Here is a 55,912-nt window from a genome sequence, read left to right on the forward strand (position 1 = left end):
GAGGATATCAACAGATATCGGCTGTCGTTCTTTAACAATCTGGAAGAAGTAAGTAATTTGGATAGCGGAAGCGTCTCGAGATGGACGTGGAAACTATCCGGGTTGTGATTGTATCGATGTATCTCAAGATGATTCGAACTCTAAGTTTGACTCAATTGGAATACGGCACAACGCGAGAACTCAACCTGTAGCGACTGTAGCGTCGAAAGATGAGACAGACTCGTTATAGGGTCAAGCGAACAAGTGCATGTGGTGGATGCCTTGGCGATCACAGGCGATGAAGGACGCGGTAGCCTGCGAAAAGCTACGGGGAGCTGGCAAACGAGCTTTGATCCGTAGATGTCCGAATGGGGAAACCCGGCCCTTTTGGGTCATCCTAGACTGAATACATAGGTCTAGTGAAGCGAACGCGGTGAACTGAAACATCTAAGTAACCGCAGGAAAAGAAATCAACCGAGATTCCCAAAGTAGTGGCGAGCGAAATGGGATGAGCCTTGCACTCTTTATTTGTATTGTTAGCCGAACGCTCTGGAAAGTGCGGCCATAGCAGGTGATAGCCCTGTAGGCGAAAACAGTATGAAAGAACTAGGTGTGCGACAAGTAGGGCGGGACACGTGAAATCCTGTCTGAAGATGGGGGGACCATCCTCCAAGGCTAAATACTCGTGATCGACCGATAGTGAACCAGTACCGTGAGGGAAAGGTGAAAAGAACCCCGGGAGGGGAGTGAAATAGATCCTGAAACCGCATGCATACAAACAGTCGGAGCCTCGTAAGGGGTGACGGCGTACCTTTTGTATAATGGGTCAGCGACTTACGTTCAGTAGCAAGCTTAACCGTATAGGGCAGGCGTAGCGAAAGCGAGTCCGAATAGGGCGTTCAGTTGCTGGGCGTAGACCCGAAACCAAGTGATCTATCCATGGCCAGGATGAAGGTGCGGTAACACGTACTGGAGGTCCGAACCCACTAACGTTGAAAAGTTAGGGGATGAGCTGTGGATAGGGGTGAAAGGCTAAACAAACTTGGAAATAGCTGGTTCTCTCCGAAAACTATTTAGGTAGTGCCTCGTGTCTCACCTTCGGGGGTAGAGCACTGTCATGGTTGGGGGGTCTATTGCAGATTACCCCGCCATAGCAAACTCCGAATACCGAAGAGTGCAATCACGGGAGACAGACATCGGGTGCTAACGTCCGGTGTCAAGAGGGAAACAACCCAGACCGCCAGCTAAGGTCCCCAAATATAGCTAAGTGGGAAACGAAGTGGGAAGGCTAAAACAGTCAGGAGGTTGGCTTAGAAGCAGCCACCCTTTAAAGAAAGCGTAATAGCTCACTGATCGAGTCGTCCTGCGCGGAAGATGTAACGGGGCTAAGCTATATACCGAAGCTGCGGATGCGAGCTTTGCTCGCATGGTAGGAGAGCGTTCTGTAAGCCTGCGAAGGTGTCTCGGAAGGGATGCTGGAGGTATCAGAAGTGCGAATGCTGACATGAGTAGCGATAAAGGGGGTGAAAGGCCCCCTCGCCGTAAGCCCAAGGTTTCCTACGCAACGTTCATCGGCGTAGGGTGAGTCGGCCCCTAAGGCGAGGCAGAAATGCGTAGCTGATGGGAAGCAGGTCAATATTCCTGCACCATTGTTAGATGCGATGGGGGGACGGATCGCGGAAGGTTGTCCGGGTGTTGGAAGTCCCGGTCGCTGCATTGGAGAAGGCGCTTAGGCAAATCCGGGCGCGGAATTCAAGGGTGTGGCGCGAGCTCCCTAGGGAGCGAAGCAATTGGAAGTGGTTCCAAGAAAAGCCTCTAAGCTTCAGTCTAACGATGACCGTACCGCAAACCGACACAGGTGGGCGAGATGAGTATTCTAAGGCGCTTGAGAGAACTCGGGAGAAGGAACTCGGCAAATTGGTACCGTAACTTCGGGATAAGGTACGCCCTTGTAGCTTGATGCCCCTGCGGGCAAAGGGTGAAGGGGTTGCAATAAACTGGTGGCTGCGACTGTTTAATAAAAACACAGCACTCTGCAAACACGAAAGTGGACGTATAGGGTGTGACGCCTGCCCGGTGCCGGAAGATTAAATGATGGGGTGCAAGCTCTTGATTGAAGTCCCGGTAAACGGCGGCCGTAACTATAACGGTCCTAAGGTAGCGAAATTCCTTGTCGGGTAAGTTCCGACCTGCACGAATGGCGTAACGATGGCCACACTGTCTCCTCCCGAGACTCAGCGAAGTTGAAGTGTTTGTGATGATGCAATCTACCCGCGGCTAGACGGAAAGACCCCATGAACCTTTACTGTAGCTTTGCATTGGACTTTGAACCGATCTGTGTAGGATAGGTGGGAGGCTATGAAACCGGAACGCTAGTTTCGGTGGAGCCGTCCTTGAAATACCACCCTGGTTTGTTTGAGGTTCTAACCTTGGCCCGTGATCCGGGTCGGGGACAGTGCATGGTAGGCAGTTTGACTGGGGCGGTCTCCTCCCAAAGCGTAACGGAGGAGTACGAAGGTACGCTAGGTACGGTCGGAAATCGTGCTGATAGTGCAATGGCATAAGCGTGCTTAACTGCGAGACCGACAAGTCGAGCAGGTGCGAAAGCAGGTCATAGTGATCCGGTGGTTCTGTATGGAAGGGCCATCGCTCAACGGATAAAAGGTACTCTGGGGATAACAGGCTGATACCGCCCAAGAGTTCATATCGACGGCGGTGTTTGGCACCTCGATGTCGGCTCATCTCATCCTGGGGCTGTAGCCGGTCCCAAGGGTATGGCTGTTCGCCATTTAAAGAGGTACGTGAGCTGGGTTTAAAACGTCGTGAGACAGTTTGGTCCCTATCTGCCGTGGGCGTTGGATATTTGAAGGGGGCTGCTCCTAGTACGAGAGGACCGGAGTGGACGAACCTCTGGTGTACCGGTTGTCACGCCAGTGGCATCGCCGGGTAGCTATGTTCGGAAGAGATAACCGCTGAAAGCATCTAAGCGGGAAACTCGCCTTAAGATGAGATATCCCTGGGGACTAGATCCCCTTGAAGGGTCGTTCGAGACCAGGACGTTGATAGGTCAGGTGTGTAAGCGCAGTAATGCGTTCAGCTAACTGATACTAATTGCCCGTAAGGCTTGATCCTATAACAAGTCTGCCTTGTAGATCGGCGCCGTGTGCAAGCACTGGCCGCGATCCAGAGCGACAAGTTGGATTCTCGTGTGTGATACACACAACCTAAATTACTGCTTCTTCCAAGATTGGTTCTGTTGGCCACGCCAGCAGAACAACCCCCTTTGCCTGATGACCATAGCGAGTCGGTCCCACCCCTTCCCATCCCGAACAGGACCGTGAAACGACTCTACGCCGATGATAGTGCGGATTCCCGTGTGAAAGTAGGTAATCGTCAGGCTCCCTAAGCCAGAAACCCCCGCCCGAAAGGCGGGGGTTTTTGCATTGGCGCGGCGGAAAAAGCATCCTGCGAGCGCCATGCGGCATGAGCTGGGTGTCGAAGGCGTCGACCCCAATCGGAATCACTGCCATGAGATTGGCGCAAAATGCACCTCGCTTGTCGGGGTGTCTGCATGCCAGTAACTGGTGTTGCTGAAGCCACCGCCCTTCTACTCTTGTTCGCTCTGGTGGCCATTAGAGCTGCAATGGGAAATCGGCCTTGCCCGGCGCCGGCCGCGATCAGACGTTGCTAGTTCTCGTCATCTGATAATCGATCAACACGCGTTGATCACCGGTGTATTGAGCGCATCTTCTGCCAAGGTCGATATATATCGTGTGGCAGCGGAATGCGCCTTGCGTTCGTTCAGCCTTCCGCGTGTTATTGGCAGTAGTGGACAGGATGTCACCGCTCCCGGCTCCCTTGTCGCATGAATCCGCGTGGCCGAACTGCGCCAGGAGAGGCGCGACATTGCTATCAAGCGCCATTCTCGGTCCAACTCGCCATATCTCGCCTTGAAAGAACCTCATCGACACGAGGCACAGGCTTGAGTCGAGGCAAGAAGCGGCCCGACTGAGGAGCTGGCCGCGCCGTGTGCGTATTGCAGGTCGACCAAGATCAAAAATCGGCGGGGTAAGGTCACCACTCGTTGACCTTCCTGTACCGCGTAGATTTCCTCGATCAGCAAATAGGCGGCACTGCCTACGCGGTCTCGCCCTTCGCCCATCGGCGCGCGAAGTGTGGGCTGCCTGCGTCGACGCCTGGCGGGTGTTCCGTGCGTGCCATATTCCGATCGCTGAACGGAGAGTCTCCAGCGCGTGGACGCTGGTGCACCGTGCTTTGGTCTTGATCCCCCTTCAGCTCGAGCATTGCCGGACAGCGCACGTCGGATGTCGATGCTCCGGCGCCACATATCGGCTTATAACGTTTTCGGGAGCGTGAGGTGATGGCGAGGGCGCCTGCGTCGAATCCGGCGCGGACATTCGCGTTCAGTTGGACGAGGCGGGCACCGTCCGAGCAGTTGTGATATCGCGTGGACGCCGAAGATTCGCTGCGATGACGTTAGGCGGCTTGCACGACGAGACGTGGCGGCGCCAAGCAGCGGAACATTCGATGCGGCGGCAACAAGGTTATGGAGAGGCAGGGAAGGTTATGGAGAGGCAGGGCTCTGGACCTGGACGTACGTCGTCGTCAAGTGGCGGCTGTAAGCACATCAAGGCGTGCAGAATCATCGGATTCATCCTGCGGAACGTCGTCGGACCAACGCGTGCCGATTCATCGATTGTGCCGCGCGCTAGCCGACGTGCGTCCAACTCGCGCACCCGCCATCGAGCGTCGCCTTCAACTCTTGATACGCCCCAAGCGCCGAGCATGCCTCTTGGGCTCCGCGGTGACGCTGTCAGCCAGGCGTTGCTGTCGGATCCTCCCGATCGGCCCCGAACGGCACCAGGCGTCTGCCGGAACCGTGGCATGTGCAGTTTCAACCGAAAAGAATGTCGTTGCAGAGCAAGCGGGCGCATGGAGAATTTGTAGCGGAGGTAGAAGGGCGACTCGAGACGGTATCGTGCCTTCCGGTGAGCCCGTCGAACGCAGCGGTGATCGAATTCGGTGATGGAGCCGGCCCGCCGCAATTGCCGGAGAGGGCGCGAAAGCCTTGCACGCACATGGCGCCCTGATCGCGAGACCTCGCAGTATGCGGCGCCGGCTGCAGAGCCTCGTGCAGTGCGTCTATTCCGCGCTGGAAGCACCACCGAACCTCCCGCGAGCAACCGCCAGTCGGCTCGCCAAACCCGCCCGGCATGAAATTTGCCGAAATTTGCGTCTACCCGCTTGGCATTGTGCGAAAGAGGTCGTATGATGGCGGTCTTTCGTTTTTAGCGCAGATGCAGATCGGCGTTGAAGGCGGAGTCTGACGAAGATGTGGTGCCGGTCAGCAACATCTCGCGCTTGCCTTAGCCGGGCGAGGGCGGGGATCGGCGGGAAGCGGAAGTCGGGGAGAGAGCGAAAATAATCTTCCGGATGTGCTTGACAGGAGTGCGATGCACCCCCATAATCGTCAGTTCTCTACGGAGGGGTGCCCGAGTGGCTAAAGGGGGCAGACTGTAAATCTGTTGGCTTACGCCTACGTTGGTTCGAATCCAACCTCCTCCACCAAGATATCAGCGCAGTGAGCGGTAAGGAATCGTTAGTGGCCCGTGCGGGTGTAGCTCAATGGTAGAGCAGAAGCCTTCCAAGCTTACGACGAGGGTTCGATTCCCTTCACCCGCTCCAGACCGCTAAGTTGAAGCGTAGCGCCCATGTGGCTCAGTGGTAGAGCACTCCCTTGGTAAGGGAGAGGTCGGCAGTTCGATCCTGCCCATGGGCACCAGCAGTAAAAAGTCAGTGTCTTGTTTGCGCGCGGCGCAACCTGTGAAATTCCTTCTGGGAGTCGAAAATGGCCAAGGGTAAATTTGAGCGGACCAAGCCGCACGTGAACGTTGGTACGATTGGTCACGTTGACCACGGCAAGACGACGCTGACGGCAGCGATCACGACGGTTCTGACGAAGAAGTTCGGCGGCGAAGCGAAGGCGTACGACCAGATCGACGCGGCACCGGAAGAAAAGGCGCGCGGCATCACGATCAACACGGCACACGTCGAGTACGAAACGGCTAACCGCCACTACGCACACGTCGACTGCCCGGGCCACGCTGACTATGTGAAGAACATGATCACGGGCGCAGCGCAGATGGACGGCGCGATCCTGGTGTGCTCGGCAGCAGACGGCCCGATGCCGCAAACGCGTGAGCACATCCTGCTGGCGCGTCAGGTTGGCGTTCCGTACATCATCGTGTTCCTGAACAAGTGCGACATGGTGGACGACGCGGAACTGCTCGAGCTGGTCGAGATGGAAGTTCGCGAACTCCTGTCGAAGTACGACTTCCCGGGCGACGACACGCCGATCGTGAAGGGTTCGGCGAAGCTGGCGCTGGAAGGCGACACGGGCGAGCTGGGCGAAGTGGCGATCATGAGCCTGGCCGATGCGCTGGACACGTACATCCCGACGCCGGAGCGTGCAGTTGACGGCGCGTTCCTGATGCCGGTGGAAGACGTGTTCTCGATCTCGGGTCGTGGTACGGTGGTGACGGGTCGTGTCGAGCGCGGCATCGTGAAGGTCGGCGAGGAAATCGAAATCGTCGGTATCAAGCCGACGGTGAAGACGACCTGCACGGGCGTTGAAATGTTCCGCAAGCTGCTGGACCAAGGTCAGGCAGGCGACAACGTTGGTATCCTGCTGCGCGGCACGAAGCGTGAAGACGTGGAGCGTGGCCAGGTTCTGGCGAAGCCGGGTTCGATCACGCCGCACACGCACTTCACGGCTGAAGTGTACGTGCTGAGCAAGGACGAAGGCGGCCGTCACACGCCGTTCTTCAACAACTACCGTCCGCAGTTCTACTTCCGTACGACGGACGTGACGGGCTCGATCGAGCTGCCGAAGGACAAGGAAATGGTGATGCCGGGCGACAACGTGTCGATCACGGTGAAGCTGATCGCTCCGATCGCGATGGAAGAAGGTCTGCGCTTCGCGATCCGCGAAGGCGGCCGTACCGTCGGCGCCGGCGTCGTCGCCAAGATCATCGAGTAATATCGACGATCCGCGGATCCCGATGGGGTCCGCGATTCCCGCGGTACGCGGTTGTACCGCCGAAACCGGGTGTCCAGTTTGCGCTGGCGCCCGGTTTTTTTTCCGGCGGCGCGTTGCGCGCACCGAGAAACACGCAACACTACTTCGGAATTTCGTGTAGAATCGCGGGCTTAGCAGTGGAAGTACTGTCCGGAACCTGATGCTTCGCTCCCCGCTGGCGTCATGTTTCACGTTCTTTTAGTGTCCGGCGATGCAACATCGCCTCGCTCTTTCAAGGAATTGTCATGCAGCAACAGAAAATCCGCATTCGCCTGAAGGCATTCGACTATCGTCTGATCGATCAATCGGCTGCCGAAATCGTCGATACCGCGAAGCGGACTGGCGCAATCGTCCGTGGCCCGGTGCCGCTGCCGACGCGCATTCAGCGTTTTGACATCCTGCGTTCGCCGCACGTCAACAAGACGTCGCGCGATCAGCTCGAAATCCGCACCCACCAGCGCCTGATGGACATCGTCGACCCGACGGACAAGACCGTTGACGCGCTGATGAAGCTCGACCTGCCGGCTGGCGTCGACGTGGAAATCAAGCTGCAGTAAGGCTTCCGGCGCTGTCCGGCTTGTCGGGTGGTGCTAAGTCTTTGTATTGCTTGCGGAAATCGGAAAGTCGGGCTATACTGCTTGGCTTTTCGCGTATTCGCGTAAAAAAGTTGGGCCTTGCGTGCCCGGCATTTTGTAAATCAGCCCCGACCAATCGCAGTCGGGAATGGAGAAAATGATGAGCCTTGGACTCGTAGGTCGCAAGGTTGGCATGACCCGTATCTTCACGGCTGAAGGGGATTCGATTCCCGTCACCGTGCTGGACGTGTCGGACAACCGCGTGACGCAGATCAAGACTGTTGAAACCGACGGCTACACGGCCGTGCAGGTTGCATTCGGCTCCCGCCGCGCATCGCGCGTGACGAAGCCGCTGGCAGGTCATCTCGCCAAAGCCGGTGTCGAAGCCGGTGAAATCCTCAAGGAATTCCGCATTGACGCGGCCAAGGCAGCCGAGCTGTCGAATGGCGCCGTGGTCGGTGCAGATCTTTTCGAAGTGGGCCAGAAGGTCGACGTGCAAGGCGTGTCGATCGGTAAGGGCTACGCCGGTACGATCAAGCGTTACAACTTCTCCTCCGGCCGTGCCACGCACGGTAACTCGCGCTCGCACAACGTGCCGGGCTCGATCGGTATGGCGCAGGATCCGGGTCGTGTTTTCCCGGGTAAACGCATGACGGGTCACATGGGTGACGTGACGGTGACGGTGCAGAACCTCGAAATCGCTCGTATCGACGCAGAGCGCAAGCTGCTGCTCGTGAAGGGTGCGATTCCGGGCGCGAAGGGCGGTAAGGTCTTCGTGACGCCGGCCGTCAAGACCAAGGGGGCGAAATAATGGAACTCAAGCTCCTGAACGAAAATGGTCAGGAAGGTGCAGTGGTCAACGCATCGGACGTCGTGTTCGGTCGTGACTACAACGAAGCGCTGATCCACCAGGTCGTCGTCGCTTACCAGGCGAATGCTCGCCAGGGTAACCGCGCACAGAAGGACCGTGAGCAAGTCAAGCACACGACCAAGAAGCCGTGGCGCCAGAAGGGTACGGGCCGCGCTCGTGCCGGTATGTCGTCGAGCCCGCTGTGGCGTGGCGGTGGTCGTATCTTCCCGAATTCGCCGGAAGAAAACTTCTCGCACAAGGTCAACAAGAAGATGCATCGCGCAGGTCTCTGCTCGATCTTCTCGCAGCTGGCCCGTGAAGGCCGTCTGTCGGTCGTCGAGGACATCATCCTCGAAGCGCCGAAGACCAAGCTGCTGGCCGACAAATTCAAGACCATGGGTCTCGACTCCGTGCTGATCATCACCGACACGGTCGACGAGAACCTGTACCTGGCTTCGCGCAACCTGCCGCACGTGGCGATTGTCGAGCCGCGCTACGCTGACCCGCTGTCGCTGATCTACTTCAAGAAAGTGCTGGTCACGAAGGCTGCGGTCGCCCAGATCGAGGAGTTGCTGTCATGAGCGAGATTCGCAAGAACGATCATCGTTTGATGCAGGTCCTGCTCGCACCGGTGATCTCGGAAAAGGCGACGCTGGTTGCCGACAAGAACGAGCAAGTCGTGTTCGAAGTCGCACCGGATGCCACGAAGCAGGAAGTGAAGGCGGCTGTCGAGCTGCTGTTCAAGGTTGAAGTTGATTCGGTCAACGTGCTGGTTCAGAAGGGCAAGCAAAAGCGCTTCGGCCGTTCGATGGGCCGCCGCAAGGACGTGAAGAAGGCGTACGTTTGCCTGAAGCCCGGCCAGGAAATCAACTTTGAAGCGGAGGCCAAGTAATCATGGCAATCGTTAAAGTTAAGCCGACATCGCCGGGTCGCCGCGCGATGGTCAAGGTGGTCAACAAGAACCTGCACCAGGGCAAGCCGTTCGCGGCACTGCTCGATTCGCAGAGCTCGACCGCCGGCCGTAACAACAACGGTCGTATCACCACGCGTCACAAGGGTGGTGGTCACAAGCAACACTATCGTATCGTCGATTTCCGTCGCACGAAGGATGGCATCCCGGCAAAGGTCGAGCGTCTCGAGTACGACCCGAACCGCAGCGCGAACATCGCGCTGGTGCTCTACGCAGACGGCGAACGTCGCTACATCATCGCCCCGAAGGGCCTGACCGTCGGCCAACAGCTGATGTCGGGTTCGGAAGCGCCGATCCGTGCAGGCAACACGCTGCCGATCCGCAACATTCCGGTCGGTACGACGATCCACTGCATCGAGATGCTGCCGGGCAAGGGCGCGCAAATGGCGCGTTCGGCTGGCACGTCGGCCATGCTGCTGGCGCGTGAAGGCGTCTACGCGCAGGTTCGTCTGCGTTCGGGCGAAATCCGCCGCGTGCACATCGAGTGCCGTGCAACGATCGGTGAAGTCGGCAACGAAGAGCATAGCCTGCGCCAGATCGGCAAGGCTGGCGCGAACCGCTGGCGCGGTATCCGCCCGACGGTGCGTGGCGTTGCGATGAACCCGGTTGATCACCCGCACGGTGGTGGTGAGGGCAAGACGGCTGCAGGTCGCGACCCGGTGAGCCCGTGGGGTACGCCGGCTAAGGGTTACCGCACCCGCAGCAACAAGCGCACGACGACGATGATCGTCCAGCGCCGTCACAAGCGTTAAGGAGTAGGCAATGGCACGTTCTGTTAAAAAAGGTCCGTTCTGCGACGCCCATTTGCTGAAGAAAGTTGAGGCGGCTGCAGCTTCGCGCGACAAAAAGCCGATCAAGACCTGGTCGCGTCGCTCGACGATTCTGCCGGATTTCATCGGCCTGACGATCGCTGTTCACAACGGCCGTCAACACGTTCCGGTGTACATCTCGGAAAACATGGTCGGCCACAAGCTTGGCGAGTTCGCACTGACCCGTACGTTCAAGGGTCACGCAGCCGACAAGAAGGCCAAGAAATAAGGGGCAATCAAGATGGAAGTGAAAGCAATTCATCGCGGTGCCCGCATCTCGGCGCAGAAAACGCGCCTTGTGGCTGACCAGATCCGCGGTTTGCCGGTCGACAAGGCGCTGAACGTTCTGACGTTCTCGCCGAAGAAGGCGGCTGGCATCGTGAAGAAGGTTGTGCTGTCGGCAATCGCGAATGCGGAGCACAACGAAGGCGCTGATATCGACGAGCTCAAGATCACGAGCATCTACGTCGACAAGGCTGCATCGCTCAAGCGTTTCACCGCGCGCGCCAAGGGCCGCGGTAACCGCATCGAGAAGCAATCCTGTCACATCACTGTGACGGTCGGGAATTAAGGAGCCATACGATGGGACAGAAAATTCATCCGACTGGCTTCCGCCTGGCTGTCAGCCGCAATTGGGCTTCGCGTTGGTACGCGAACAACAACAATTTCGCGGCGATGCTGCAGGAAGACATCGGTGTTCGTGAGTACCTGAAGAAGAAGCTGAAGAACGCTTCGGTCGGTCGGGTCGTCATCGAGCGTCCGGCGAAGAACGCGCGCATCACGATTTACAGCTCGCGTCCGGGCGTGGTCATCGGCAAGAAGGGCGAGGATATCGAACAGCTGAAGACGGAACTGCAACGCCGCATGGGCGTGCCGGTTCACGTCAACATCGAGGAAATCCGCAAGCCGGAAACCGATGCTCAGCTGATCGCCGACTCGATCACGCAACAGCTCGAGCGCCGGATCATGTTCCGTCGCGCGATGAAGCGTGCGATGCAGAACGCGATGCGTCTGGGTGCCCAAGGCATCAAGATCATGAGCGCAGGCCGTCTGAACGGTATCGAAATCGCTCGTACGGAGTGGTATCGCGAAGGTCGCGTGCCGCTTCACACGCTGCGTGCGGATATCGACTACGCGACCTCGGAAGCGAAGACGACTTACGGGATCATCGGCGTCAAGGTGTGGGTCTACAAGGGCGATACGCTCGGCCGCAACGACGCACCGGTGGTGGAAGAAGTAGCCGAAGACAAGCGTCCGCGTCGCAATGCGCGTCCGGGCGACCGTCGTCCGCGCCGTGACGGCGAAGGCGGCGCTCCGGGTGCTCGTCGTGGCGCACCGCGCCGCGGCGCCGGCAAGCCCGAAGACGGCAAGACTGGAGAATAACGATGCTGCAACCGAAACGCAGAAAGTATCGTAAAGAGCAGAAGGGTCGTAACACCGGCAAGGCGACGCGCGGCAACGCAGTGTCGTTCGGTGACTTCGGCCTGAAGGCGATCGGTCGCGGTCGTTTGACCGCCCGTCAAATTGAAGCGGCGCGTCGTGCAATGACGCGTCACATCAAGCGTGGCGGCCGCATCTGGATCCGGATCTTCCCGGACAAGCCGATTTCGCAGAAGCCGGCCGAAGTGCGTATGGGTAACGGTAAGGGTAACCCGGAGTACTACGTCGCCGAGATTCAGCCGGGCAAGATGCTCTATGAAATGGACGGCGTAACCGAAGAACTGGCACGCGAAGCGTTCCGTCTGGCCGCAGCCAAGCTGCCGCTGAAGACGGCGTTCATCGTGCGCCAGCTCGGCGCCTAAGGAGAAAATATGAAGGCTTCCGAACTTCTCCAGAAAGACCAGGCCGCGCTCAACAAGGAGCTGGCGGACCTGCTGAAGGCGCAATTCGGCCTGCGCATGCAACTCGCGACCCAGCAGCTCACGAACACGAGCCAGCTGAAGAAGGTTCGTCGCGACATCGCACGTGTGCGGACCGTCATGACTCAGAAGGCGAACCAGAAATGAACGATAGCGTGAAAACCTCGCTGAAGCGGACGCTGGTCGGTCGGGTCGTCAGCAACAAGATGGACAAGACCGTCACCGTGCTGATCGAGCACCGCGTCAAGCACCCGATCTACGGCAAGTATGTCGTGCGCTCGAAGAAGTACCACGCGCACGATGAAGCGAACACCTGCAACGAAGGCGATCTCGTCGAAATCCAGGAAACTCGTCCTGTTTCGAAGACGAAGGCCTGGGCGGTGTCGCGCCTCGTCGAAGCAGCTCGCGTCATCTAAGCGGGCAGTGCAGTAGGCAGTAACAAGCACTTCTCCACGAAGTGCTTGAAATCGCAAAGTTTTTGCTTGCGTGACCAGGGTTATTTGTTATAATCCTGGTCTTCCCTCTTTATGGGAGCCCCGTCGCGGGCGAAATTGGTGGGGGAAGCGGACTGGCGCCAGCCTGTCTGAAAGATTCACCGAATTGCGATGGCGGGTTTCGTTTGCCGTCGCTGCTGTTCCAACCCAAGCAGCCGATTGGCTGACGGGACCAAGACTGACCGAATGCATCATGGTGGTGCATCCGGATTAAGTTGGGAAAGACAAACCATGATCCAGACCGAATCTCGGCTCGAAGTAGCCGACAACACGGGTGCACGTGAAGTCCTGTGCATCAAGGTGCTCGGCGGCTCGAAGCGTCGTTATGCCGGCATTGGCGACATCATCAAGGTGAGCGTCAAAGAGGCAACGCCGCGCGGGCGCGTGAAGAAAGGCGAAATTTACAACGCCGTGGTGGTCCGCACCGCCAAGGGCGTACGCCGTCAAGACGGCTCGCTGATCAAGTTCGACGGCAACGCCGCTGTGCTTTTGAATAACAAGCTCGAGCCGATCGGCACCCGTATCTTCGGGCCGGTGACGCGTGAGCTGCGTAGCGAACGATTCATGAAGATCGTTTCGCTGGCGCCGGAAGTGCTGTAAGGAGTCGCGATGAACAAGATTCGCAAGGGTGACGAGGTCATCGTCGTCACTGGCAAGGACAAGGGCAAGCGCGGCGTCGTGCTGGCTGTCGGTGCTGAACATGTGACGGTCGAGGGTATCAACCTCGTCAAGAAGCATGTGAAGCCGAACCCGATGAAGGGTACGACGGGCGGCGTGGAAGCGAAGACGATGCCCCTGCATATTTCGAACGTCGCACTGGTCGACGCGAATGGCAAGGCGTCGCGTGTTGGCATCAAGGTCGAGGAAGGCAAGAAAGTTCGCTTCCTGAAGACGACCGGTGCCGTACTGAGCGCCTGACGCAGCGGAGTAAAAAATGGCTCGTTTTCAAGAGTTTTACAAAGAATCGGTTGTGCCCGGCCTGATCGAGAAGTTCGGTTACAAGTCGGTCATGGAAGTGCCGCGCATCACCAAGATCACGCTGAACATGGGTCTTGGCGAAGCGATCGCTGACAAGAAGATCATCGAGAACGCCGTTGGCGACCTCACGAAGATCGCCGGCCAGAAGCCGGTCGTCACGAAGGCCCGCAAGGCAATCGCAGGCTTCAAGATCCGCCAGGGTTACCCGATCGGCGCGATGGTGACGCTGCGTGGCCAAGCGATGTACGAATTCCTCGACCGTTTCGTGACGGTTGCCCTGCCCCGCGTGCGAGATTTCCGCGGTGTGTCGGGTCGTGCTTTCGATGGCCGTGGCAACTACAACATCGGTGTGAAAGAGCAGATCATTTTCCCCGAAATCGATTACGACAAGATCGACGCACTGCGTGGGCTGAACATCAGCATCACGACGACTGCGAAGACCGACGACGAAGCAAAGGCTCTGCTCGCCAGCTTCAAGTTCCCGTTCAGAAACTGAGGTTACCGTGGCTAAACTGGCACTGATCGAACGTGAAAAGAAGCGCGCCCGCCTGGTCGCGAAGTTCGCAGCAAAGCGCGAAGCGCTGAAGGCGATCGTCGAAGACCAAAGCAAGTCGGAAGAAGAGCGCTACGAAGCACGCCTGGAGCTGCAGCAACTGCCCCGCAACGCAAACCCGACCCGCCAGCGTAACCGCTGCGCGATCACGGGCCGTCCGCGTGGCACGTTCCGTAAATTCGGCCTCGCGCGTAACAAGATTCGTGAAATCGCATTCCGTGGCGAGATTCCTGGCCTGACCAAGGCGAGCTGGTAATAGGAGAAACGTAAATGAGCATGAGTGATCCTATCGCCGATATGCTGACTCGCATCCGCAACGCGCAGATGGTCGAGAAGGTATCGGTCGCGATGCCCTCGTCGAAGGTCAAGGTTGCAATCGCGCAAGTCCTGAAGGACGAAGGCTATATCGACGATTTCGCCGTGAAGGCGGAAGGTGCGAAGTCTGAACTGAATATCGCGCTGAAGTACTACGCAGGTCGCCCGGTCATCGAACGCCTCGAGCGCGTGTCGAAGCCTGGTCTGCGCGTGTACCGCGGCCGTAACGACATTCCGCAGGTCATGAATGGCCTCGGTGTGGCAATCGTGTCGACGCCGAAGGGCGTGATGACCGACCGCAAGGCGCGCGCTACCGGCGTCGGCGGCGAAGTCATCTGCTACGTCGCTTAAAGCCGAGGAGAGAGAAACATGTCTCGAGTAGGTAAAAGCCCGATCGCGCTGCAAGGCGCGGAAGTCAAGCTGGCCGACGGTGCAATCACCGTCAAGGGCCCGCTGGGCACCATCACGCAAGCGATCAATCCGCTCGTGAACGTGGCGAACAACGACGGCACGCTGAATCTGGCGCCGGTCGACGAAAGCCGCGAAGCAAATGCACTGTCGGGCACGATGCGCGCGATCATCGCGAATGCCGTGCACGGCGTGACCAAGGGTTTCGAGCGCAAGCTGACGCTGGTTGGCGTCGGTTACCGTGCGCAAGCGCAAGGCGACAAGCTGAACCTGTCGCTGGGTTTCTCGCACCCGGTGGTGCACCAGATGCCGGAAGGCGTCAAGGCTGAAACCCCGACGCAAACCGAAATCGTGATCAAGGGGATCAACAAGCAACAAGTCGGTCAAGTGGCTGCGGAAGTTCGCGGTTACCGTCCGCCGGAGCCCTACAAGGGCAAGGGCGTGCGCTATGCCGACGAGGTTGTGATCCTCAAAGAAACGAAGAAGAAGTAAGGGTGCGCAATCATGGATAAGACTCAATCTCGCCTGCGCCGCGCTCGCCAGACGCGTATCAAGATCGCTGAGCTGCAGGTCGCGCGTCTCGCCGTGCATCGCACGAACACGCACATCTACGCTCAAGTGTTCTCGCCCTGCGGCACCAAGGTGCTCGCCAGCGCGTCGACGCTCGAGGCAGAAGTGCGCGCCGAACTGGCCGACAAGTCGGGCAAGGGCGGCAACGTTAATGCCGCGACGCTGATCGGCAAGCGTATTGCCGAGAAGGCAAAGGCTGCCGGCATCGAATCCGTCGCCTTCGACCGCTCGGGCTTCCGCTACCATGGCCGCGTCAAGGCGCTGGCTGAGGCAGCTCGTGAAGCTGGGCTCAAGTTCTAAGGAAGGAATTCGTCATGGCAAAGATGCAAGCGAAAGTTCAGGCTGACGAGCGCGACGACGGCCTTCGCGAAAAGATGATTTCGGTCAATCGCGTGACCAAGGTCGTGAAGGGTGGCCGTATTCTCGGCTTCGCCGCACTGACCGTGGTTGGCGATGGTGATGGCCGCATCGGTATGGGCAAGGGCAAGGCGAAGGAAGTGCCGGTCGCTGTCCAGAAGGCAATGGAACAAGCTCGCCGCAACATGTTCAAGGTGCCGCTCAAGAACGGCACGCTGCAGCACGAAGTGCACGGCAAGCATGGTGCATCCGCTGTCCTCCTCGCTCCGGCGAAGGCAGGTACGGGCGTGATCGCCGGCGGCCCGATGCGCGCAGTGTTCGACGTGATGGGCGTTCAGAACGTCGTGGCGAAGAGCCACGGTTCGACGAACCCGTACAACCTCGTTCGCGCCACGCTGGACGGTCTGCGCAAGCAGTCGACCCCGGCAGACATCGCGGCGAAGCGCGGCAAGTCCGTCGAAGATATTTTGGGCTAAGCCCGGGTGGTCACCATGTCTGAAAAAACTGTCAAGGTTCAGCTCGTTAAGAGCCTGATCGGGACCCGCGAATCGCACCGCGCGACCGTGCGTGGCCTGGGCCTGCGCCGACTCAACTCGGTTAGCGAGCTGCAGGACACGCCGGCGGTCCGCGGCATGATCAACAAGGTCTCGTACCTCGTTAAGGTCATCGCGTAAGCGGCCCTACGGATCAAGGAGTTGATATGGAATTGAATAACCTGAAGCCGGCCGCTGGCGCCAAGCACGCCAAGCGTCGCGTCGGTCGTGGCATCGGTTCGGGCCTCGGCAAGACGGCTGGCCGTGGTCACAAGGGTCAGAAATCGCGTTCGGGCGGCTTCCACAAAGTCGGTTTCGAAGGCGGTCAGATGCCGCTGCAACGTCGTCTGCCGAAGCGCGGCTTCACGTCGCTGACGAAGGAATTCGTCGGTGAAGTGCGCCTGGGCGACCTCGAGAAGCTGCCGGTCGACGAGATCGATCTGCTCGCACTGAAGCAAGCCGGCCTGGTCGGCGAGCTGACGAAGAGCGCAAAGATCATCGCGACGGGCGAACTGAAGCGCAAGATCGTCGTGAAGGGTCTCGGTGCCACCAAGGGTGCGCGCGCTGCGATCGAAGCGGCTGGCGGTTCGTTCGCCGAGTGACACGCGTAGCGCGTCGTCACTTGCATTCATCGGAGAAGGTACTTGGCTAACAGCCCGAGTCTTGCAAAACCCGGTCGAAGCACGGCGAAATTCGGCGATCTGCGCCGGCGAGCGATGTTCCTGCTCCTGGCGCTGATCGTCTATCGCATCGGCGCGCACATTCCCGTGCCGGGCATCGATCCGGATCAACTGGCTAAGCTGTTCCAGAGCCAGGCGGGCGGCATCCTGGGCATGTTCAACATGTTCTCGGGTGGCGCGCTTTCCCGCTTCACGATCTTTGCGCTGGGGATCATGCCGTACATCTCGGCGTCGATCATCATGCAGTTGCTGGCGATCGTTTCGCCGCAGCTCGAGGCGCTGAAGAAGGAAGGGCAGGCAGGGCAACGGAAGATCACGCAGTACACGCGGTATTTCACCGTGGTGCTCGCGACCTTCCAGGCATTCGGTATCGCGGCTGCGCTGGAAAACCAGCCGGGCCTCGTCACCGATCCCGGCACGCTGTTCCGTCTGACGACGGTCGTGACGCTGGTGACGGGCACGATGTTCCTGATGTGGCTCGGCGAGCAGATTACCGAGCGTGGTCTGGGCAACGGTATCTCGATCATCATCTTCGGCGGGATCGCAGCAGGGTTCCCGAATGCCGTGGGTGGGTTGTTCGAGCTGGTGCGTACGGGTTCGATGAGCATCATTTCGGCGATCATCATCGTCGTTCTGATCGCCGCGGTGACTTACCTGGTCGTGTTCATCGAACGCGGTCAGCGCAAGATCCTCGTGAACTACGCGAAGCGTCAGGTCGGCAACAAGATCTACGGTGGGCAGTCGTCGCATCTGCCGCTGAAGCTGAACATGTCGGGCGTGATTCCGCCGATCTTTGCATCGTCGATCATTCTGTTCCCGGCAACGATTCTCGGCTGGTTCAGTACCGGTCAGCCGACGGGAAGCTGGATTTCCAATACGTTGCATAACGTTGCGGAAGCGCTGAAGCCGGGCCAGCCGGTTTACGTGCTGCTGTACACGCTGGCAATCGTGTTTTTCTGCTTCTTCTACACCGCACTGGTGTTCAACAGCAGGGAGACCGCGGACAACCTGAAGAAGAGCGGCGCGTTTGTTCCGGGCATCCGTCCGGGCGATCAGACCGCGCGATACATCGACCGCATCCTCACGCGTCTGACGCTGGCCGGTGCGATCTACATCGTCTTCGTGTGTCTGCTGCCGGAATTCCTGGTGCTGCGCTGGAACGTGCCGTTTTATTTTGGTGGAACGTCGCTGCTGATCATTGTCGTCGTCACGATGGACTTTATGGCGCAGGTGCAGTCGTACGTTATGTCGCAACAGTATGAGTCGCTGCTCAAGAAGGCTAACTTCAAGGGCGGCAACATCCCGATGCGTTGAAAGGACTATGGCCAAAGACGATGTAATCCAGATGCAGGGTGAGGTGATTGAAAACCTCCCGAATGCGACCTTCCGTGTGAAGCTGGAAAACGGCCATGTCGTGTTGGGGCATATTTCCGGAAAGATGCGGATGCACTACATCCGCATTCTTCCCGGCGACAAGGTGACGGTTGAATTGACGCCTTACGATCTGTCTCGTGCGCGGATCGTGTTCCGGGCGAAGTGATTTGAAAAAAGGGTATTATCATGAAAGTGATGGCATCGGTTAAGCGCATTTGCCGCAATTGCAAGATCATCAAGCGCAAAGGCGTCGTTCGCGTGATCTGCAGCTCGGATCCGCGCCACAAGCAGCGCCAAGGCTGACCGCGCGTTTGTTTGCGCTTTTTGTTTGAGGAAAAACAATGGCTCGTATCGCAGGGGTTAACATCCCGAATCACCAGCACACCGAGATCGGCCTGACGGCTATCTTTGGTGTCGGCCGCACCCGTTCGCGCAGCATCTGCGTGGCAGCTGGCGTCGATTTTTCGAAGAAGGTCAAGGATCTGACCGACGCAGACCTGGAAAAGCTGCGTGAAGAAGTAGGCAAGTTTGTCGTCGAAGGCGATCTGCGCCGTGAAGTGACGATGAACATCAAGCGCCTGATGGACCTCGGTTGCTACCGTGGCGTCCGTCATCGCAAGGGCCTGCCGATGCGCGGTCAGCGTACGCGTACGAACGCACGTACCCGCAAGGGTCCGCGTCGTGCAGCGCAAGCGCTGAAGAAGTAAGCGGAACTGACAGTTACAGGAAAACGTAATGGCTAAGGCTTCGAACACCGCGGCGCAACGCGTTCGCAAGAAGGTTAAGAAGAACGTCGCTGAAGGCGTGGTTCACGTTCACGCGTCGTTCAACAACACGATCATCACGATCACCGATCGCCAAGGCAACGCTCTGGCATGGGCGACGTCGGGCGGTCAGGGCTTCAAGGGCTCGCGCAAATCGACGCCGTTCGCTGCTCAGGTCGCAGCCGAGTCGGCTGGCCGCGTCGCGATGGAATATGGCGTGAAGAATCTGGAAGTGCGGATCAAGGGCCCGGGCCCGGGTCGCGAGTCGGCAGTGCGCGCACTGCACGGCCTCGGCATCAAGATCACCGCGATTTCGGACGTCACCCCGATTCCGCACAACGGCTGCCGCCCGCCGAAGCGTCGTCGTATCTGAGGATGTGCTGGCACGTTCGTGCTAGCGCATTGCCTGTCGCCGCTCAGCGTCGACGGGCGTTGCTTTTTTGATTGACTAAGCCCACCGTTCGCCCCAAAGGGAGCGGACTAGCGCGGATTTCGAGCCGCGTGACTGATTGATAAAGGAATGCAAAGTGGCACGTTATATCGGCCCCAAAGCCAAGCTGTCCCGCCGTGAAGGCACCGACCTGTTCCTGAAGAGCGCACGCCGCTCGCTCGCCGACAAGTGCAAGCTCGACAGCAAGCCGGGCCAGCACGGCCGTACCTCGGGCGCACGTACGTCCGACTACGGTACGCAGCTGCGCGAAAAGCAGAAGGTCAAGCGTATCTACGGCGTGCTGGAACGTCAGTTCCGTCGCTACTTCGCTGAAGCCGATCGCCGCAAGGGCAACACGGGTGAAAACCTGCTGCAACTGCTCGAGTCGCGCCTCGACAACGTCGTGTATCGCATGGGCTTCGGTTCGACCCGCGCTGAAGCGCGTCAGCTGGTGAGCCACAAGTCGATCACCGTGAACGGCGTCGTCGCAAACGTCCCGTCGCAGCAAGTGAAGGCGGGTGACGTCGTCGCGATTCGCGAAAAGGCGAAGAAGCAGGCGCGTATCGTCGAAGCACTGTCGCTGGCCGAGCAAGGCGGCATGCCGAGCTGGGTTGCAGTCGATGCGAAGAAGTTCGAAGGCACGTTCAAGCAAATGCCGGAACGCGCTGAAATCGCAGGCGACATCAACGAAAGCCTGATCGTCGAATTGTATTCGCGTTAATCCGATTGACGGCCGAGGTACCCCGATTGCGTTGCGCAAGGAGGGGCCTCGGCTGTTTATTTTCTGGTTGTTACCGGTCAGCCTTATCGGTGTAACGAGCCGAGGGTATTGAAAAGGAAAGCCCATGCAAACCAGTTTGCTGAAACCCAAGATCATCGCCGTGGAATCGCTGGGCGAGAACCACGCGAGGGTGGTCATGGAACCGTTCGAGCGCGGTTACGGCCACACCTTGGGCAATGCGCTTCGCCGCGTGCTGCTGTCGTCGATGGTGGGCTACGCGCCGACCGAAGTCACGATCGCGGGCGTGGTGCACGAGTACTCGACGCTGGATGGCGTGCAGGAAGACGTCGTCAACCTGCTGCTGAACCTGAAGGGCGTGGTGTTCAAGCTGCATAACCGTGACGAAGTGACGGTTACGCTGCGCAAGGAAGGTGAAGGCGTCGTGACGGCCGGCGATATCGAGCTGGCTCACGATTGCGAAGTCATCAACCCGAATCACGTGATTGCGCACCTGTCGAAGGGCGGCAAGCTCGACGTTCAGATCAAGATCGAAAAGGGTCGCGGCTACGTGCCCGGCAACGTCCGTCGCTACGGCGAAGACACGGCCAAGATCATCGGCCGCATCGTCCTCGACGCATCGTTCTCGCCGGTTCGCCGCGTGAGCTACGCGGTTGAAAGCGCACGTGTCGAGCAGCGTACCGACCTCGACAAGCTCGTGATGAACATCGAGACGAGCGGCGTGATCACGCCGGAAGAAGCGATCCGCCAGTCGGCCCGCATCCTGGTCGACCAGCTGTCCGTGTTCGCGGCGCTGGAAGGCACGGAAACGGCAGCCGAAGCGCCGTCGCGTGCACCGCAGATCGATCCGATCCTGCTGCGTCCGGTGGACGATCTCGAGCTGACGGTTCGTTCGGCGAACTGCCTGAAGGCCGAGAACATCTACTACATCGGCGATCTGATCCAGCGCACGGAAAACGAGCTGCTGAAGACGCCGAACCTCGGTCGCAAGTCGCTCAACGAGATCAAGGAAGTGCTCGCTTCGCGCGGTCTCACGCTGGGCATGAAGCTCGAGAACTGGCCGCCGGCTGGTCTCGACAAGTAAGCCCGGTTGTAGCCTGGCTATAGCTGTAGTTGGCAAAGATGCGGATTTTCCTTTAAAATCCGCATCTTGCTTTTTTTCGTTACCGGCCCGTGCACCCTCCGAGGTGCGATAGAAGAGCTGGACCAAAACTTTGAATCAAGGAAACTGAAATGCGCCATCGTCATGGTCTGCGGAAACTGAACCGCACGAGCAGCCACCGTCTGGCTATGCTCCGTAACATGTCCAACTCGCTGATCGAGCACGAAGTCATCAAGACGACGCTGCCGAAGGCGAAGGAACTCCGTAAAGTCGTCGAGCCGCTGATCACGCTCGGCAAGAAGCCGTCGCTGGCAAACCGTCGCCTGGCGTTCAACCGCCTGCGCGATCGTGACTCGGTGGCGAAGCTGTTCGACGTGCTCGGTCCGCGTTTCGCGAACCGTCCGGGCGGCTACCTGCGCGTGCTGAAGTTCGGCTTCCGCGTGGGCGACAACGCACCGATGGCACTGGTCGAACTGCTCGACCGTCCGGAAGTCGACGAAACGGAAAACGTGCAAGAAGCTGAGTAAGCTTCCGGTACGCAGCAGTATCTGAAAGGGGCCGAGCGATTGCTTGGCCCTTTTTGTTTTTGAGATGCCGGCTGCGATCGATTGTCGCAGGCCGGTGCCGGCAGCGTTGCGCGGGCTGCGCTACGATACGGGGCAACCGGTGCGGTCCCTGAACGGGTAATCGGCGCCGGCAGGAGCCGGCAGACCAGTGAGGAGGGCGCGGATGATAGTGGTGCTGATGCTGACGACGGTACCCGATGCGGCGACGGCTGCGGCGCTCGCCGACGGCGCGCTCGACGCGCGGCTTGCCGCGTGCGTGTCGGAGCTCGGCACGATCAAGTCGCGCTATCACTGGCAGGGCAAGGTCGAAACGGCCGACGAGATCCAGTTGCTGTTCAAGACGAGCCCGGTCCGGGCGCTCGAACTGGAGCGATTTATTCTCGCGCATCATCCTTACGAGACGCCCGAAATCGTCTCGTGGCAGACGACGGCATCGGCCGCGTATGGCCAATGGGTGACCAGCGAAACTCAACGTCTATTTCATGTTTAACGGTATGGCGCTTTCGGTGCGCGTGCGCGCGCTGCGGTTTCTTGTGGTCCTGTTGTCGTTCGTGCTCGTGCTGGGCGGGCTGTCCGTCGCACGCGCGGCCGACGATTTCCTCGATCCGTCGGTTGCGTTCAAGTTCAGCGCGAGCGAATCGCCGGGACAGGTGGACGTCCGCTTCAAGATCGCCAACGGCTATTACATGTACCGCGAGCGGTTCGCGTTCGCCGTGAAGAGCGGCCAGGCGACGCTCGGCGAGCCGCAATACCCGGCCGGCCACGTGAAGTTCGACCAGACGTTCCAGAAGAACGTCGAGACCTATCGCGATGAAGTCGTCGTTCACGTGCCGGTGAAGCAGGCGGCCGGGCCGTTCGAGCTCGCGGTGACGTCGCAAGGTTGTGCGGACGAAGGGATCTGCTATCCGCCGGCCGAGCACGTGATGAAGGTCGATGGCGCCGCGCTCGGCGCCGCATCGTCGTCCGGCGACACGGCTGCCGCGGGCAGCTGGTTCGACAAGGTCACGAGCGCCGATTTCGCGCAGTCGCTGCTCGAAGGCCACGGCTTCTTCACGATCATCGCGCTCTATTTCGTCGCGGGTGTCGTGCTGAGCCTGCTGCCCTGTTCGTACCCGATGATTCCGATCGTGTCCGCGATCATCATCGGCCAGGGCACGCGTGCGACGCATGCACGCGGCTTTGCGCTGTCGCTGACCTACGTGGTCGGCATGGCGCTGGTCTACACGGTACTCGGTATCGCCGCCGCGCTGGTCGGCCAGAGCCTCGGCGCATGGTTGCAGAACCCGTGGGTGCTCGGCGCGTTCGGCGTGCTGCTGACCGCGTTCGCGGTGTCGCTGATCGCGGGCAAGGACATCGCACTGCCGGCACGCTGGCAGAACGGCGCGGCCGACGCATCGAGCGCGCGCCAGGGCGGCCACTTCGTCGCGGTCGCGGCGATGGGCGCGTTGTCGGCGTTGGTCGTCGGCGCGTGCATGACGGCGCCGCTGTTCGCCGTGCTCGCTTTCATCGCGCACACCGGCAATGCGTTGCTCGGCGGCGCGGCGCTGTTCGCGATGGGGCTGGGGCTCGGCGTGCCGCTGCTGGTCGTCGGCGTCGGGGCCGGGACGGTGCTGCCACGCGCAGGCGCGTGGATGGACGGCGTCAAGGTGTTCTTCGGCATCGTGCTGCTCGCGGCCGCGCTGTGGATCGTGTGGCCGGTGCTGGCGGGCGGGCTGAAGATGGTGCTCGCGGCGTTGTGGCTGCTGATCGCGGCCGCGGCGCTCGGGTTGTTCACGCCGAATGCCGGCGCTGCGTCGATCTGGCGCCGCCTGGGCCGCGGCGTGGGCGCCGCGCTCGCGATCTGGGCCGCGACGCTGCTCGTCGGCCTCGCTGCGGGCTCGACCGATCCCGTCAAGCCGCTGGCCGTGCTGGCCGCGCGTACGGTGGCGTCCGGCGGTGCGGCGACGGCCGGCGCGGCTGCCGCGCAGGACGGCCCCGCATTCGCGCCGGTGCGCTCCAGCGGCGAACTCGACGCGCTGCTGAAGACGTCGGGCCAGCCCGTGATGCTCGACTTCTACGCCGACTGGTGCGTGAGCTGCAAGGAGATGGAGCATCTGACGTTCACCGACGCGCGCGTGCAGGCGCGGCTCGCGCAGCTTCACCTCGTGCGCGCGGACGTCACCGCGAACAATCCGGACGATCAGGCGCTGCTCAAGCGCTTCAACCTGTTCGGGCCGCCGGGCATCATCTTCTTCGATCGGCACGGCAACGAGATCGGCCGCGTGATCGGCTATCAGGCGGCCGACACGTTCCTGCGCAGCCTCGATCGGGCGGCCGTTCCGACGGTATGACGGTGGCCCGCCGGGGCGAACCGGTGATGAGAAGATCCGGGGCCGGCTGTCCGTCTCGATCGACGGTAAACAAAAAACGGCGGAACACCGAGGTGTCCCGCCGTTTTTGCGGGTGCCTGCCGGCGCGCGATCAGCGTTGCGCTTTCAGCAGACGCGCGGCATCGAGCGCGAAATACGTGAGCACGCCGTCAGCGCCCGCCCGCTTGAACGCGAGCAGCGATTCGAGCACGACCTTGTCGTGGTCGAGCCAGCCGTTCATCGCGGCCGCCTTCAGCATCGCGTACTCGCCGCTCACCTGGTACACGTAGGTCGGGAAGCGGAACTCGTCCTTCACGCGGCGCACGATGTCGAGATACGGCATGCCGGGCTTGACCATCACCATGTCGGCGCCTTCGTCGATGTCGAGACGCACTTCGCGCAGCGCTTCGTCGCTGTTCGCCGGATCCATCTGGTAGGTCATCTTGTTGCCCTTGCCCAGGTTGGATGCCGAGCCGACCGCATCGCGGAACGGGCCGTAGAACGCCGATGCGAACTTCGCCGAATAGGCCATGATCCGCGTATGGATATGGCCGTCGCTTTCCAGCATCTCGCGGATCGCGCCGATGCGGCCGTCCATCATGTCCGACGGCGCGACGATGTCGACGCCGGCCTCTGCCTGCGCACGCGCCTGGTCGACCAGGATCTCGATCGTGTCGTCGTTGATTACGTAGGCGTTCTCGTCGAGCACGCCGTCCTGGCCGTGGCTCGTGTACGGATCGAGCGCGACGTCGGTCAGCACGCCCAGTTCGGGGAAGTGCTTCTTCAGCTCGCGCACCGCGCGCGGGATGAGGCCTTCCGGATTGGCCGCCTCGCGGCCGTCAGGCGTCTTCAGCGACGGCTCGATGGCCGGGAACAACGACAGCACGGGCACGCCGAGTTCGACGCACTGCTCGGCGACGTGCATCAGCAGATCGACCGACACGCGCTCGACGCCGGGCATCGACGGGATGGGCTGGCGTTCGTTGGTGCCTTCGACGACGAACACCGGGTAGATCAGGTCGTCGGTGGTCAGGCGGTTTTCGCGCATCAGGCGGCGGGAGAAGTCGTCGCGGCGCATCCGGCGCGGACGATGAAGCGGATGGAAGCTCATGGCGATTTGGCAGAAATCAGGGCAAGAAGGACCTTACGGAACCCTTAGGTCATTTTCGAGATCGTTGGTATATGATAGCGATCGAGCGGCGCGCGTTGCGTGCAGCTCCCCGCTTCTCCTCCCTGAGCGGGTGCCTGTCGTTTTTCGATTAGGCTGTTTGACCCGCCGTTTAACGGCGGGTTTTTTTATGAGCCGGCCGAATCCGCAGGTGCCGTCAGGTGCGCACAGCCGATCCCAGCCGCGCGTTGCCCGCTCATTGTGCTACAGGCTCGCTTTTTTCGTCGGCGACGGACGGCCGCAGCCAGCTCTCGATCAGTTCATGGGCCTCGTCGAGCCCCGTGCGCTTCAGCGCCGAGAACAGCTGGACCGTCAGCTTGCCCTGTACGCCCTGGTCGCGATACGCGTCGAGCCCCTTCTGCGTGTTGCGCAACGCGTTGATGCTTTCCTGGCGCGTCAATTTGTCGCACTTCGTCAGCAGCGTGTGGATCGGCTTGCCGGTCGGCGCGAACCACTCGATCATGCGTCGATCGAGATCGGTCAGCGGACGGCGCGAATCCATCATCAGGATCAGGCCGCAGAGCTGCGAGCGCGTCGCGAGATAGGACGACAGCAGCATTTCCCAGTGCGCCTTCGCGGCGCCGGGCACTTCCGCATAGCCGTAGCCGGGCAGGTCGACGAGGTTCGCGACGGGCTCGTCGGCCGGGCCGACGGAGAAGTAGTTGATATGCTGCGTGCGGCCGGGCGTCTTCGACGCGAAGGCCAGCCGCTTCTGGTTGCACAGCACGTTGATCGCCGTCGACTTGCCGGCATTCGAGCGGCCCGCGAACGCGATTTCCGGCTGGACCGTCGGCGGCAGGTCGCGCAGATGGTTGACGGTCGTGTAGAAGCGGGCTTGATGGAGCAGAAAGGCCATGGGAACCGGAAGGACGGGCGGCGCGAGCCGCTTGGTGGAGGCGGGGTAGCCCCGATAGGCGCCGGAGCTTTCAACACGATATTGTACAATACGGCGGTTTTACCGAAGGCCACCGGGCGCCTGCCTCGCGCTTTTATGTGGCTTCTGCGGTAGACTGAACGCCGTCGTTTTTTGCAGAACCTCAAATTCCCACAAGACGAAACAGGGTGTGCGAATGAATCGACTGTGCAAGTCTCTGATGGTGCTTCAGGTTGCAGCAGGGTTCGTAGGTTTCGTAGCGGAGGCAAACGCGGCAGATGCGGCCAAGCCGGATCTCGACCGCGGCAAGGCGATTGCCGGGCAGGTCTGCGCGTCGTGTCACGGCGCCGACGGCAATAGCGCGTCGGGCAGTTTCCCGAAGCTCGCCGGTCAGCATCCCGAATATCTGGTCAAGCAGTTGAACGACTTCAAGACGCAGCCGGGCGCGAAGGGGCCGGTGCGTAACAACGCGGTGATGGTCGGATTCGCGAGCGCGTTGAGCGCGGACGACATGCGCAACGTCGCAGCGTACTACGGGTCGCAGACGACGAAGCTCGGTACCGCACGCGATGCGGCGACCGTGCCGGTCGGCCAGAAGATCTATCGCGGCGGCATCGCGGAAAAGGGCATCCCCGCCTGCGCGAGCTGCCACGGGCCGACGGGGCAGGGGATCCCGGTCCAGTACCCGCGTCTGTCGGGGCAATGGGCCGATTACACGGTCGCGCAGTTGACCGCGTTCCAGCAGGGTGCCGGCGCGCGCAGCAACAACGAGGCGATGCATCAGATCGCGTCGCGGCTGTCGGACAACGAGATCAAGGCCGTCGCGGATTACATCGCGGGCCTGCGTTGAGCGGTCAGCCGCGAATGGAATGACCGGGCGCCCGAAGGGCGGCCGGAGTCAGAACAAGAAAAGGGTGGGGCGCCGCGCCGTTGCGGTTGCCTCGCCCTTCTTTTTTGTCGGCACTCGCCGGGCCGAGCCGGGATGGAGCGGCTTGCAGGCGATGGGGGGCTGCGCCCCCCAAGCGAACATAGTGAGCGTGGGGGCTGTTTCCCCTTAGTCGGAGTTTGAATGAGCGTTACCACGTCGGGGTTGCAGTCGAAGTCGAGTCAGGGTGCGCCGAAACGCGCGGTCGAGCTGCTGAGCTCGATGCGCTTCGCGATCGCGCTGCTGGTGGTGCTGTCGATTGCGAGCATCATCGGCACGGTCCTGACCCAGGACGATCCGTATCCGAACTACGTGAACCAGTTCGGGCCGTTCTGGGCGGACATCTTCCGCTCGCTCGGCCTGTACAACGTGTACAGCGCGTGGTGGTTCATGCTGATCCTGATCTTCCTCGTCGTGTCGATCTCGCTGTGCGTGATCCGCAACGCGCCGAAGATGCTCGCCGATGCGAAGAGCTGGAAGGACAAGGTCCGCGAAGGCAGCCTGCGCGCCTTCCACCACAAGGCCGAGTACACGGCGTCCGGTACGCGCGCGACCGTCGCGGCGACGCTCGCCACGTTCGTCACGAAGGCCGGCTACAAGCACGTCGTGCGTGAAACCGACGGCGCGACGCTGATCTCCGCGAAGCGCGGCGCGATGACCAAGTGGGGCTACATCTCCGCGCACCTGGCTATCATCGTGATCTGTATCGGCGGCCTGCTCGACAGCAACCTGCCGATCAAATTCCAGATGTGGATGTTCGGCAAGAGCCCGGTCAACACGAGCGCGACGATCAGCGAGATCTCGCCCGACCATCGCCTGTCGGCGTCGAATCCGACGTTCCGCGGCTATGCGTGGGTGCCGGAGGGCCAGTTCGTGTCGACCGCGATCCTGAACCAGCCGAGCGGCTCGCTGATCCAGGATCTGCCGTTTTCGATCCAGCTCGACAAGTTCATCGTCGATTACTACACGACGGGCATGCCGAAGCTGTTCGCGAGCGACATCGTCGTGATCGATCGCGAGACCGGCCGGAAGATCCCGGCGCGGGTCGAAGTCAACAAGCCGTTCACGTACAAGGGCGTGTCGATCTACCAGTCGAGCTTCCAGGACGGCGGCTCGCAGATGCAGATGACGGCCTACCCGATGACGGGCAGCCACGCGGCGACCGTCCCGGTGAAGGGCACGATCGGCAGCTCGGCGCCGCTGCAGGTGCCGGGCGCCGACGGCGACACGATCGAGTTCTCCGATTTTCGCGCGATCAACGTCGAGAACATGGCCGACGCGAAAGGCAAGCCGGACGTGCGCGGCGTCGCGACGACCAGCTCGCTGAAGGAAGCGTTCGACGAGCGGCTCGGCTCGGGCGCGAAGACGTCGAAGCCGACGCAGCTCCACAACATCGGCCCGTCGGTGCAGTACAAGATCCGCGGCAAGGACGGCCAGGCGCGCGAATTCAACAACTACATGCTGCCCGTCGACATGAACGGCGAGCGCGTATTCCTCGCCGGCGTGCGCGCGAGCCCGAACGATCCGTTCCGCTACATGCGGATCCCGGCCGACAGCCAGGATTCGATCGGCGAATGGATGCGCCTGCGCGCCGCGCTCGAGGATCCGGCCGTGCGCACCGAAGCCGCCGCACGCTTCGCGCAGCGCTCGCTGCCGGGCGACGCGTCGCTGCGCGGCCGCCTGCAGGACAGCGCCTCGAAGGTGCTGACCCTTTTTGCGGCGAGCGACGACAGCGTCGGCCGCGGGGCGAACGGCCAGCCGGTCGGCGGCTTCCAGGCGGTGGCGACGTTCATCGACCGCTCGGTGCCGAAGGGCGAGCAGGAGAAGGCCGCGAGCCTGCTGCTGCGGATGCTCGAGGGCTCGATGTGGGAGGTCTGGCAGATCGCCCGCGAGCGTGCCGGCGAGCCGGCCGCGCAGCAGGGCACCGACACGATCCGCTTCGTGCAGAACGCGATCAATGCGCTATCCGACAGCTTCTTGTATGGATCGCCGGTCTATTTGCAGCTTGACTCATTCAAGCAGGTGCAAGCTTCGGTATTTCAGCTGACGCGCGCACCCGGCAAGAATCTGGTGTATCTTGGCAGCCTGCTGCTGGTCGCCGGCATCTTCTCGATGTTCTACGTGCGCGAGCGGCGACTCTGGTTCTGGCTGAAGGACGCCGGTTCGGGCGTCGATGTGGTGATGGCAATGTCCACGGCCCGCAAGACCTTCGATTTCGAGAAAGAATTCGTGCAGACGCGCGACGCGGCCGGTGCCGCCTTGCGCGCCGCACCTCGCGATGCCGCGCCCGCCGGTGCGGCTTCGACGGCCCGCCCGCCTGCCGGCGGCGGTTCCGATTCCGAGAATTCCACCCGGTAACATCATGGATCTCACGCAAGTTTCCTCTTCCCGTACGGCGTCGGCTCCGGCGCCGGCATCGTCGCCGCTGTTCGACGAGCGTCCGTTCCTCGCGCGCCTGTCGCCGTTCGACTGGCTGTTCGCCCTGGCGCTGGTGGTTGGCGCCGGCTATGCGTTCGTGCACTACAACGAACACATGAATTACTACGACAAGGCGGTGATGATCGGCACGGTGCCGGCGCTTGTCGTGCTCGGCTGGCGCTGGAAGCCCGCGCGGCTGATGATGGCGTCGATCGCCGTGCTGTCGCTGCTGTCTATCCAGATCTACCAGGGCGATCTCGCCCGTGCCGATTCGGCGTTCTTCCTCAAGTACTTCCTGTCGAGCCAGTCGGCGATCCTGTGGATGAGCGCGCTGTTCGTGCTCGCGACGATCTTCTACTGGATCGGCCTGCTCGCACGCTCGGAAACGGGCGCCGCGATCGGCCAGAAGCTCACGTGGGTCGCCGTGCTGATGGGCTTCACGGGGTTGATGGTGCGCTGGTACGAGTCCTACCTGATCGGTGCGGACGTCGGGCATATCCCCGTGTCGAACCTGTATGAAGTGTTCGTCCTGTTCAGCCTGATCACCGCACTGCTTTATCTGTATTACGAAGGCCACTACGGCACGCGTTCGCTCGGTGCGTTCGTGCTGCTGGTCATCAGCGCGGCGGTCGGCTTCCTGATGTGGTACTCGGTCGCGCGCGATGCGCAGCAGATCCAGCCGCTCGTGCCGGCACTGCAGAGCTGGTGGATGAAGATCCACGTGCCGGCGAACTTCATCGGTTACGGCAGCTTCGCGCTGTCGGCGATGGTGTCGGTCGCGTACCTGATGAAGGAGCGCGGGATCCTCGCCGATCGCCTGCCGACGCTGGACGTGCTCGACGACGTGATGTACAAGTCGATCGCGGTCGGTTTCGCGTTCTTCACGATCGCGACGATCCTCGGCGCGCTGTGGGCGGCCGAAGCATGGGGCGGCTACTGGAGCTGGGACCCGAAGGAAACCTGGGCGCTGATCGTGTGGCTGAACTACGCGGCGTGGCTGCACATGCGGCTGATGAAGGGCCTGCGCGGCGCGGCGGCCGCCTGGTGGGCGCTCACCGGCCTGCTGGTCACGACGTTCGCGTTCCTCGGCGTCAACATGTTCCTGTCCGGGCTGCACAGCTACGGCAAGCTGTAAGATTTCCGCCGCTCGTCCGACTATCAAACCGCCGGTGCACCGCGTGCCCGGCGGTTTTCTTTTGTAACGGGCGGGCGAACCGGGCGTCGAACGGCGCATGACGGGCCGGGTCGAACGCTCATGAAGCGTGCGCGCCGCGCATGCGGGAGGAGCTGCACGATGTGGATCAAACGCCCTTTGCGTAACGTACTGACCGGCGCGGATATCGCGCCGAGCGAGATCACCCCGCCCGCGGTATTCGAGAACCGGCGGCGCGTGTTGCAGGCGGCCGGCGTCGCGGCCGCGGGCGGCCTGTTCGGTGCCAGCGGCGGCGCCTTCGCCGCGTATGCGTCGCCCGACCCGCGGGCAGCGAAGCTCGCGGCGAAAACGAACCCTAAGTTCGTCGCCATCGACAAGGTGACGCCGTTCAAGGACATCACGTCCTACAACAACTTCTACGAGTTCGGCACCGACAAGAGCGACCCGGCGCAGAACGCGGGCACGCTGCGGCCGCGCCCGTGGCGTGTGAGCGTCGAAGGCGAGGTGCAGCATCCGAAGGTGTTCGATCTCGACGAGTTGCTGAAGCTCGCGCCGCTCGAGGAGCGCGTGTACCGGCTGCGCTGCGTCGAGGGCTGGTCGATGGTGATCCCGTGGATCGGCGTGCCGCTGTCCGAGCTGATCAAGCGCGTGCAGCCGACCGGCAACGCGAAATACGTGCAGTTCATCACGCTGGCCGATCCGTCGCAGATGCCGGGCCTGTCGACGCCCGTGCTCGACTGGCCGTATTCGGAAGGGCTGCGCATGGACGAGGCGATGAATCCGCTGACGCTGCTGACGATGGGCGTCTACGGGCAGGTGCTGCCGAACCAGAACGGCGCGCCGGTGCGGATCGTCGTGCCCTGGAAGTACGGCTTCAAGAGTGCGAAGTCGCTCGTGAAGATCCGCTTCGTCGACACGCAGCCGAAGACGAGCTGGAACACGTACGCCGCGAACGAGTACGGCTTTTATTCGAACGTGAACCCGAACGTCGATCATCCGCGCTGGAGCCAGGCGACCGAGCGGCGCATCGGCGAGGACGGCTTCTTCACGCCGAAGCGCAAGACGCTGATGTTCAACGGCTACGGCGATCTGGTCGCATCGATGTATCAGGGCATGGACCTGAAGAAGAATTTCTGAGCGCGATCGTGAGAAACGACATGCCTCCTTCGACGCTCTCGCCCGTACGCGCCGCGGGCGCCGGGCCGGCCGCGCGCGCGGCGCGGGCCGGTGCGATCCGTCCCGCCGCGCCGCGCTGGCTCGCACCGGCCAAGGTGCTGGTGTTCGCGGCCGGCCTCTATCCGCTCGCGCGCCTCGTGCTGTTCGGGCTGACCGACCGGCTCGGTGCGAACCCGATCGAATTCATCACGCGCTCGACGGGCTTGTGGACGCTTATCCTGTTGTGCGTCACGCTTGCCGTCACGCCGGTGAGGCGCATGACGGGTTTCGCGCCGCTGCTGCGCTTTCGCCGGATGATCGGGCTGTTCGCGTTCTTTTACGCGACGCTGCATTTCACGACCTACCTGTGGTTCGACAAGTGGTTCGACGTCGTCGCGATCCTGAAGGACGTCGGCAAGCGCCCGTTCATCACGGTCGGCTTCGCGGCGTTCGTGCTGCTGATTCCGCTCGCCGCGACGTCGCCGCGCGCGATGGTGCGCCGGCTCGGTCGCCACTGGGCGACGCTGCACAGCGCGATCTACGCGATCGCGCTGTTCGGCGTGCTGCACTTCTGGTGGATGCGGGCCGGCAAGCACAATCTCGCGCAGCCGAAGCTCTACGCGGCGATCGTCGCCGCGCTGCTCGGCTGGCGGCTGGTTGCGTGGGGATGGCGGCGCGTGCGCGCGTGACGGGGCGGCCGGGCCCGGAAAAACAAAAGGCGATGACCGGGAAGTCATCGCCTTGTCGCGAGCGCCGCGCGGGCGGCATCGCGTCGTTACTTCGTGGCGGCCGGGCCCGATGCCGGGGCGGGCAGGGTCGATGCACTGCTCGACAGCTCGGGCGACAGCGTGAGCGGCGAGCCGGACGTGTCGGGCGTCTCGTCGGACGACGCGTTTTCGTCGGTCGGTTTCACGTCCGACGGCGGCGTATTCTGCTGCTGGATCGGCTTGGGCATCGGGGGCACGGTGGGCAGATAGAGCGCGCCGCTTTGACCGCAGCCGGCAAGAATCGCCAAAGCCGCTACAATCGCGCTCATCCGGAAAACGACTCGCATGATCGTCCCTGAACAATTTAACCGATAGAGTTTAGCATGTCCGATACTGAATACCTGGCCCGTGCCGAGGCCGTGCTGGCGGCCGTCGAGCGTACCGTGGACGCCGCGAACGACGGCGATCACGACATCGATCTGGAGCGCAACGGCAGCGTGCTGACGCTGACGTTCGAGAACGGCTCGAAGATCATCGTCAACCTGCAGCCGCCGATGAAGGAAGTGTGGATTGCCGCGAAGGCGGGCGGATTCCACTACCGTTTCATCGATGACGCATGGCGCGATACGCGCACGGGCACCGAGTTCTTCTCCGCGCTCACCGAATACGCGACCCAGCAGGCCGGCCTGCCGATCACGTTCAGCGCGTGACGGCAGGGGCACCGGGCCCCGAACGTCGGACCAAAAGAAAAAGCGCCCCGCGGGGCGCTTTCTTCATGGCCGGGCCGCGTGTCAGTGGCCCTGGAACAGGTTCATGATGTCCTGCTTTTCCTGTTCGTCGACGTGCGGCACGGCCTCGTCGACGTTCTGCGCAGCTGGCGCCTGCGGCACGCCGACCGTCGACACGAAGCCGTGACCCGGCGTGAACTCGGTGAAATACAGCTCGCTGCCGAGCGATTCGACGCCGTCCGGTACCGTCGGCTTGAACTCCGGCACGCCCTTCAGCGCCGCACCCATGTAGTCGATCCAGACCGGCAGCGACAGGCCGCCGCCGGTTTCACGATCGCCGAGGCTGCGCGGATTGTCGTAGCCGATCCACGCGATCGCGGCGAGCGTGTGCTGGTAGCCGGCGAACCACGCATCGTGCGAGTCGTTCGTCGTGCCGGTCTTGCCCGCGAGGTCGGTGCGCTTCAGCACGTTGGTCCGCGCGCCCGTGCCGCGCTGCGCGACGCTCTGCAGCAGGCTGTTCATCACGTAGGCGTTGCGCGCGTCGATCGCGCGCGGCGCGTTCTGCTCGGCGACGAGCGGCTGCGCGCGCGCGACGATCGCGCCGTTCGGATCGGTGACTTCGGCGATCAGGTACGGATTGACGCGGTAGCCGCCGTTCGCGAAGACCGAGTACGCGCCGGCCATCTGCAGCGCCGTGACCTGGCCGGCGCCGAGTGCCATCGGCAGGTAGGCCGGATGGCGCTCGGCGTCGAAGCCGAAGCGCGTGATGTATTGCTGCGCGTATTTCGTGCCGATGTGGTTCAGGATCCGGATCGACACGAGGTTGCGCGAGCGCTGCAGCGCGGTGCGCATCGACATCGGGCCCTCGAAGCCGCCGCCGTAGTTCTTCGGCTCCCACGGCTGGCCGCCCGTTTCCGCGGCGCTGAAATACAGCGGGCCGTCGTTGATCACGGTGGCCGGCCCGAGGCCCTTGTCGAGCGACGCCGAGTAGATGAACGGCTTGAACGACGAACCCGGCTGCCGCCACGCCTGCGTGACGTGGTTGAACTTGTTCTTGTTGTAGTCGAAGCCGCCGACGAGCGAGCGGATCGCCCCGTCCTGCGGGACGATCGACAGGAACGCGCCTTCGACCTGCGGCAACTGCGTGATCGACCATTTGCCGGCGTCGTTCTTCACGACGCGGACGATCGCGCCGGGGCGGATGCGGCGGTTCGGCTGCGCGTTGGCGGACAGCGCGCCCGACGCGAAGCGCAGGTTGTCGCCCTCGATCGTCGCCGTGCTGCCGTCGATGAACGCCACCGTGATCTGGCGCGGGCTCGCGGCCGTCACGACCGCGGCGATCAGCTCGCCGTTGTCGGGGTGCTCGAGCAGCGCGTCGTCGATCGCCTGTTCGCGGTCGTCGGCACCGGCCGGCAGCTCGATGAAGCCTTCCGGCCCGCGATAGCCGTGGCGGCGCTCGTAATCCATGATGCCCTTGCGCAGCGCGGTGTACGCGACCTGCTGGTCCGCGGAATCGATCGTCGTCACGACGTTGAAGCCGCGCGTGTAGGTTTCCTCGCGATACTGCGCGTACATCATCTGTCTGACCATTTCCGCGACGTACTCGGCGTGCACGCTGAAATCGCGGCCCGGACCCTTGACGACGAGCGGCTGCGCGGCGGCTTCGTCGTACTGTTCGCGCGTGATGAAGTTCAGCTCGAGCATCCGCTGCAGGATGTATTCCTGGCGCACCTTCGCGCGCTTCGGGTTCACGACCGGGTTGTACGCGGACGGCGCTTTCGGCAACCCCGCGAGCATCGCGGCTTCCGCGAGCGTGATGTCCTTCAGGTCCTTGCCGAAATAGACCCGCGCGGCGCTCGCGAAGCCGTACGCGCGCTGGCCGAGATAGATCTGATTCATGTAGACCTCGAGGATCTGATCCTTCGTCAGCGCGCGCTCGATCCGGTACGCGAGCAGCATCTCGTAGATCTTGCGCGTGTAGGTCTTCTCGCTCGACAGGAAGAAGTTGCGCGCGACCTGCATCGTGATCGTGCTCGCGCCCTGCGACGCGTGACCGTTCGTCAGCGCGACGAAGCCGGCGCGGATGATGCCGGTGAGGTCGACGCCGCCGTGATCGTAGAAGCGCGCGTCCTCGATCGCGAGGATCGCCTTCTTCAGCGAGTCGGGCACGTCCCTGAAATGGACGACGTCGCGGCGCTCCTCGCCGAATTCGCCGATCAGCACGTGATCGGACGTATAGATGCGCAGCGGCACCTTCGGCCGATAGTCGGTCAGCGCGTCGAGCGACGGCATGTTCGGCCAGGCCACGACGAGCGCGTAGCCGAGCACGAGGCCGCCGGCCACGACGAGGGCCACGCACATCGCGGCGAAGCCGAGCAGGATTTTTTGCCACCAGGGCCGCTTTTTCGGCTCCGGGGCGGGAGGCGGGGACGTAGGAGTCGTGGATTGCATAGGCATACCGGAAAACAGTCCCGCGATTATAGCTGCCCGGTAAGACCGGTCCTGACGCGGGGGCCGCCCGTCGGAAAGCCGCGGGTCGGCATGCCGTCAGCATAGTCCGTGCACGGCCGCCGTGAGCGGATGCTGGCCGTTTGGCCGACTGTCGGCCGCACGCGTCGCTTTGCAGAATCAGGTCTCGGAAACGCGGCGTGGGCCGCGACGATTTCGGGAGGCTGGGATGGCAGGACGATGGGTGGCGCGGTTTGCACAGGGCAGGCACCGGTCGACGGGAATCGACGTCGGTGCGCACGAAGTGAGGGTGGCTGTGCTGAGCCGGCGCGGCAGGGAAGCGGAGGTGCGCGTCGAGGGGCTCGAGCGGGAACCGGTCGGGTTGGCGGGCGCGCCGGAAGACGCGCGGTGGGCGGCGGTCGCGCGGTCGCTGGCGGCAGCCGTGGCGCGGCTGTCGGCGTCCGATGTGCGGTGCGACGCGCGCGGCGTGATGGCGCTGCACGACGACGAGATGCGCACCGCGACGCTCGATCTGGCCGGGCGCGGCGACATCCCGGATGCCGCGCGGCAGGCGGCCGAACGCATCTCGGGGCTGGCGCCGGACAGTCTCGCGTTCGACTGGCGGCACTACGGCGGCGCGCGCTCCGGCGAGATCGCGGTGGCGGTGGCGCCGCTGGCGCTGCTCGAGCGGCGGATCGACGTGGCCGCCCAGGCCGGTATCGACCTGACTGTGATCGACGGCGAGTCGGCCGCCGTGCTGCGCGCGCTGCGCTATGCCGCGCAGTTCGAACTCGACGCGCAGGGCGCCTACGCCGTGCTCTGGTTCTGCGACGCGGGCGTGCGCGGCTGGCGAATCGAAGGCCGGTCGACCATGCCGGTGCTCACCCTGTCCGGCACGTTGCCGGAGGCGCTTCCCGATGCGTTGCGCCGGCGCGTGCTCGGGGCCGTGCGTTGCGTATTCGTGGCGGGGGACGAGCGATGTATTGCCCGCTTCGATACGTCCGTCGCCGAGATTGGCGATGTGCTCGGCACGGCGGTGGTCCCGTTCGACTGCACGGGCTGGGACGGCCAGCCGTGCGCGCACGCCGGCATGCCGGGCGGCCCGGCGTTTGCCGTCGCGTTCGGGCTGGCGTTGCGCGGGGTGTGGGAATGATGGCCGGTCACGTGGCGGCAAACGGGGGCGCGGCGGTTGCGGCCGAGCAGGCGGTACAGGCGGTATTCGGCGACTTCAACCTGCTGCCGTACCGCGAGCGGTTGGCGCACGCGTTGCGGCGTCGCCGGGCCACGCAGTGCGGCGTGGCGATCCTGCTCGGCGTGTTCGGCGCCGGCCTGTGGACGGGCGCTGCCGTGTTGTCGCGGGGGCGGGTGGACGCCGAGCGCGCCGGCGTGGAGGCACGGCTGCGGCAGTTGCAGCCACAGGTGGCTGCTGCGGCGCGCGCCGCCAATGCCGCCGCTGCCATCGCGCAGCGCGACGCGCAAGCGGCTGCGCTGGCCGCGCCTTACCGGCGCGTGGCAGGGTTGCTGGCGACCCTGAAGCAGGTGCGTGCCGATCATATCCGGCTCGACGCGCTGCGCATGACGACGACCGGTGCCGTGCTCGATGCGCGCGCCGCGAGTTACCGGGCGGCTGCGCGGTGGCTCGCCGCGATGGCGCGCGAGCAGCGCGACTGGCGGATCGACATAGAGACGTTGAAGCCTGCCTCGGATGGGCCGGCTTCCGCGGCCGGGATGCCGTTTCGGTTCTCCGTGCAGTTGCGCTGGCACGACGCGATGTCGTCGCGGACGGTGTCGGGAGGGGGCGCATGACGGCGCTCGTGCATCGGCCGGCGCTGCTCGGAGGCGCCGGGCCGGGCCGCATGCCGCGCGTGTCGCCAGCGGCCGCGCATGCCGCGGGTTGCGTGCTGGCATTCGCGGCCGTGCTGGCAGGCGGCATTCATCTGGCGAATGCGGCCGACTGGAGCGGGCTGGCACACAGTCGCGCGTTGCTCGCCGCAGCGCAGGCGCGTGCGGCCGACGCGCAACGCGTGCTGGCTTCCGCTGGGCAACGGCGCGACGGACATCCTGCGTCGACGCGTGACGACCGCTTGCCGCATGCGCCGGAATGGGCCGCGCTGATGCTGGAACTGGCCGATCTCGCTGCGTCGAGCGGGCTGCAGCGCGTGTCGATCGAACCGCAGCGCGCCGATGGCGTGGCACCGGACGGCCGGCACACCGTGCACATCGCCGCGGATGGCGGTTTTCGCGCGTTGCTGCATATGGTTGGCGGGCTGGCGCGCTTCCCGGTGCTGGCGGTACCGTCCGCGCTTCGTATCGAGCGCGGCATGTCGGCGGCGCGGGTGGACATGTCCGTCGACGTGTTTCCGGCGCTGCCGGCGACAACGGCCGCGACGGGCACCACGCCGGTTCGCGTCGCCGCGCCCGACGCCGATCCGTTCGGCGAGGCTGGCCCGGCCGAAGCGGCGGGGCGCGCAGCCCGCCTTGCCGGCACGATTCGCGACGCGCGTACCGGTCTCGCGTTGTTCGACGACGGCGATGGCGCGTTCACGACCGTCGCGCCTGGCGAGGTGCTCGGGGCTGCGCGCGTGGTACGCGTCGATCGCGCGGCTGTGACGCTTGCGACGGCGGACGGATCGCAGCGGCTCGTCCTGGACGACGGAGGCCGGCCATGACGAAGCACGGCTGTTGGGTGTTTGTCCTCTGGGCCGGCGTGACGGCCGCCGGCGCAAGCGCGTCGTTGCCGCCGCTGCCGGCGGTCTGGCCCGCCGGGTCGACGGATATGTCGGTGCCGGGTTTGCCGCAGCCGCTGCGCGTGGCCGACGGCGTGGACAGCGCGGTAGCGGAGGATGCCGGACCGCCGCCGTTCGATCAGGCGGCGCGCGCGGCACTGCAGACGGAAACCGCCGCACCGATCCCCACGCTGGAGGGGCCGCCGATCCCGCTGGCGCCGCCGGCCCGGATGAGCGACGCCACGGCGCGGCAACCCGGCGATGCGGACGACGCGCGGCGGATCTCGCTGAATCTGCAGGGCGCCGGGCTCGCGGCTGCGTTCGATGCGATTGCGCGGTTCACGGGGCTCAATATCGTCGTCGGCGAGCAGGTGCGCGGCACGGTGACGTTGCGTCTGAACAATGTCCGCTGGCGCGAGGCGTTCGACACGCTGCTCGACACGCACGGGCTCGCGATGTCCCGGCGCGGCAACGTGATCTGGGTCACGCCGGCAGCCGAGCTGGCTGCGCGCGAACGCGAGCGCTTCGAAATGCATGCGCGGGCCGCCGATCTGGAGCCGCTCGCGAGCCGTACGTTCGCGCTGCATTATCCGCGTGCGCAGGACGTGCAACGGCTGCTGGCCGGCGCGACCGGCCAGCGCCTGCTGTCGAAGCGCGGCGCCGCGGCGGCCGATCCGCGCACGAACCTGCTGTTCGTGACCGATCTCGCGCCGCGTATCGTGCAGATCGCGGGCCTGATCGACGCGATCGACCGGCCGTCACGGCAGGTCCGGATCGAGGCCCGCATCGTCGAAGGCGAGCAGGGTTTCTCGCGCAACCTCGGCGCGCGTGTCGCGCTGCGTGCGCAGGGGCGGCCGTCGTCGGCCGACGGCGCGTCGTTTACGGCGGACGCGCGCAACGCGCTGGATCTCGCCGCGCGGCCGCTCGGCGGCTTCGACGCGGCGACCGCCGGCTTCACGCTGTTCGCCGCGCCGCTCAGCCGCGTCCTCGACATCGAGCTGAGTGCGCTCGAGGCGCAGGGCCGGGGCCAGATCGTTTCGCGGCCGCGGGTGGTGACGGCCGACCGCGTCAAGGCCATCGTCGAGCAGGGCTCCGAGCTGCCGTACCAGGCGAAGGTCGGCAATGGCATGAGCGGCGTGCAGTTCCGCCGCGCGACGCTCAAGCTGGAGGTCGAGCCGCAGATCACGCCGGACGGGCGCGTGGTGCTCGATCTCGACGTGACCAAGGACAGCGTCGGCGAGCCGACCGCGGCCGGCCCCGCCATCCATACGAAGCATGTGCAGACGCGGGTCGAGGTCGAGAACGGCGGGACGGTCGCGATCGGCGGCATCTATGAACAACTGAACCGGAACGATGTGACGCGCGTGCCGCTCTTGGGCAAAATACCGTTTCTGGGCGCGCTTTTCCGGCACCGCGCGCAGCGCGACCAGCGCAACGAACTGGTCGTCTTCATCACGCCGACCGTCGTCGATGCGCGTTGCGGTGCGCCCGGCACGGGCGACGCGGATGCCGAGAAAACGGGGCCGGAAGCCGCCGGCGCAGGCTCGACAAGGCAGCCGCTTTGCCAGTAAGCTGCGCCACACACCAGCAAGATTGAAGCAGAGGAAGCCGTTGCAAGCGCGGGACCCACATGCAAACGTATTTTTCGTCGGCCTTATGGGAGCGGGTAAGACCACCGTGGGCCGTGCGGTCGCGCGTCGTCTCGACAGGACGTTCTTCGACTCCGACCACGAAATCGAGGCCCGTACGGGCGCGCGCATTCCGGTGATCTTCGAGCTGGAGGGCGAGGCCGGGTTTCGCGATCGCGAAACGCAGGTGATCGCCGATCTCGCGCAGCGCGAGAACATCGTGCTCGCGACGGGCGGCGGCGCGGTGCTGCGCCCGGAAAATCGCGACAGCCTGAAAACCAACGGCATCGTCGTCTACCTGCGCGCCAATCCGCACGATCTGTGGCTGCGCACGCGCAAGGACAAGAACCGCCCGCTGTTGCAGACGGAAGATCCGAAGGGGCGTCTCGAAGCGCTGTACGAAGTGCGCGACCCGCTGTACCGCGAATGCGCGGATTTCGTCATCGAGACCGGCCGTCCGTCGGTCAACGGTCTCGTCAACATGGTGCTGATGCAACTCGAACTGGCCGGCGTCATCGCCAAGCCGCTACAAGCATGATTACTGTCAACGTCGATCTGGGCGACCGCGCCTATCCGATTCATATTGGCGCCGGCCTGATCGGCCGCACCGAGCTGTTCGCTCCCCACGTCAAGGGTTCGTCCGTCACGATCGTCACGAACACGACGGTCGATCCGCTCTACGGCGACGCACTGCGCGCGGCGCTCGCGCCGCTCGGCAAGCGCGTGTCGACCGTCGTGCTGCCGGACGGCGAGGCGTACAAGAACTGGGAAACGCTGAACCTGATCTTCGACGGCCTGCTCACGGATCACGCGGATCGCAAGACGACGCTCGTCGCGCTCGGCGGCGGCGTGGTCGGCGACATGACGGGCTTTGCCGCCGCGTGCTACATGCGCGGCGTGCCGTTCATCCAGGTGCCGACGACGCTGCTGTCGCAGGTCGATTCGTCGGTCGGCGGCAAGACGGGCATCAATCATCCGCTCGGCAAGAACATGATCGGCGCGTTCTACCAGCCGCAGGCCGTGATCGCGGACATCGGCGCGCTGACCACGCTGCCCGATCGCGAACTGGCGGCGGGCGTCGCCGAAGTCATCAAGACGGGCGCGATCGCCGATGCCGAGTTCTTCGACTGGATCGAGGCGAACGTCGATGTGCTGAACCGTCGCGAGCCGGCTGCGCTCGCGCATGCGGTGAAGCGTTCGTGCGAGATCAAGGCGAGCGTCGTCGCGGCCGACGAGCGCGAAGGCGGCCTGCGCGCGATCCTGAACTTCGGCCACACGTTCGGCCATGCGATCGAGGCCGGGCTCGGCTACGGCGAATGGCTGCACGGCGAGGCGGTCGGCTGCGGGATGGTGATGGCGGGCGACCTGTCGGTGCGGCTCGGCCTCCTCGACGAAGCGTCGCGGCAGCGCCTCGATGCGGTGATCGCGGCCGCGCATCTGCCGACCCGCGGGCCCGCGCTCGGCGACGCGCGCTACATGGACCTGATGCGTGTCGACAAGAAGGCCGAGGCCGGCGCGATCAAGTTCATCCTGCTGAAGCGATTCGGAGATACGCTGATCACGCAGGCGCCGGACGAAGCGGTATTCGCTACACTGGCGCAGACGACCCGCTAACGGCGGCCCGGATCCGCCGGCGCCCCTGACATGGAGGAGACGTGAGCGAGACATCCAGCAGCACACTGCCCGAAGCCAACCGCGCGTCCGCCGCGCCGGTGGCCGAGCCGCCGACGCTGGCGGCGCTGGAAGCCCATCTCGCTCCGTATGCCGCGCACGCATCGCAGTCGCGCGGCCGCCGCCATCCGGAAACCCCGCCGGCGGCGCGCACCGAATTCCAGCGCGATCGCGACCGCATCGTCCATTCGACCGCATTTCGCCGGCTCGAATACAAGACGCAGGTCTTCGTCAATCACGAAGGCGACCTGTTCCGCACCCGCCTCACGCACAGCCTCGAAGTCGCGCAGATCGCGCGCTCGGTCGCGCGCAACCTGCGCCTGAACGAGGATCTCGTCGAAGCGATCTCGCTCGCGCACGATCTCGGCCATACGCCGTTCGGCCATGCCGGGCAGGACGCGCTGAATGCGTGCATGCGCGAGCACGGCGGCTTCGAGCACAACCTGCAGAGCCTTGCGGTCGTCGACGAGCTCGAGGAGCACTACGGCGCGTTCAACGGGTTGAACCTGTGCTTCGAGACGCGCGAAGGCATCCTGAAGCACTGCTCGCGCGACAATGCGCGCAAGCTCGGCGCGCTCGGCGAGCGCTTCCTGCAGGGCCGCCAGCCGTCGCTCGAAGCGCAGCTTGCGAACATCGCGGACGAGATCGCCTACAACAATCACGACGTCGACGACGGCCTGCGCTCCGGCCTGATCACGATCGAGCAGCTCGCGGAAGTCGAGCTGTGGCAGCGTCACTACGAAGCGGCGCTCGCCGAATTCCCGCACCTCGAAGGCCGCCGTCTCGTGCACGAGACGGTGCGCCGCATCATCAACACGCTGATCGTCGACCTGATCGACGAGACGACGCGCAATCTCGCGCGTGTCGCGCCCGCGTCGCTCGACGACGTGCGCGCCGCGCCGCCGCTCGTGTCGCACAGCCCCGAGGTCGCCGCGCAGGCGGCGGCCCTCAAGCGCTTCCTCTTCAAGAACCTGTATCGCCACTACAAGGTGATGCGCATGGCGAGCAAGGCGCAACGCGTGGTCACGGGGTTGTTCGATGCGTTCATCGACGACCCGCGCCTGCTGCCGCCGCCGTACCAGTCCGACGACGCGGCGCAGCAGCCACGTCTCGTCGCGCACTACATCGCCGGCATGACCGACCGCTTCGCGCTGAAGGAATACCAGCGCCTGTTCGTCGTCAACGACAACTGACTGTCACAAACGATCACTAGACTTCGCCGGTTCAATGGCGACGGGAATGTTGCACACGCTGTTGGTAACGTTTTCATAGGAGAGGTCGATGAAGAAGAAGCCTGCGGGGACACTGGTTCGGTCGATCGCGCTCGGCGGCGCGCTGATGTTCGGGGCGCAGCACGTCGCGCTCGCCGCGACGGAAATCCAGTTCTGGCATGCGATGGAGGCCGCGCTCGGCGAGCGGGTCAATGCGATCGCGGACCAGTTCAACGCGTCGCAAAGCGACTACAAGATCGTGCCGGTCTTCAAGGGCACCTACGACCAGGCGCTCGCGGCCGGCATCGCGGCCTATCGCAGCGGCAACGCGCCGGCGATCCTGCAGGTCTATGAAGTCGGCACCGCGACGATGATGCAGGCGAAGAAGGCGGTCGTGCCGGTCTACGACGTGTTCAAGCAGGCTGGCGTGACGCTCGACGAAAAGGCGTTCGTGCCGACCATCGCGAGCTACTACAGCGACGCGAAGACGGGCCACCTCGTGTCGATGCCGTTCAACAGCTCGACGCCGGTGCTGTACTACAACAAGGACGCGTTCAAGAAGGCGGGCCTCGATCCGAACCAGCCGCCGAAGACGTGGGCCGACGTGAAGGCCGATGCCGAGAAGCTGCGCAAGTCGGGAATGGCCTGCGGCTTCACGACCGGCTGGCAGGGCTGGATTCAGCTCGAGAACTACAGCGCGTGGCACGGGCTGCCGTTCGCGAGCCGCAACAACGGCTTCGACGGCAGCGACGCCGTGCTCGAGTTCAACAAGCCGCAGCAGATCGCGCATATCGCGTTCCTGCAGCAGATGGCGAAGGACGGCACGTTCACGTACGCGGGCCGCAAGGATGAAGCGTCGGCGAAGTTCTACAGCGGCGATTGCGGGATCCTGACGACGTCGTCGGGCGCGCTCGCGAACGTGCAGAAGTTCGCGAAGTTCAGCTACGGCACCGGCATGCTGCCGTACGACGCGAACGTGAAGGGCGCGCCGCAGAACGCGATCATCGGCGGCGCGAGCCTGTGGGTGCTGGCCGGCAAGGATCCGGCGACCTACAAGGGCGTCGCGAAATTCCTCGCGTACCTGGCAACGCCTGCCGTCGCCGCGAAGTGGCACCAGGATACGGGCTACCTGCCGGTCACGACCGCCGCGTACGACCTGACGCACCAGCAGGGCTTCTACGCGAAGAACCCGAGCGCCGAAACCGCGATCAAGCAGATGCTGAACAAGCCGCCGCTGCCGTACACGAAGGGGCTGCGGCTGGGCAACATGCCGCAGATCCGCACGATCGTCGACGAGGAGTTCGAACAGGTCTGGGCGGAGAAGAAGTCGCCGAAGGACGCGCTCGATTCGGCCGCGTCGCGCGGCGACGAACTGCTGCGCCGCTTCGAGAAGTCGGGCGGCTGAGCACGCATCGCTTCGTGCCGCCGGCGGCGCCGCGCGTCAGCGCGTGCCGTCCGGCGGCGCGCGCCCCTTTCCGTTTCGCCTGACCGGATATCCGCGATGCAATCCCGTTCCCGTTTCGGTACGAGCCCGGTGCCGTACTTGCTGATCGCGCCGCAGCTCGCGATCACCGCCGTGTTCTTCCTGTGGCCGGCCGGCGTCGCGCTGTGGCAGTCCACGCAGATGCAGGACGCGTTCGGCACGTCGAGCGAATTCGTCGGCTTCGCGAACTTCACGCACCTGTTCGCCGATCCGCTGTATCTCGATTCGTTCCGCACGACGCTCGTGTTCAGTTCGCTCGTCACGGTGAGCGGGCTCGTCGTGTCGCTGCTGCTCGCCGCATGCGCCGACCGCGTGATCCGCGGCGCGCGCGTGTACCGCACGCTGCTGATCTGGCCGTACGCGGTCGCACCGACGATCGCGGCGGTGCTGTGGGCGTTCCTGTTCAACCCGAGCATCGGCCTGATCACGTATGCGCTCGCGAAGGGCGGCATCGTGTGGAACCACGCGCTGAACGGCGGGCAGGCGATGTTCCTCGTCGTGCTGGCGTCGGTGTGGAAGCAGGTGAGCTACAACTTCCTGTTCTTCTACGCGGGGCTGCAGGCGATCCCGCGCTCGCTGATCGAGGCGGCGGCGATCGACGGTGCGGGGCCGGTGCGGCGCTTCTTCAACATCGTGCTGCCGCTGCTGTCGCCGACGAGTTTCTTTCTGCTGGTCGTGAACCTCGTCTACGCGTTCTTCGACACCTTCCCGGTGATCGACGCGGCCACCGGCGGCGGCCCGGCGCAGAGCACCAAGACGCTGATCTACAAGATCTTCGCGGAAGGCTTCCAGGGGCTCGACATCGGCAGCTCGGGCGCGCAGTCGGTGGTGCTGATGAGCATCGTCGTGGGGCTCACGGTGATCCAGTTCCGCTTCGTCGAACGCAGGGTGCAATACGCATGATCGAAAATCGCAAGGGCTTCGACCTGTTCTGCCATGCGGTGCTGATCACGGGCGTCGTGCTGATCGTGTTCCCTGTCTACGTCGCGTTCTGCGCGGCGACGATGAACGCGCAGGAAGTGTTCACGGTGCCGCTGTCGCTCGTGCCGAGCACGCACCTGTTCGAGAACATCGCGTACATCTGGGGGCACGGCAGCGGCGGCACGACGGCGCCGTTCGGCCGCCTGCTCGTGAACAGCTTCGCGATGGCGCTCGGGATCGCGGTCGGCAAGATCGCGGTGTCGATCCTGTCCGCGTACGCGATCGTCTATTTCCGCTTCCCGTTCCGCAACACGGCGTTCTGGCTGATCTTCGTCACGCTGATGCTGCCGGTGGAAGTGCGGATCTTCCCGACCGTGCAGGTCGTGTCGACGCTGCACCTGACGAACACCTATGCGGGGCTCACGATGCCGCTGATCGCGTCGGCGACCGCGACGTTCCTGTTCCGCCAGTTCTTCATGACGCTGCCCGACGAGCTGATGGATGCGGCGCGCATCGACGGCGCGGGGCCGCTGCGCTTCTTCTGGGACGTCGTGCTGCCGCTGTCGAAGACGAGCATCGCCGCGCTGTTCGTGATCACGTTCATCTACGGCTGGAACCAGTATCTGTGGCCGATCCTGATCACGACGGAAGCGTCGCTGTCGACGGCGGTGGTGGGCATCAAGACGATGATCGCGAGCGGCGACGCCGCGACCGAATGGCAATACGTGATGGCGGCGACGCTGCTGGCGATGATGCCGCCGCTCGTCGTCGTGCTGGCGATGCAGCGCTGGTTCGTGCGCGGCCTCGTCGATTCCGAGAAATGAACGACCGACGGTAACCGGGAGAAGGACCAGGTATGGCTGCGCTGAGCTTGAAGGGCGTCAGGAAATCCTACGACGGCAAGCAGCACGTGCTGCACGGCATCGACGTGGAGATCGCCGACGGCGAATTCATCGTGCTGGTCGGCCCGTCGGGCTGCGGCAAGTCGACGTTGCTGCGGATGATCGCGGGGCTCGAGTCCGTGACGGACGGCGAGATCGCGATCGGCGACCGGGTCGTCAACACGCTGGAGCCGAAGGACCGCGACATCGCGATGGTGTTCCAGAACTATGCGCTGTACCCGCACATGACGGTCGCGCAGAACATGGGCTACGGGCTGAAGATCCGCGGCATCGAGCGCGCGACGATCGATTCGCGGGTGGCCGCGGCCGCGAAGATCCTCGAGCTCGAGCCGCTGCTCGCGCGGCGGCCGCGCGAACTGTCGGGCGGCCAGCGGCAGCGCGTCGCGATGGGGCGCGCGATCGTGCGCGAACCGTCGGTGTTCCTGTTCGACGAGCCGCTGTCGAACCTCGACGCGAAGCTGCGCGTGCAGATGCGGCTCGAGATCCAGCGGCTGCACGCGCGGCTCGCGACGACGAGCGTGTACGTGACGCACGACCAGATCGAGGCGATGACGCTCGCGCAGCGGGTGATCGTGATGAACCGCGGTTACGCGGAGCAGATCGGCGCGCCGGTCGACGTGTACGAGAAGCCGGCGACGGTGTTCGTCGCGGGCTTCATCGGTTCGCCCGCGATGAACCTGCTGCACGGCCGGCTGTCGGAAGACGGCACGACCTTCACGGTCGCGGGCGGCGGCCCCGCGCTGCCGGTCGCCGGCGCGCCGGGCATCGGCCGCGAGATCGCCACTGGGCGCGACTGGGTGCTCGGCGTGCGTCCCGAACACATGACGCCGCAGCCGGGCGTCGCGCAGGCGACGCTGCCGGTCGATTCGTGCGAGCTGCTCGGCGCGGACAATCTCGCGCACGGCCGCTGGGGCAATCACGACGTCGCGGTGCGCCTGCCGCACGCGGACCGCCCGGCACGCGGCACGGCGCTGGCGGCTGCGCTGCCCGCGCACCGGCTGCATTTCTTCGATCCCGAAACCGGCAAGCGCGCCGGCTGAAACTGTCTGACTGCCGGGAGACCGATGATGACGATCCGTACCGACTGGCCCTATCCGCGCGTCGTCGCCCATCGCGGCGGCGGCACGCTCGCGCCGGAGAACACGCTGGCCGCGCTCGACGAGGGCGCGCGGCGCGGTCACCGGATGGTCGAGTTCGACGCGAAGCTGTCGGCCGACGACGTGACGTTCCTGCTGCACGACGACACGGTCGACCGGACCTCGAACGGCCACGGAGCGGCGGCGGGCATGCGTTATGCGGCGCTGGCCGCGCTCGACGCGGGCGCGTGGCGCGACGCGCGCTTCGCGGGCGAACGGATGCCGACGCTCGAGGCGGCGGCGGCGCGCTGCCTCGCGCACGGGCTGGCCGCGAACGTCGAGATCAAGCCGTGCCCGGGGCGCGAGCGCGAAACCGGGCAGCGCGTGGCGGCCGACGCGGCCGCGTACTGGCGCGATGCCGCCGTGGCGCCGCTGCTGTCGTCGTTCTCGTTCGACGCGCTGCAACAGGCACGCGCGAGCGTGCCGGCGCTGCCGCGCGGGATGCTCTACGAAGTCGTGCCGGACGACTGGCATGCGCAGGTGATCGACGCGCTCGACTGCGTATCGTTGCATGCAGACCACAGTCGGCTCGACGAACCGCTCGTGCGCGCGATCAAGGCCGCCGGGCTGCGCATCCTGGTTTACACGGTGAACGACCTCGAACGGGCGCGCGAACTCGCGCGCTGGGGCGTCGATGCGGTCTGCACGGACCGAATCGACCTGATCGCGCCCGATGCGCTGGACGACATCCACGTCGTCTGACGGCCACGGCCGCGGCCGCGGCGGTGGCCGGTGAAACCCTTGCCCGGAACGTGCCTGATGCGAAAAAAACGACGCCCCGACGGGATTCCCGCCGGGGCGTTTTGCATCGTGGAGACGTTACCCCAGGAAAAATCCGCTACAAATTGCAGCAGGATTAACCATTCCCCAAATATTCGACTACGCTTAGAAGCGGTAGCCGACGTTCAGGTACGTGACGATCGGGTTCAGCGAGATGTGGGCCTTCGACGTTTCCGTCAGCGTACCGACCGGCGTCCGGCGGGCCGTCGTGAAGGTCGCAGTCACGCTGACAGGGATGTACGAGAGCGACAGGCCCGCGAACCAGTGCTTCGTGAAGTTGTACGTGAAGCCGGCGTTGAAGACGGGCGCCCACTGGTTGCTGGTCGTGGCGCTGGTCGGGCCGCCGAGCACGCCGTTCTCGAACGCGCCGTTCGTGATCTTCGCGCCGGTGAACCAGATATACGTTGCGCCGATGCCGACATACGGACGGAACTTCGCGTTGGCGTCGTTGAAGTGGTAGCGAAGCAATACGGCGGGGCTCCACTGGTACGCACGACCGAGTACGCCGAACTTTTCGAACTGACCCTTGCCGGTAATGTCGAACTTCGGCGGTATCCCCATCACGAGCTCGGTGGAGATATGGTCGGTAACGAAGTAGCCCGTTGCGAGCCCCAGCGTATCGGCGTCGGTGATGCCGGCGCCGGTGTTGGGAATCGATTGGTTGATGGGCGTGCCGCCTACGCCGTAGACGAACAGCGAGTCGCTGCTGTCCTGCGGCGAAAGGTGCAGCCAGCCGGTGCTGACGTAGAAATCACCTGCGGATTGTGCATGTGCCGTACCGCCCGCGAACGTGAATGCGAGCGCTGCGGCCCCCGTAATGGCCAGTTTTCGTTTCATTGTGTCTCCTCCGATCAAAGGCGTGCTCATTATGACGACTGCGTTTAAAACCAAACAAGCTCGTAAGTTAGAGTTTTCACCCTAGGATTCGCACGACCGTACGCTTACGCGCGCCGCAGGGGCAGGCATTCTACGCAGTGCGCATTTTCGGACCTCCGGGTATTTCCTAACGCGTTCAAACGGACATTCAGCATGGCACGGTTAGCACGACTCTACGTTCCCGACCAGCCGCAGCACGTGATACTGCGCGGCCTGGATCAGCAACCCGCGTTCGTCGACGACCAGGACTACGAACTCTTCATCGACTGCCTGAAGGCCGCCGCACGCGATCATCACCTGTCGGTGCATGCCTACGTGCTGCTGCCGCGCCAGGTGCAACTCCTCGTGACGCCGAGCGACGAGGCGAGTCTGCCGAAGGCGATGCAGGCCGTCGGCCGTCGCTACGTCGCGCATTTCAACCGGCGCTATTCGCGGCGCGGCACCTTGTGGGAAGGCCGCTATCGCGCGACGGTGATCGAAGGCGAGCGCTATTTCCTGCTCGCGAGCCGCGTGGTCGAGATGAGCCCGGTGCGCTCGCAGCTCGTCGCGACGCCCGAGGCCTATCGGTGGTCGAGCTACCGGCATCACGTCGGGCTCACCGTCGACAGCTTGATCACCGACCATCCGCTCTACTGGGCGCTCGGCAACACGCCGTTCGACCGCCAGCGTGCGTACAAGGAGCTGTGCGAGCAGCCGCTCGACGAGCGGCAGGCCGACCAGCTGCAGCAGGCGACGCTGAAGGGCTGGGTGCTTGGCGGCGAGAATTACCGCGAGTGGGCGGCGCGCACCGCGAACCGGCGCGTCTCGCCGTTGCCGCGCGGACGCCCCAGAAAGGTGCGCGAGAACACGCCGCCGATCCAGCAGTAAGGCCGGAAAGGCGGGCCAGAAGCGGCGCGGCGGGCGCCGCTTCTTTTTGCACCAAAATGATACAGCCCCAATAAAACAGCACCACATCAAGGCATCCATTTAATTGGGGTTCGATCAAGCGGTTTTTGTTGCTATTCCCTTGATTCGTCGCGTATATTCCGAATTCCGGTGGCCCGGGCGAAGTCTGCCCAACCACTGTCGGCCGCGCCGTCTCCCGTCGGGAGCGGGATCGATGGCAACAAGAAAACGGTTCAACGGCCTCCAGGCCCCCTTTACGACGGTGTCCCCATGAACGACCACCAGCAGCCGCTCGCCGCGGTGCCCGCCGCACAAGGTCTGTACGACCCGCAAAACGAACACGACGCCTGCGGCGTCGGCTTCGTCGCTCACATCAAGGGCAAGAAGAGCCACGAGATCATCCAGCAGGGTCTGAAGATCCTCGAGAACCTCGATCACCGCGGCGCGGTCGGCGCCGATCCGCTGATGGGCGACGGCGCGGGTATCCTGATCCAGATTCCGGACGCGTTCTATCGCGAGGAAATGGCGAAGCAGGGCGTGGACCTGCCGCCGGCCGGCGAATACGGGGTCGGGATGATCTTCCTGCCGAAGGAAAACGCATCGCGTCTCGCGTGCGAGCAGGAGCTCGAGCGGACGGTGAAGGCCGAAGGCCAGGTCGTGCTCGGCTGGCGCGACGTGCCGGTCGACCATGCGATGCCGATCTCGCCGACGGTCAAGGCGAGCGAGCCGCTGATCCGCCAGATCTTCATCGGTCGCGGCAAGGACATCATGGTGACGGACGCGCTCGAGCGGAAGCTGTACGTGATCCGCAAGACGGCGAGCCACCGCATCCAGGCGCTGAAGCTCAAGCACGGCAAGGAATACTTCGTGCCGTCGATGTCGGCGCGCACGGTCGTCTACAAGGGGCTGCTGCTGGCGGGCCAGGTCGGCGTGTACTACCGCGACCTGCAGGACCCGCGCGTCGTGTCGGCGCTCGCGCTCGTGCACCAGCGCTTCTCGACCAACACGTTCCCGGCATGGGAGCTGGCTCACCCGTACCGGATGATCGCGCACAACGGCGAGATCAACACCGTGAAGGGCAACGTGAACTGGCTGAACGCGCGTACCGGCGCGATCGCGTCGCACGTGCTCGCCGACGATCTGCCGAAGCTGTGGCCGCTGATCTACCCGGGCCAGTCCGACACCGCATCGTTCGACAACTGTCTCGAACTGTTGGTGATGGCCGGCTACCCGCTCGTGCACGCGGTGATGATGATGATCCCGGAAGCGTGGGAACAGCACACGCTGATGGACGAGAACCGCCGCGCGTTCTACGAATACCACGCCGCGATGATGGAGCCGTGGGACGGCCCGGCCGCGATCGCGTTCACCGACGGCCGCCAGATCGGCGCGACGCTCGACCGTAACGGCCTGCGCCCGGCGCGCTACATCGTGACCGACGACGACCTCGTCATCATGGCGTCGGAAGCCGGTACGCTGCCGATCCCCGAATCGAAGATCGTCAAGAAGTGGCGCCTGCAGCCGGGCAAGATGTTCCTGATCGACATGGAACACGGCCGCATCATCGACGACAAGGAACTGAAGGACAACCTCGCGAACGCGAAGCCGTACAAGAGCTGGATCGACGCCGTGCGCATCAAGCTCGACGAGATCGAGCCGAAGGCCGAGGACGTCGCGGCCGGCCGCACCCAGGGCGCCGCGCTGCTCGACCGCCAGCAGGCGTTCGGCTATACGCAGGAAGACCTGAAGTTCCTGATGGCGCCGATGGCGCAGCAGGGTGAGGAAGCCGTCGGTTCGATGGGCAACGACTCGCCGCTCGCGGTGATGTCGAACAAGAACAAGACGCTCTATCACTACTTCAAGCAGCTGTTCGCGCAGGTCACGAACCCGCCGATCGACCCGATCCGCGAGAACATGGTGATGTCGCTCGTGTCGTTCGTCGGCCCGAAGCCGAACCTGCTCGACACGAACAACATCAACCCGCCGATGCGTCTCGAAGTGTCGCAGCCGGTGCTCGACTTCAAGGACATCGCGAAGATCCGCGCGATCGACCAGTACACGGGCGGCAAGTTCAGCGCGTACGAACTGAACATCTGCTATCCCGTCGCCTGGGGCAAGGAAGGCATCGAGGCGCGCCTCGCGTCGCTGTGCGCGGAAGCCGTCGACGCGGTCAAGTCGGGCTACAACATGCTGATCGTGTCGGACCGCAAGACGGACGCCGAGCACGTCGCGATTCCGGCGCTGCTCGCCACGTCGGCGATCCACACGCACCTCGTCCAGCAAGGGCTGCGCACGAGCACGGGCCTCGTCGTCGAGACGGGCTCCGCGCGTGAGACGCACCACTTCGCGCTGCTCGCGGGCTACGGCGCGGAAGCCGTGCACCCGTACCTCGCGATGGAAACGCTCGCGAAGATGGCAGAAGGCCTGCCGGGCGACCTGTCGCCGGAGAAGGCCGTCTACAACTTCACGAAGGCGGTCGGCAAGGGCCTGCAGAAGGTGATGTCGAAGATGGGCATCTCGACGTACATGTCGTACACCGGCGCGCAGATCTTCGAAGCGCTCGGCCTGTCGAGCGACCTCGTCGAGAAGTACTTCAAGGGCACGGCGTCGAAGGTCGGCGGCATCGGCCTGTTCGAAGTCGCGGAAGAGGCGATCCGCCTGCACCGCGACGCGTTCGGCGACAGCCCGGTCCTGCGCGACATGCTCGACGCGGGTGGCGAGTATGCGTATCGCGTGCGCGGCGAAGACCACATGTGGACGCCGGATTCGATCGCGAAGCTGCAGCACGCGACGCGCAGCAACTCGTACCAGACGTACAAGGAATACGCGCACCTGATCAACGACCAGACCAAGCGTCACATGACGTTCCGCGGCCTGTTCGAGTTCAAGGTCGAGCCGACCAAGGCGATCCCGATCGACGACGTCGAGCCGGCGAAGGACATCGTCAAGCGCTTCGCGACGGGCGCGATGTCGCTCGGTTCGATCAGCACCGAAGCGCACGCGACGCTCGCTGTCGCGATGAACCGGATCGGCGGCAAGTCGAACACCGGCGAAGGCGGCGAGGACCAGAAGCGTTACCGCAACGAACTGCGCGGCATTCCGATCAAGGCGGGCGAGACGATGAAGTCGGTGATCGGCGACGAGATCGTCAGCGACATTCCGCTGAAGGACGGCGATTCGCTGCGCTCGAAGATCAAGCAGGTCGCGTCGGGCCGCTTCGGCGTCACCGCCGAGTACCTCGCATCGGCCGACCAGATCCAGATCAAGATGGCGCAGGGCGCGAAGCCGGGCGAAGGCGGCCAGCTGCCGGGCCACAAGGTGTCGGAATACATCGGCAAACTGCGTTACTCGGTGCCGGGCGTCGGCCTGATCTCGCCGCCGCCGCACCACGACATCTACTCGATCGAGGATCTGGCGCAACTGATCCACGACCTGAAGAACGTGAACCCGAGCGCGAGCATCTCCGTGAAGCTCGTGTCGGAAGTGGGCGTGGGCACGGTCGCGGCCGGTGTCGCGAAGGCGAAAGCCGACCACGTCGTGATCGCCGGCCATGACGGCGGCACGGGCGCGTCGCCGCTGTCGTCGGTCAAGCACGCGGGCACCCCGTGGGAGCTCGGCCTCGCCGAAACGCAGCAGACGCTGGTGCTGAACCGCCTGCGCGGCCGCATCCGCGTGCAGGCCGACGGCCAGATGAAGACGGGCCGCGACGTCGTGATCGGCGCGCTGCTCGGCGCGGACGAATTCGGCTTCGCGACGGCGCCGCTCGTCGTCGAAGGCTGCATCATGATGCGCAAGTGCCACCTGAACACCTGCCCGGTCGGCGTCGCGACGCAGGATCCGGTGCTGCGTGCGAAGTTCAAGGGCCAGCCCGAGCACGTCGTGAACTACTTCTTCTTCGTCGCCGAGGAAGTGCGCGAGATCATGGCGCAGCTCGGCATCGCGAAGTTCGACGACCTGATCGGCCGCGCCGACCTGCTCGATACGCGCAAGGGCATCGAGCACTGGAAGGCGAAGGGGCTCGACTTCTCGCGCGTGTTCTACCAGCCGGAAGAGTGCGAGGACGTCGCGCCGCGTCACGTCGACGTGCAGGATCACGGCCTCGAGCGTGCGCTCGACCACGTGCTGATCGAGAAGGCGAAGGCCGCGATCGAGAACGGCGAGCATGTGTCGTTCATCCAGCCGGTGCGCAACGTGAACCGCACGGTCGGCGCGATGCTGTCGGGCGTGATCGCGAAGAAGCACGGCCACGACGGCCTGGCCGACGACGCGGTGCACATCCAGCTGAAGGGCACGGCCGGCCAGAGCTTCGGCGCGTTCCTCGCGAAGGGCGTGACGCTCGACCTCGTCGGCGACGGCAACGACTACGTCGGCAAGGGCCTGTCGGGCGGCCGGATCATCATCCGCCCGACCAACGACTTCCGCGGCAAGTCCGAGGAAAACATCATCTGCGGCAACACGGTGATGTACGGCGCGATCGAAGGCGAGGCCTTCTTCCGCGGCGTCGCGGGCGAACGCTTCTGCGTGCGCAACTCGGGCGCGACGGCGGTCGTCGAAGGCACGGGCGACCACGGTTGCGAATACATGACGGGCGGCACGGTCGTCGTGCTCGGCGAGACCGGGCGCAACTTCGCGGCCGGCATGTCGGGCGGCCTCGCGTACATCTACGATCCGGAAGGCACGTTCGCGGCGAAGTGCAACAAGTCGATGGTCGCGCTCGATCCGGTGCTGCAGCAGGCCGAGCAGGAGCGCACGGTCGACCGCGCACTCTGGCACGAAGGCACGACGGACGAAGCGCTGCTCAAGGGGCTCATCGAGCGTCATTTCCAGTTCACGGGCTCGCCGCGCGCGAAGTCGCTGCTGGAAAACTGGGACGCGGCGCGCCGCCAGTTCGTGAAGGTGTTCCCGCACGAATACAAGCGCGCGCTGGGCGAGATCGGTGCGAAGAAGGCGGCGAAGGAAGTGCTGGCCGCCTGAGCGACGAACGACATAGCGAATGCCGCGCGCGCCTGACGGCCGCGCGCGGCTCCCCCACCCGATACACCGAACAGAAGAGCACCTTATGGGCAAGGCAACCGGTTTTCTGGAGTTCGAACGCCGCCACGAGGCGTACGAAGCACCGCTCACGCGCGTGAAGCACTACAAGGAATTCGTCGCGGCACTGACCGACGCGGACGCGAAGGTCCAGGGCGCGCGCTGCATGGATTGCGGCATCCCGTTCTGCAACAACGGCTGCCCGGTCAACAACATCATTCCCGACTTCAACGATCTCGTTTACCGTCAGGACTGGCAGCAGGCGATCGAAGTCCTGCACTCGACCAATAACTTCCCCGAGTTCACGGGCCGCATCTGCCCGGCGCCGTGCGAAGCGGCGTGCACGCTCGGGATCAACGACGACCCGGTCGGCATCAAGTCGATCGAGCACGCGATCATCGACAAGGCTTGGGGCGAAGGCTGGGTGAAGCCGCTGCCGCCTGAGCACAAGACCGGCAAGAAGGTCGCGGTCGTCGGTTCGGGCCCCGCGGGCCTCGCCGCCGCGCAGCAGCTCGCGCGCGCGGGCCACGACGTGACGGTGTTCGAGAAGAACGATCGCGTCGGCGGCCTGCTGCGTTACGGGATTCCCGACTTCAAGCTCGAGAAGTGGCTGATCGATCGCCGCATGCGCCAGATGGAAGCGGAAGGCGTGACGTTCCGCACCAGCGTGTTCATCGGCAAGGATCCGCTGCCCGAGTCGATCGGCAGCCTCGCGAAGGAAACCATTTCGCCGG

The 55,912-nt window shown here is 63.8% G+C and carries 58 protein-coding genes, 3 tRNA genes and 2 rRNA genes (1 of these 63 cut by a window edge); 58 read left to right on the forward strand and 5 right to left on the reverse strand.

The features are described from left to right. Positions 1-229: 229 nt before the first annotated feature. The 37 genes from HWW87_RS33690 to dsbD all read left to right on the forward strand — a co-directional run bounded on the left by HWW87_RS33690 (position 230) and on the right by dsbD (position 24,334). Positions 230-3,111: ribosomal RNA gene (locus HWW87_RS33690) — 23S ribosomal RNA — on the forward strand. A gap of 154 nt (positions 3,112-3,265) precedes the next feature. Continuing rightward, positions 3,266-3,378: ribosomal RNA gene (rrf, locus tag HWW87_RS33695) — 5S ribosomal RNA — on the forward strand. Between the two features lie 2,104 nt (positions 3,379-5,482). Then, positions 5,483-5,568, forward strand: a tRNA-Tyr gene (locus tag HWW87_RS33700). A 43-nt stretch (positions 5,569-5,611) separates the two neighbouring features. Then, positions 5,612-5,685: transfer RNA gene (locus HWW87_RS33705), tRNA-Gly, on the forward strand. Between the two features lie 22 nt (positions 5,686-5,707). Continuing rightward, positions 5,708-5,782, forward strand: a tRNA-Thr gene (locus HWW87_RS33710). Positions 5,783-5,848: 66 nt separating this feature from the next. Then, positions 5,849-7,039, forward strand: coding sequence for an elongation factor Tu (gene tuf / locus HWW87_RS33715; RefSeq protein WP_011350666.1), 1,191 nt, complete (start codon positions 5,849-5,851; stop codon positions 7,037-7,039). Between the two features lie 284 nt (positions 7,040-7,323). Further along, positions 7,324-7,635 carry a 30S ribosomal protein S10 gene (rpsJ, locus tag HWW87_RS33720; RefSeq protein ID WP_004199280.1) on the forward strand — a complete coding sequence of 104 codons (312 nt, stop codon included), beginning with the start codon at positions 7,324-7,326 and terminating at the stop codon, positions 7,633-7,635. A 178-nt stretch (positions 7,636-7,813) separates the two neighbouring features. Further along, positions 7,814-8,464, forward strand: coding sequence for a 50S ribosomal protein L3 (rplC, locus tag HWW87_RS33725; RefSeq protein WP_006482922.1), 651 nt, complete (start codon positions 7,814-7,816; stop codon positions 8,462-8,464). Next, a complete protein-coding gene (rplD, locus tag HWW87_RS33730; protein ID WP_006477192.1) occupies positions 8,464-9,084 on the forward strand; it encodes a 50S ribosomal protein L4 in 621 nt (206 codons plus the stop codon). Before rplC ends, rplD begins: the two co-directional genes overlap by 1 nt. Then, a complete protein-coding gene (gene rplW, locus HWW87_RS33735; RefSeq protein ID WP_004199275.1) occupies positions 9,081-9,395 on the forward strand; it encodes a 50S ribosomal protein L23 in 315 nt (104 codons plus the stop codon). Before rplD ends, rplW begins: the two co-directional genes overlap by 4 nt. 2 nt (positions 9,396-9,397) lie before the next feature. Continuing rightward, positions 9,398-10,225 carry a 50S ribosomal protein L2 gene (gene rplB, locus HWW87_RS33740; RefSeq protein WP_006482900.1) on the forward strand — a complete coding sequence of 276 codons (828 nt, stop codon included), beginning with the start codon at positions 9,398-9,400 and terminating at the stop codon, positions 10,223-10,225. Between the two features lie 10 nt (positions 10,226-10,235). Next, positions 10,236-10,511, forward strand: a complete 276-nt coding sequence (gene rpsS, locus HWW87_RS33745) for a 30S ribosomal protein S19 (RefSeq protein WP_004199273.1) — start codon at positions 10,236-10,238, stop codon at positions 10,509-10,511. 12 nt (positions 10,512-10,523) lie between these two features. Then, entirely contained in the window at positions 10,524-10,853 is a 330-nt protein-coding gene (gene rplV / locus HWW87_RS33750) for a 50S ribosomal protein L22 (RefSeq protein ID WP_007730533.1), read from the forward strand. Positions 10,854-10,864: 11 nt separating this feature from the next. Further along, a complete protein-coding gene (rpsC, locus tag HWW87_RS33755) occupies positions 10,865-11,665 on the forward strand; it encodes a 30S ribosomal protein S3 (RefSeq protein WP_006482899.1) in 801 nt (266 codons plus the stop codon). Positions 11,666-11,667: 2 nt separating this feature from the next. Next, positions 11,668-12,084, forward strand: coding sequence for a 50S ribosomal protein L16 (gene rplP / locus HWW87_RS33760; protein WP_006752927.1), 417 nt, complete (start codon positions 11,668-11,670; stop codon positions 12,082-12,084). Between the two features lie 9 nt (positions 12,085-12,093). Continuing rightward, entirely contained in the window at positions 12,094-12,288 is a 195-nt protein-coding gene (gene rpmC / locus HWW87_RS33765) for a 50S ribosomal protein L29 (protein WP_006400652.1), read from the forward strand. Continuing rightward, a complete protein-coding gene (gene rpsQ, locus HWW87_RS33770) occupies positions 12,285-12,557 on the forward strand; it encodes a 30S ribosomal protein S17 (protein ID WP_047899582.1) in 273 nt (90 codons plus the stop codon). The genes rpmC and rpsQ overlap by 4 nt, the downstream gene beginning before the upstream one ends. A gap of 309 nt (positions 12,558-12,866) precedes the next feature. Continuing rightward, a complete protein-coding gene (rplN, locus tag HWW87_RS33775) occupies positions 12,867-13,235 on the forward strand; it encodes a 50S ribosomal protein L14 (protein ID WP_006482918.1) in 369 nt (122 codons plus the stop codon). Positions 13,236-13,244: 9 nt separating this feature from the next. Then, on the forward strand, positions 13,245-13,553 hold the full coding sequence (rplX, locus tag HWW87_RS33780; RefSeq protein ID WP_006477187.1) for a 50S ribosomal protein L24: 309 nt from the start codon (positions 13,245-13,247) through the stop codon (positions 13,551-13,553). Positions 13,554-13,569: 16 nt separating this feature from the next. Beyond that, positions 13,570-14,109, forward strand: a complete 540-nt coding sequence (gene rplE / locus HWW87_RS33785; protein WP_174390717.1) for a 50S ribosomal protein L5 — start codon at positions 13,570-13,572, stop codon at positions 14,107-14,109. Positions 14,110-14,116: 7 nt separating this feature from the next. Then, positions 14,117-14,422 (forward strand): 30S ribosomal protein S14, encoded by a 306-nt coding sequence (gene rpsN, locus HWW87_RS33790; protein ID WP_006482884.1) that lies wholly within the window; start codon positions 14,117-14,119, stop codon positions 14,420-14,422. Positions 14,423-14,436: 14 nt separating this feature from the next. Beyond that, positions 14,437-14,832, forward strand: coding sequence for a 30S ribosomal protein S8 (gene rpsH, locus HWW87_RS33795; RefSeq protein ID WP_006477185.1), 396 nt, complete (start codon positions 14,437-14,439; stop codon positions 14,830-14,832). A gap of 18 nt (positions 14,833-14,850) precedes the next feature. Beyond that, positions 14,851-15,381, forward strand: a complete 531-nt coding sequence (rplF, locus tag HWW87_RS33800; protein ID WP_027783304.1) for a 50S ribosomal protein L6 — start codon at positions 14,851-14,853, stop codon at positions 15,379-15,381. 12 nt (positions 15,382-15,393) lie between these two features. Continuing rightward, on the forward strand, positions 15,394-15,759 hold the full coding sequence (rplR, locus tag HWW87_RS33805) for a 50S ribosomal protein L18 (protein WP_006477183.1): 366 nt from the start codon (positions 15,394-15,396) through the stop codon (positions 15,757-15,759). A gap of 14 nt (positions 15,760-15,773) precedes the next feature. Beyond that, on the forward strand, positions 15,774-16,292 hold the full coding sequence (rpsE, locus tag HWW87_RS33810) for a 30S ribosomal protein S5 (RefSeq protein WP_006752931.1): 519 nt from the start codon (positions 15,774-15,776) through the stop codon (positions 16,290-16,292). 15 nt (positions 16,293-16,307) lie between these two features. Beyond that, complete coding sequence (gene rpmD / locus HWW87_RS33815) at positions 16,308-16,490, forward strand: 50S ribosomal protein L30 (RefSeq protein WP_006400644.1); 183 nt, start codon at positions 16,308-16,310, stop codon at positions 16,488-16,490. 26 nt (positions 16,491-16,516) lie between these two features. Further along, the gene (gene rplO, locus HWW87_RS33820; protein WP_006482880.1) at positions 16,517-16,951 is read left to right on the forward strand and encodes a 50S ribosomal protein L15; all 435 of its coding nucleotides are present in this window, start codon (positions 16,517-16,519) and stop codon (positions 16,949-16,951) included. A 42-nt stretch (positions 16,952-16,993) separates the two neighbouring features. Next, positions 16,994-18,343, forward strand: coding sequence for a preprotein translocase subunit SecY (gene secY / locus HWW87_RS33825; protein ID WP_050013167.1), 1,350 nt, complete (start codon positions 16,994-16,996; stop codon positions 18,341-18,343). Between the two features lie 7 nt (positions 18,344-18,350). Beyond that, positions 18,351-18,569, forward strand: coding sequence for a translation initiation factor IF-1 (infA, locus tag HWW87_RS33830; RefSeq protein WP_004521905.1), 219 nt, complete (start codon positions 18,351-18,353; stop codon positions 18,567-18,569). Between the two features lie 20 nt (positions 18,570-18,589). Beyond that, positions 18,590-18,706 carry a 50S ribosomal protein L36 gene (rpmJ, locus tag HWW87_RS33835; RefSeq protein WP_004199844.1) on the forward strand — a complete coding sequence of 39 codons (117 nt, stop codon included), beginning with the start codon at positions 18,590-18,592 and terminating at the stop codon, positions 18,704-18,706. Between the two features lie 38 nt (positions 18,707-18,744). Further along, complete coding sequence (rpsM, locus tag HWW87_RS33840) at positions 18,745-19,110, forward strand: 30S ribosomal protein S13 (RefSeq protein ID WP_006477178.1); 366 nt, start codon at positions 18,745-18,747, stop codon at positions 19,108-19,110. Positions 19,111-19,138: 28 nt separating this feature from the next. Next, complete coding sequence (gene rpsK / locus HWW87_RS33845) at positions 19,139-19,540, forward strand: 30S ribosomal protein S11 (RefSeq protein ID WP_004197937.1); 402 nt, start codon at positions 19,139-19,141, stop codon at positions 19,538-19,540. A 154-nt stretch (positions 19,541-19,694) separates the two neighbouring features. Next, positions 19,695-20,318, forward strand: coding sequence for a 30S ribosomal protein S4 (gene rpsD, locus HWW87_RS33850; RefSeq protein ID WP_006477177.1), 624 nt, complete (start codon positions 19,695-19,697; stop codon positions 20,316-20,318). 124 nt (positions 20,319-20,442) lie between these two features. Then, on the forward strand, positions 20,443-21,420 hold the full coding sequence (rpoA, locus tag HWW87_RS33855; protein ID WP_006477176.1) for a DNA-directed RNA polymerase subunit alpha: 978 nt from the start codon (positions 20,443-20,445) through the stop codon (positions 21,418-21,420). A 149-nt stretch (positions 21,421-21,569) separates the two neighbouring features. Then, on the forward strand, positions 21,570-21,965 hold the full coding sequence (gene rplQ / locus HWW87_RS33860; protein ID WP_006477175.1) for a 50S ribosomal protein L17: 396 nt from the start codon (positions 21,570-21,572) through the stop codon (positions 21,963-21,965). Positions 21,966-22,167: 202 nt separating this feature from the next. Next, positions 22,168-22,494, forward strand: coding sequence for a divalent-cation tolerance protein CutA (cutA, locus tag HWW87_RS33865; protein WP_027805216.1), 327 nt, complete (start codon positions 22,168-22,170; stop codon positions 22,492-22,494). Continuing rightward, a complete protein-coding gene (dsbD, locus tag HWW87_RS33870) occupies positions 22,487-24,334 on the forward strand; it encodes a protein-disulfide reductase DsbD (protein ID WP_175823934.1) in 1,848 nt (615 codons plus the stop codon). Before cutA ends, dsbD begins: the two co-directional genes overlap by 8 nt. Before the next feature lie 130 nt (positions 24,335-24,464). Here dsbD and hemB read toward each other — a convergent pair whose 3' ends face one another. Beyond that, a complete protein-coding gene (gene hemB, locus HWW87_RS33875) occupies positions 24,465-25,463 on the reverse strand; it encodes a porphobilinogen synthase (RefSeq protein ID WP_050013164.1) in 999 nt (332 codons plus the stop codon). A gap of 253 nt (positions 25,464-25,716) precedes the next feature. Beyond that, positions 25,717-26,376, reverse strand: a complete 660-nt coding sequence (gene yihA / locus HWW87_RS33880) for a ribosome biogenesis GTP-binding protein YihA/YsxC (protein WP_175823935.1) — start codon at positions 26,374-26,376, stop codon at positions 25,717-25,719. A gap of 214 nt (positions 26,377-26,590) precedes the next feature. On the opposite strand from yihA, the gene HWW87_RS33885 reads away from it, so the two are divergent. The 5 genes from HWW87_RS33885 to msrQ all read left to right on the forward strand — a co-directional run bounded on the left by HWW87_RS33885 (position 26,591) and on the right by msrQ (position 32,734). Next, on the forward strand, positions 26,591-27,244 hold the full coding sequence (locus tag HWW87_RS33885) for a c-type cytochrome (RefSeq protein WP_175823936.1): 654 nt from the start codon (positions 26,591-26,593) through the stop codon (positions 27,242-27,244). A gap of 219 nt (positions 27,245-27,463) precedes the next feature. Next, entirely contained in the window at positions 27,464-29,677 is a 2,214-nt protein-coding gene (locus HWW87_RS33890) for a cytochrome c biogenesis protein ResB (RefSeq protein WP_175823937.1), read from the forward strand. A gap of 4 nt (positions 29,678-29,681) precedes the next feature. Continuing rightward, positions 29,682-30,872, forward strand: coding sequence for a c-type cytochrome biogenesis protein CcsB (gene ccsB, locus HWW87_RS33895; protein ID WP_175823938.1), 1,191 nt, complete (start codon positions 29,682-29,684; stop codon positions 30,870-30,872). Between the two features lie 159 nt (positions 30,873-31,031). Continuing rightward, positions 31,032-32,027: a protein-methionine-sulfoxide reductase catalytic subunit MsrP gene (gene msrP / locus HWW87_RS33900; RefSeq protein WP_175823939.1), complete on the forward strand. Its 996-nt coding sequence runs from the start codon at positions 31,032-31,034 to the stop codon at positions 32,025-32,027. Positions 32,028-32,047: 20 nt separating this feature from the next. After that, positions 32,048-32,734, forward strand: coding sequence for a protein-methionine-sulfoxide reductase heme-binding subunit MsrQ (gene msrQ / locus HWW87_RS33905; protein WP_175823940.1), 687 nt, complete (start codon positions 32,048-32,050; stop codon positions 32,732-32,734). An 86-nt stretch (positions 32,735-32,820) separates the two neighbouring features. Here msrQ and HWW87_RS33910 read toward each other — a convergent pair whose 3' ends face one another. Continuing rightward, complete coding sequence (locus HWW87_RS33910) at positions 32,821-33,099, reverse strand: lipoprotein (protein WP_174431387.1); 279 nt, start codon at positions 33,097-33,099, stop codon at positions 32,821-32,823. A gap of 36 nt (positions 33,100-33,135) precedes the next feature. On the opposite strand from HWW87_RS33910, the gene cyaY reads away from it, so the two are divergent. Then, a complete protein-coding gene (cyaY, locus tag HWW87_RS33915) occupies positions 33,136-33,462 on the forward strand; it encodes an iron donor protein CyaY (RefSeq protein WP_175823941.1) in 327 nt (108 codons plus the stop codon). 81 nt (positions 33,463-33,543) lie between these two features. On the opposite strand, the gene HWW87_RS33920 is transcribed toward cyaY, so the two are convergent. Continuing rightward, the gene (locus tag HWW87_RS33920; protein WP_175823942.1) at positions 33,544-35,937 is read right to left on the reverse strand and encodes a penicillin-binding protein 1A; all 2,394 of its coding nucleotides are present in this window, start codon (positions 35,935-35,937) and stop codon (positions 33,544-33,546) included. A gap of 220 nt (positions 35,938-36,157) precedes the next feature. On the opposite strand from HWW87_RS33920, the gene HWW87_RS33925 reads away from it, so the two are divergent. The 12 genes from HWW87_RS33925 to ugpQ all read left to right on the forward strand — a co-directional run bounded on the left by HWW87_RS33925 (position 36,158) and on the right by ugpQ (position 48,308). Further along, positions 36,158-37,081, forward strand: coding sequence for a competence protein ComA (locus tag HWW87_RS33925; protein WP_175823943.1), 924 nt, complete (start codon positions 36,158-36,160; stop codon positions 37,079-37,081). Continuing rightward, the gene (locus HWW87_RS33930; protein WP_175824042.1) at positions 37,081-37,734 is read left to right on the forward strand and encodes a fimbrial protein; all 654 of its coding nucleotides are present in this window, start codon (positions 37,081-37,083) and stop codon (positions 37,732-37,734) included. Before HWW87_RS33925 ends, HWW87_RS33930 begins: the two co-directional genes overlap by 1 nt. Next, a complete protein-coding gene (locus HWW87_RS33935) occupies positions 37,731-38,597 on the forward strand; it encodes a pilus assembly protein (protein WP_175823944.1) in 867 nt (288 codons plus the stop codon). Before HWW87_RS33930 ends, HWW87_RS33935 begins: the two co-directional genes overlap by 4 nt. Continuing rightward, a complete protein-coding gene (pilQ, locus tag HWW87_RS33940) occupies positions 38,594-40,225 on the forward strand; it encodes a type IV pilus secretin PilQ (protein ID WP_175823945.1) in 1,632 nt (543 codons plus the stop codon). The genes HWW87_RS33935 and pilQ overlap by 4 nt, the downstream gene beginning before the upstream one ends. 40 nt (positions 40,226-40,265) lie before the next feature. After that, positions 40,266-40,820: a shikimate kinase gene (locus tag HWW87_RS33945; protein WP_027783320.1), complete on the forward strand. Its 555-nt coding sequence runs from the start codon at positions 40,266-40,268 to the stop codon at positions 40,818-40,820. Further along, positions 40,817-41,896, forward strand: a complete 1,080-nt coding sequence (gene aroB, locus HWW87_RS33950; protein ID WP_175823946.1) for a 3-dehydroquinate synthase — start codon at positions 40,817-40,819, stop codon at positions 41,894-41,896. Before HWW87_RS33945 ends, aroB begins: the two co-directional genes overlap by 4 nt. Before the next feature lie 65 nt (positions 41,897-41,961). Next, on the forward strand, positions 41,962-43,146 hold the full coding sequence (locus HWW87_RS33955; protein ID WP_244107401.1) for a deoxyguanosinetriphosphate triphosphohydrolase: 1,185 nt from the start codon (positions 41,962-41,964) through the stop codon (positions 43,144-43,146). 88 nt (positions 43,147-43,234) lie between these two features. Then, on the forward strand, positions 43,235-44,569 hold the full coding sequence (gene ugpB, locus HWW87_RS33960) for a sn-glycerol-3-phosphate ABC transporter substrate-binding protein UgpB (protein WP_175823948.1): 1,335 nt from the start codon (positions 43,235-43,237) through the stop codon (positions 44,567-44,569). 96 nt (positions 44,570-44,665) lie between these two features. After that, positions 44,666-45,550 carry a sn-glycerol-3-phosphate ABC transporter permease UgpA gene (gene ugpA / locus HWW87_RS33965; RefSeq protein WP_175823949.1) on the forward strand — a complete coding sequence of 295 codons (885 nt, stop codon included), beginning with the start codon at positions 44,666-44,668 and terminating at the stop codon, positions 45,548-45,550. After that, positions 45,547-46,392, forward strand: coding sequence for a sn-glycerol-3-phosphate ABC transporter permease UgpE (ugpE, locus tag HWW87_RS33970; protein WP_174431380.1), 846 nt, complete (start codon positions 45,547-45,549; stop codon positions 46,390-46,392). The genes ugpA and ugpE overlap by 4 nt, the downstream gene beginning before the upstream one ends. 32 nt (positions 46,393-46,424) lie before the next feature. Beyond that, the gene (locus HWW87_RS33975; RefSeq protein ID WP_175823950.1) at positions 46,425-47,510 is read left to right on the forward strand and encodes a sn-glycerol-3-phosphate import ATP-binding protein UgpC; all 1,086 of its coding nucleotides are present in this window, start codon (positions 46,425-46,427) and stop codon (positions 47,508-47,510) included. A 27-nt stretch (positions 47,511-47,537) separates the two neighbouring features. Next, complete coding sequence (gene ugpQ / locus HWW87_RS33980; protein WP_175823951.1) at positions 47,538-48,308, forward strand: glycerophosphodiester phosphodiesterase; 771 nt, start codon at positions 47,538-47,540, stop codon at positions 48,306-48,308. A 183-nt stretch (positions 48,309-48,491) separates the two neighbouring features. Here the strand turns inward: ugpQ and HWW87_RS33985 are convergent, their stop codons facing one another. Continuing rightward, entirely contained in the window at positions 48,492-49,223 is a 732-nt protein-coding gene (locus tag HWW87_RS33985; protein ID WP_175823952.1) for an OmpW family outer membrane protein, read from the reverse strand. A 192-nt stretch (positions 49,224-49,415) separates the two neighbouring features. On the opposite strand from HWW87_RS33985, the gene HWW87_RS33990 reads away from it, so the two are divergent. From HWW87_RS33990 to HWW87_RS34000, 3 genes are all read left to right on the forward strand, one after another. Beyond that, positions 49,416-50,129, forward strand: a complete 714-nt coding sequence (locus HWW87_RS33990; RefSeq protein WP_027783329.1) for a transposase — start codon at positions 49,416-49,418, stop codon at positions 50,127-50,129. Positions 50,130-50,417: 288 nt separating this feature from the next. Then, the gene (locus HWW87_RS33995) at positions 50,418-55,121 is read left to right on the forward strand and encodes a glutamate synthase-related protein (RefSeq protein ID WP_175823953.1); all 4,704 of its coding nucleotides are present in this window, start codon (positions 50,418-50,420) and stop codon (positions 55,119-55,121) included. 85 nt (positions 55,122-55,206) lie between these two features. Beyond that, positions 55,207-55,912: the 5' portion of a glutamate synthase subunit beta gene (locus HWW87_RS34000; RefSeq protein WP_174387936.1), read on the forward strand. Its footprint extends 761 nt past the window's final position; only the first 706 of its 1,467 coding nucleotides appear in the window; it begins with the start codon at positions 55,207-55,209; its stop codon lies off the right edge, out of view.

The organism is Burkholderia sp. BCC0419 (assembly GCF_902830285.1).
GTDB lineage: Bacteria > Pseudomonadota > Gammaproteobacteria > Burkholderiales > Burkholderiaceae > Burkholderia.

Bases quoted from the DNA above. Each gene is read 5' to 3' on its own strand.
- rplX (WP_006477187.1), top strand. From the start codon at position 13,245: ATGAACAAGATTCGCAAGGGTGACGAGGTCATCGTCGTCACTGGCAAG.
- rplB (WP_006482900.1), top strand. From the start codon at position 9,398: ATGGCAATCGTTAAAGTTAAGCCGACATCGCCGGGTCGCCGCGCGATG.
- rpsS (WP_004199273.1), top strand. From the start codon at position 10,236: ATGGCACGTTCTGTTAAAAAAGGTCCGTTCTGCGACGCCCATTTGCTG.
- rpsK (WP_004197937.1), top strand. From the start codon at position 19,139: ATGGCTAAGGCTTCGAACACCGCGGCGCAACGCGTTCGCAAGAAGGTT.
- HWW87_RS33910 (WP_174431387.1), bottom strand. From the start codon at position 33,099: ATGCGAGTCGTTTTCCGGATGAGCGCGATTGTAGCGGCTTTGGCGATT.
- rpsE (WP_006752931.1), top strand. From the start codon at position 15,774: ATGGCAAAGATGCAAGCGAAAGTTCAGGCTGACGAGCGCGACGACGGC.
- rplW (WP_004199275.1), top strand. From the start codon at position 9,081: ATGAGCGAGATTCGCAAGAACGATCATCGTTTGATGCAGGTCCTGCTC.
- rplP (WP_006752927.1), top strand. From the start codon at position 11,668: ATGCTGCAACCGAAACGCAGAAAGTATCGTAAAGAGCAGAAGGGTCGT.
- rpmD (WP_006400644.1), top strand. From the start codon at position 16,308: ATGTCTGAAAAAACTGTCAAGGTTCAGCTCGTTAAGAGCCTGATCGGG.
- ccsB (WP_175823938.1), top strand. From the start codon at position 29,682: ATGGATCTCACGCAAGTTTCCTCTTCCCGTACGGCGTCGGCTCCGGCG.
- HWW87_RS33990 (WP_027783329.1), top strand. From the start codon at position 49,416: ATGGCACGGTTAGCACGACTCTACGTTCCCGACCAGCCGCAGCACGTG.
- rplD (WP_006477192.1), top strand. From the start codon at position 8,464: ATGGAACTCAAGCTCCTGAACGAAAATGGTCAGGAAGGTGCAGTGGTC.
- rplF (WP_027783304.1), top strand. From the start codon at position 14,851: ATGTCTCGAGTAGGTAAAAGCCCGATCGCGCTGCAAGGCGCGGAAGTC.
- rpsM (WP_006477178.1), top strand. From the start codon at position 18,745: ATGGCTCGTATCGCAGGGGTTAACATCCCGAATCACCAGCACACCGAG.
- rpmC (WP_006400652.1), top strand. From the start codon at position 12,094: ATGAAGGCTTCCGAACTTCTCCAGAAAGACCAGGCCGCGCTCAACAAG.
- ugpQ (WP_175823951.1), top strand. From the start codon at position 47,538: ATGACGATCCGTACCGACTGGCCCTATCCGCGCGTCGTCGCCCATCGC.
- rpsC (WP_006482899.1), top strand. From the start codon at position 10,865: ATGGGACAGAAAATTCATCCGACTGGCTTCCGCCTGGCTGTCAGCCGC.
- HWW87_RS33925 (WP_175823943.1), top strand. From the start codon at position 36,158: ATGGCAGGACGATGGGTGGCGCGGTTTGCACAGGGCAGGCACCGGTCG.
- rplC (WP_006482922.1), top strand. From the start codon at position 7,814: ATGAGCCTTGGACTCGTAGGTCGCAAGGTTGGCATGACCCGTATCTTC.
- rpoA (WP_006477176.1), top strand. From the start codon at position 20,443: ATGCAAACCAGTTTGCTGAAACCCAAGATCATCGCCGTGGAATCGCTG.
- dsbD (WP_175823934.1), top strand. From the start codon at position 22,487: ATGTTTAACGGTATGGCGCTTTCGGTGCGCGTGCGCGCGCTGCGGTTT.
- cyaY (WP_175823941.1), top strand. From the start codon at position 33,136: ATGTCCGATACTGAATACCTGGCCCGTGCCGAGGCCGTGCTGGCGGCC.
- HWW87_RS33975 (WP_175823950.1), top strand. From the start codon at position 46,425: ATGGCTGCGCTGAGCTTGAAGGGCGTCAGGAAATCCTACGACGGCAAG.
- rpsH (WP_006477185.1), top strand. From the start codon at position 14,437: ATGAGCATGAGTGATCCTATCGCCGATATGCTGACTCGCATCCGCAAC.
- pilQ (WP_175823945.1), top strand. From the start codon at position 38,594: ATGACGAAGCACGGCTGTTGGGTGTTTGTCCTCTGGGCCGGCGTGACG.
- aroB (WP_175823946.1), top strand. From the start codon at position 40,817: ATGATTACTGTCAACGTCGATCTGGGCGACCGCGCCTATCCGATTCAT.
- ugpB (WP_175823948.1), top strand. From the start codon at position 43,235: ATGAAGAAGAAGCCTGCGGGGACACTGGTTCGGTCGATCGCGCTCGGC.
- HWW87_RS33930 (WP_175824042.1), top strand. From the start codon at position 37,081: ATGGCCGGTCACGTGGCGGCAAACGGGGGCGCGGCGGTTGCGGCCGAG.
- rpmJ (WP_004199844.1), top strand. From the start codon at position 18,590: ATGAAAGTGATGGCATCGGTTAAGCGCATTTGCCGCAATTGCAAGATC.
- msrQ (WP_175823940.1), top strand. From the start codon at position 32,048: ATGCCTCCTTCGACGCTCTCGCCCGTACGCGCCGCGGGCGCCGGGCCG.
- rplO (WP_006482880.1), top strand. From the start codon at position 16,517: ATGGAATTGAATAACCTGAAGCCGGCCGCTGGCGCCAAGCACGCCAAG.
- HWW87_RS33920 (WP_175823942.1), bottom strand. From the start codon at position 35,937: ATGCCTATGCAATCCACGACTCCTACGTCCCCGCCTCCCGCCCCGGAG.
- ugpE (WP_174431380.1), top strand. From the start codon at position 45,547: ATGATCGAAAATCGCAAGGGCTTCGACCTGTTCTGCCATGCGGTGCTG.
- rplQ (WP_006477175.1), top strand. From the start codon at position 21,570: ATGCGCCATCGTCATGGTCTGCGGAAACTGAACCGCACGAGCAGCCAC.
- HWW87_RS33885 (WP_175823936.1), top strand. From the start codon at position 26,591: ATGAATCGACTGTGCAAGTCTCTGATGGTGCTTCAGGTTGCAGCAGGG.
- rpsJ (WP_004199280.1), top strand. From the start codon at position 7,324: ATGCAGCAACAGAAAATCCGCATTCGCCTGAAGGCATTCGACTATCGT.
- cutA (WP_027805216.1), top strand. From the start codon at position 22,168: ATGATAGTGGTGCTGATGCTGACGACGGTACCCGATGCGGCGACGGCT.
- rpsQ (WP_047899582.1), top strand. From the start codon at position 12,285: ATGAACGATAGCGTGAAAACCTCGCTGAAGCGGACGCTGGTCGGTCGG.
- hemB (WP_050013164.1), bottom strand. From the start codon at position 25,463: ATGAGCTTCCATCCGCTTCATCGTCCGCGCCGGATGCGCCGCGACGAC.
- ugpA (WP_175823949.1), top strand. From the start codon at position 44,666: ATGCAATCCCGTTCCCGTTTCGGTACGAGCCCGGTGCCGTACTTGCTG.
- rplV (WP_007730533.1), top strand. From the start codon at position 10,524: ATGGAAGTGAAAGCAATTCATCGCGGTGCCCGCATCTCGGCGCAGAAA.
- infA (WP_004521905.1), top strand. From the start codon at position 18,351: ATGGCCAAAGACGATGTAATCCAGATGCAGGGTGAGGTGATTGAAAAC.
- tuf (WP_011350666.1), top strand. From the start codon at position 5,849: ATGGCCAAGGGTAAATTTGAGCGGACCAAGCCGCACGTGAACGTTGGT.
- HWW87_RS33890 (WP_175823937.1), top strand. From the start codon at position 27,464: ATGAGCGTTACCACGTCGGGGTTGCAGTCGAAGTCGAGTCAGGGTGCG.
- yihA (WP_175823935.1), bottom strand. From the start codon at position 26,376: ATGGCCTTTCTGCTCCATCAAGCCCGCTTCTACACGACCGTCAACCAT.
- rplE (WP_174390717.1), top strand. From the start codon at position 13,570: ATGGCTCGTTTTCAAGAGTTTTACAAAGAATCGGTTGTGCCCGGCCTG.
- msrP (WP_175823939.1), top strand. From the start codon at position 31,032: ATGTGGATCAAACGCCCTTTGCGTAACGTACTGACCGGCGCGGATATC.
- rplR (WP_006477183.1), top strand. From the start codon at position 15,394: ATGGATAAGACTCAATCTCGCCTGCGCCGCGCTCGCCAGACGCGTATC.
- HWW87_RS33985 (WP_175823952.1), bottom strand. From the start codon at position 49,223: ATGAAACGAAAACTGGCCATTACGGGGGCCGCAGCGCTCGCATTCACG.
- HWW87_RS33935 (WP_175823944.1), top strand. From the start codon at position 37,731: ATGACGGCGCTCGTGCATCGGCCGGCGCTGCTCGGAGGCGCCGGGCCG.
- HWW87_RS33995 (WP_175823953.1), top strand. From the start codon at position 50,418: ATGAACGACCACCAGCAGCCGCTCGCCGCGGTGCCCGCCGCACAAGGT.
- rplN (WP_006482918.1), top strand. From the start codon at position 12,867: ATGATCCAGACCGAATCTCGGCTCGAAGTAGCCGACAACACGGGTGCA.